The 53,744-nt window shown below is 48.3% G+C and carries 45 protein-coding genes and 5 tRNA genes; 27 read left to right on the top strand and 23 right to left on the bottom strand.

Features of this window, described 5'->3' with window-relative positions; translation table 11 throughout:
• On the bottom strand, nt 1–205 hold a 205-nt coding region (locus E5331_RS20805), incomplete at its 3' end, for a hypothetical protein (RefSeq protein ID WP_275441273.1).
• Between the two features lie 270 nt (nt 206–475).
• Between E5331_RS20805 and rplM the strand changes: the two genes are divergently transcribed.
• The 4 genes from rplM to tsf all read left to right on the top strand — a co-directional run bounded on the left by rplM (nt 476) and on the right by tsf (nt 3,349).
• A complete protein-coding gene (rplM, locus tag E5331_RS16830) occupies nt 476–955 on the top strand; it encodes a 50S ribosomal protein L13 (RefSeq protein ID WP_123484003.1) in 480 nt (159 codons plus the stop codon).
• A 9-nt stretch (nt 956–964) separates the two neighbouring features.
• Nucleotides 965–1,351, top strand: coding sequence for a 30S ribosomal protein S9 (rpsI, locus tag E5331_RS16825; RefSeq protein WP_123484004.1), 387 nt, complete (start codon nt 965–967; stop codon nt 1,349–1,351).
• A 161-nt stretch (nt 1,352–1,512) separates the two neighbouring features.
• Nucleotides 1,513–2,337 (top strand): 30S ribosomal protein S2, encoded by an 825-nt coding sequence (gene rpsB, locus E5331_RS16820; RefSeq protein ID WP_123484005.1) that lies wholly within the window; start codon nt 1,513–1,515, stop codon nt 2,335–2,337.
• 19 nt (nt 2,338–2,356) lie between these two features.
• Complete coding sequence (tsf, locus tag E5331_RS16815; RefSeq protein ID WP_123484006.1) at nt 2,357–3,349, top strand: translation elongation factor Ts; 993 nt, start codon at nt 2,357–2,359, stop codon at nt 3,347–3,349.
• A 149-nt stretch (nt 3,350–3,498) separates the two neighbouring features.
• Here tsf and E5331_RS16810 read toward each other — a convergent pair whose 3' ends face one another.
• The 15 genes from E5331_RS16810 to E5331_RS16740 form a co-directional block, all read right to left on the bottom strand.
• Nucleotides 3,499–4,926, bottom strand: coding sequence for a CCA tRNA nucleotidyltransferase (locus E5331_RS16810; protein WP_123484007.1), 1,428 nt, complete (start codon nt 4,924–4,926; stop codon nt 3,499–3,501).
• 118 nt (nt 4,927–5,044) lie between these two features.
• Nucleotides 5,045–6,226 carry a M24 family metallopeptidase gene (locus E5331_RS16805; RefSeq protein ID WP_123484008.1) on the bottom strand — a complete coding sequence of 394 codons (1,182 nt, stop codon included), beginning with the start codon at nt 6,224–6,226 and terminating at the stop codon, nt 5,045–5,047.
• Nucleotides 6,223–6,795 carry a gliding motility lipoprotein GldH family protein gene (locus E5331_RS16800; protein WP_123484009.1) on the bottom strand — a complete coding sequence of 191 codons (573 nt, stop codon included), beginning with the start codon at nt 6,793–6,795 and terminating at the stop codon, nt 6,223–6,225. Before E5331_RS16800 ends, E5331_RS16805 begins: the two co-directional genes overlap by 4 nt.
• Nucleotides 6,796–6,819: 24 nt before the next feature.
• Nucleotides 6,820–8,085 carry a PSP1 domain-containing protein gene (locus E5331_RS16795; protein WP_123484010.1) on the bottom strand — a complete coding sequence of 422 codons (1,266 nt, stop codon included), beginning with the start codon at nt 8,083–8,085 and terminating at the stop codon, nt 6,820–6,822.
• Between the two features lie 15 nt (nt 8,086–8,100).
• Nucleotides 8,101–9,642, bottom strand: a complete 1,542-nt coding sequence (gene rny / locus E5331_RS16790; protein WP_123484011.1) for a ribonuclease Y — start codon at nt 9,640–9,642, stop codon at nt 8,101–8,103.
• A 158-nt stretch (nt 9,643–9,800) separates the two neighbouring features.
• Nucleotides 9,801–10,106 (bottom strand): cell division protein ZapA, encoded by a 306-nt coding sequence (locus E5331_RS16785; RefSeq protein WP_168355280.1) that lies wholly within the window; start codon nt 10,104–10,106, stop codon nt 9,801–9,803.
• A 2-nt stretch (nt 10,107–10,108) separates the two neighbouring features.
• Nucleotides 10,109–10,405 carry a hypothetical protein gene (locus E5331_RS16780; protein WP_123484013.1) on the bottom strand — a complete coding sequence of 99 codons (297 nt, stop codon included), beginning with the start codon at nt 10,403–10,405 and terminating at the stop codon, nt 10,109–10,111.
• A 189-nt stretch (nt 10,406–10,594) separates the two neighbouring features.
• A complete protein-coding gene (locus E5331_RS16775) occupies nt 10,595–13,435 on the bottom strand; it encodes a putative LPS assembly protein LptD (RefSeq protein ID WP_123484014.1) in 2,841 nt (946 codons plus the stop codon).
• A 176-nt stretch (nt 13,436–13,611) separates the two neighbouring features.
• Nucleotides 13,612–14,148 carry an HD domain-containing protein gene (locus tag E5331_RS16770; protein ID WP_123484015.1) on the bottom strand — a complete coding sequence of 179 codons (537 nt, stop codon included), beginning with the start codon at nt 14,146–14,148 and terminating at the stop codon, nt 13,612–13,614.
• A 7-nt stretch (nt 14,149–14,155) separates the two neighbouring features.
• Nucleotides 14,156–15,181 carry a branched-chain amino acid aminotransferase gene (locus E5331_RS16765; protein ID WP_123484016.1) on the bottom strand — a complete coding sequence of 342 codons (1,026 nt, stop codon included), beginning with the start codon at nt 15,179–15,181 and terminating at the stop codon, nt 14,156–14,158.
• Nucleotides 15,182–15,221: 40 nt separating this feature from the next.
• Nucleotides 15,222–15,554: a T9SS type A sorting domain-containing protein gene (locus E5331_RS16760; protein ID WP_123484017.1), complete on the bottom strand. Its 333-nt coding sequence runs from the start codon at nt 15,552–15,554 to the stop codon at nt 15,222–15,224.
• A gap of 151 nt (nt 15,555–15,705) precedes the next feature.
• On the bottom strand, nt 15,706–17,493 hold the full coding sequence (gene rpsA / locus E5331_RS16755) for a 30S ribosomal protein S1 (protein WP_123484018.1): 1,788 nt from the start codon (nt 17,491–17,493) through the stop codon (nt 15,706–15,708).
• Between the two features lie 236 nt (nt 17,494–17,729).
• Entirely contained in the window at nt 17,730–19,442 is a 1,713-nt protein-coding gene (locus tag E5331_RS16750) for a DUF4954 family protein (protein ID WP_168355279.1), read from the bottom strand.
• Nucleotides 19,414–20,646 (bottom strand): GTPase HflX, encoded by a 1,233-nt coding sequence (gene hflX / locus E5331_RS16745; protein ID WP_420813837.1) that lies wholly within the window; start codon nt 20,644–20,646, stop codon nt 19,414–19,416. Before hflX ends, E5331_RS16750 begins: the two co-directional genes overlap by 29 nt.
• A 248-nt stretch (nt 20,647–20,894) precedes the next feature.
• Entirely contained in the window at nt 20,895–21,500 is a 606-nt protein-coding gene (locus E5331_RS16740; protein WP_123484020.1) for an OmpH/Skp family outer membrane protein, read from the bottom strand.
• Nucleotides 21,501–22,007: 507 nt separating this feature from the next.
• Here E5331_RS16740 and E5331_RS16735 point away from each other — a divergent pair.
• The 19 genes from E5331_RS16735 to rpoC all read left to right on the top strand — a co-directional run bounded on the left by E5331_RS16735 (nt 22,008) and on the right by rpoC (nt 42,456).
• Nucleotides 22,008–23,465 carry an aminoacyl-histidine dipeptidase gene (locus E5331_RS16735; RefSeq protein ID WP_123484021.1) on the top strand — a complete coding sequence of 486 codons (1,458 nt, stop codon included), beginning with the start codon at nt 22,008–22,010 and terminating at the stop codon, nt 23,463–23,465.
• The gene (locus tag E5331_RS16730) at nt 23,462–24,247 is read left to right on the top strand and encodes an N-acetylmuramidase family protein (RefSeq protein WP_123484022.1); all 786 of its coding nucleotides are present in this window, start codon (nt 23,462–23,464) and stop codon (nt 24,245–24,247) included. Before E5331_RS16735 ends, E5331_RS16730 begins: the two co-directional genes overlap by 4 nt.
• A gap of 57 nt (nt 24,248–24,304) precedes the next feature.
• Entirely contained in the window at nt 24,305–25,756 is a 1,452-nt protein-coding gene (locus E5331_RS16725) for an aminoacyl-histidine dipeptidase (protein WP_123484023.1), read from the top strand.
• Nucleotides 25,757–25,942: 186 nt separating this feature from the next.
• Complete coding sequence (locus E5331_RS16720; RefSeq protein ID WP_123484024.1) at nt 25,943–26,593, top strand: NYN domain-containing protein; 651 nt, start codon at nt 25,943–25,945, stop codon at nt 26,591–26,593.
• Between the two features lie 765 nt (nt 26,594–27,358).
• Nucleotides 27,359–29,203, top strand: a complete 1,845-nt coding sequence (gene glmS, locus E5331_RS16715) for a glutamine--fructose-6-phosphate transaminase (isomerizing) (RefSeq protein ID WP_123484025.1) — start codon at nt 27,359–27,361, stop codon at nt 29,201–29,203.
• 265 nt (nt 29,204–29,468) lie between these two features.
• Nucleotides 29,469–29,542: transfer RNA gene (locus tag E5331_RS16710), tRNA-Thr, on the top strand.
• 11 nt (nt 29,543–29,553) lie between these two features.
• Nucleotides 29,554–29,636: transfer RNA gene (locus E5331_RS16705), tRNA-Tyr, on the top strand.
• A gap of 27 nt (nt 29,637–29,663) precedes the next feature.
• Nucleotides 29,664–29,739 (top strand) — tRNA-Gly (locus E5331_RS16700).
• Between the two features lie 5 nt (nt 29,740–29,744).
• A tRNA-Thr gene (locus tag E5331_RS16695) sits at nt 29,745–29,816 on the top strand.
• A 74-nt stretch (nt 29,817–29,890) separates the two neighbouring features.
• Nucleotides 29,891–31,078: an elongation factor Tu gene (gene tuf, locus E5331_RS16690; protein ID WP_123484026.1), complete on the top strand. Its 1,188-nt coding sequence runs from the start codon at nt 29,891–29,893 to the stop codon at nt 31,076–31,078.
• A 71-nt stretch (nt 31,079–31,149) separates the two neighbouring features.
• A tRNA-Trp gene (locus E5331_RS16685) sits at nt 31,150–31,225 on the top strand.
• Between the two features lie 12 nt (nt 31,226–31,237).
• Nucleotides 31,238–31,429: a preprotein translocase subunit SecE gene (gene secE / locus E5331_RS16680; protein WP_123484027.1), complete on the top strand. Its 192-nt coding sequence runs from the start codon at nt 31,238–31,240 to the stop codon at nt 31,427–31,429.
• 21 nt (nt 31,430–31,450) lie between these two features.
• Nucleotides 31,451–32,002, top strand: coding sequence for a transcription termination/antitermination protein NusG (gene nusG / locus E5331_RS16675; RefSeq protein ID WP_123484028.1), 552 nt, complete (start codon nt 31,451–31,453; stop codon nt 32,000–32,002).
• A 67-nt stretch (nt 32,003–32,069) separates the two neighbouring features.
• Complete coding sequence (gene rplK, locus E5331_RS16670) at nt 32,070–32,513, top strand: 50S ribosomal protein L11 (protein WP_123484029.1); 444 nt, start codon at nt 32,070–32,072, stop codon at nt 32,511–32,513.
• Nucleotides 32,514–32,525: 12 nt separating this feature from the next.
• Complete coding sequence (rplA, locus tag E5331_RS16665) at nt 32,526–33,221, top strand: 50S ribosomal protein L1 (protein WP_123484030.1); 696 nt, start codon at nt 32,526–32,528, stop codon at nt 33,219–33,221.
• A 17-nt stretch (nt 33,222–33,238) separates the two neighbouring features.
• A complete protein-coding gene (gene rplJ / locus E5331_RS16660) occupies nt 33,239–33,763 on the top strand; it encodes a 50S ribosomal protein L10 (RefSeq protein WP_123484031.1) in 525 nt (174 codons plus the stop codon).
• A gap of 32 nt (nt 33,764–33,795) precedes the next feature.
• Complete coding sequence (gene rplL, locus E5331_RS16655) at nt 33,796–34,170, top strand: 50S ribosomal protein L7/L12 (protein WP_123484032.1); 375 nt, start codon at nt 33,796–33,798, stop codon at nt 34,168–34,170.
• Nucleotides 34,171–34,353: 183 nt separating this feature from the next.
• A complete protein-coding gene (gene rpoB / locus E5331_RS16650; RefSeq protein WP_123484033.1) occupies nt 34,354–38,166 on the top strand; it encodes a DNA-directed RNA polymerase subunit beta in 3,813 nt (1,270 codons plus the stop codon).
• A gap of 30 nt (nt 38,167–38,196) precedes the next feature.
• A complete protein-coding gene (rpoC, locus tag E5331_RS16645; protein ID WP_123484034.1) occupies nt 38,197–42,456 on the top strand; it encodes a DNA-directed RNA polymerase subunit beta' in 4,260 nt (1,419 codons plus the stop codon).
• A gap of 176 nt (nt 42,457–42,632) precedes the next feature.
• On the opposite strand, the gene E5331_RS16640 is transcribed toward rpoC, so the two are convergent.
• On the bottom strand, nt 42,633–43,379 hold the full coding sequence (locus E5331_RS16640; protein WP_123484035.1) for an SIMPL domain-containing protein: 747 nt from the start codon (nt 43,377–43,379) through the stop codon (nt 42,633–42,635).
• 273 nt (nt 43,380–43,652) lie between these two features.
• Between E5331_RS16640 and pheS the strand changes: the two genes are divergently transcribed.
• The 3 genes from pheS to E5331_RS16625 are packed head-to-tail and all read left to right on the top strand — an operon-like array spanning nt 43,653 to nt 46,475.
• A complete protein-coding gene (gene pheS / locus E5331_RS16635; protein WP_123484036.1) occupies nt 43,653–44,678 on the top strand; it encodes a phenylalanine--tRNA ligase subunit alpha in 1,026 nt (341 codons plus the stop codon).
• 43 nt (nt 44,679–44,721) lie between these two features.
• Nucleotides 44,722–45,378: an endonuclease III gene (nth, locus tag E5331_RS16630; RefSeq protein ID WP_135985887.1), complete on the top strand. Its 657-nt coding sequence runs from the start codon at nt 44,722–44,724 to the stop codon at nt 45,376–45,378.
• 44 nt (nt 45,379–45,422) lie between these two features.
• Nucleotides 45,423–46,475, top strand: coding sequence for an ADP-ribosylglycohydrolase family protein (locus E5331_RS16625; RefSeq protein ID WP_135985879.1), 1,053 nt, complete (start codon nt 45,423–45,425; stop codon nt 46,473–46,475).
• A 17-nt stretch (nt 46,476–46,492) separates the two neighbouring features.
• Here E5331_RS16625 and E5331_RS16620 read toward each other — a convergent pair whose 3' ends face one another.
• The 5 genes from E5331_RS16620 to E5331_RS16600 all read right to left on the bottom strand — a co-directional run bounded on the left by E5331_RS16620 (nt 46,493) and on the right by E5331_RS16600 (nt 51,317).
• On the bottom strand, nt 46,493–48,187 hold the full coding sequence (locus E5331_RS16620) for an AMP-binding protein (RefSeq protein WP_123484039.1): 1,695 nt from the start codon (nt 48,185–48,187) through the stop codon (nt 46,493–46,495).
• 12 nt (nt 48,188–48,199) lie between these two features.
• Nucleotides 48,200–49,201: a TlpA disulfide reductase family protein gene (locus E5331_RS16615; RefSeq protein ID WP_135985881.1), complete on the bottom strand. Its 1,002-nt coding sequence runs from the start codon at nt 49,199–49,201 to the stop codon at nt 48,200–48,202.
• 209 nt (nt 49,202–49,410) lie between these two features.
• Nucleotides 49,411–49,896 (bottom strand): DUF4252 domain-containing protein, encoded by a 486-nt coding sequence (locus E5331_RS16610; protein WP_123484041.1) that lies wholly within the window; start codon nt 49,894–49,896, stop codon nt 49,411–49,413.
• Nucleotides 49,897–49,914: 18 nt separating this feature from the next.
• Nucleotides 49,915–50,793, bottom strand: coding sequence for a hypothetical protein (locus tag E5331_RS16605; protein ID WP_135985883.1), 879 nt, complete (start codon nt 50,791–50,793; stop codon nt 49,915–49,917).
• Nucleotides 50,794–50,819: 26 nt separating this feature from the next.
• Nucleotides 50,820–51,317: an RNA polymerase sigma factor gene (locus E5331_RS16600; RefSeq protein ID WP_123484043.1), complete on the bottom strand. Its 498-nt coding sequence runs from the start codon at nt 51,315–51,317 to the stop codon at nt 50,820–50,822.
• Nucleotides 51,318–51,529: 212 nt separating this feature from the next.
• On the opposite strand from E5331_RS16600, the gene E5331_RS16595 reads away from it, so the two are divergent.
• A complete protein-coding gene (locus E5331_RS16595) occupies nt 51,530–52,057 on the top strand; it encodes a GNAT family N-acetyltransferase (RefSeq protein ID WP_135985885.1) in 528 nt (175 codons plus the stop codon).
• A gap of 214 nt (nt 52,058–52,271) precedes the next feature.
• Here the strand turns inward: E5331_RS16595 and E5331_RS16590 are convergent, their stop codons facing one another.
• Entirely contained in the window at nt 52,272–53,096 is an 825-nt protein-coding gene (locus E5331_RS16590) for a hypothetical protein (protein WP_123484045.1), read from the bottom strand.
• Between the last annotated feature and the right edge of the window lie 648 nt (nt 53,097–53,744).

Here is a 53,744-nt window from a genome sequence, read left to right as displayed (position 1 = left end):
GAGCGGGAGAGTAGGTAATCGCCGCCTTATGGAAGCCGACTGAGCGATCAGCCGGCTTCCTTTTTTTGTTGTGGTTGTCGTTGTTATCCCCGGAGGGGATAGCAACTTCTTGGACTTCTTGGACGGCTGGGACTTCTTGGACTTCTTTGTCAATACTGTCATTATTGTCATTACTGACAGATTGACAATAATGACAAATTGACATTACTGACAATAATGATGATTTGACGAATTGTCAGATTGTCATTAATGGAAAAATGATGAAAATGAAAAAATTTTTTTAATTCATTTTGTGGGTTGCTCTTTTTTTTGTAATTTTGCAAGCCGATTATATCCAAATTGTTTGCCGCCTGCCTTGCGATGTGAGATTTTAGGCCTTTCAAGCATCGTCTGTTTCGTTAGGCGGATTTTATATGGCAGCCGTAATTGTCGGACTTCCAAAACATTTATAATCTTATAATAAACTCGATCCAAAGTGGATACATTAAGTTACAAGACCCAATCAGCTACTCCTGCAACAATCAACAAGCAGTGGGTGGTGATTGACGCAACAGACCAGGTACTTGGTCGTCTCTGCTCTAAAGTGGCAAAAATTCTTCGTGGCAAGAACAAACCTGGCTACACTCCTTATCTTGATTGTGGTGACAATGTGATCATCATCAATGCAGAGAAGGTGATCATGAACGGTGATAAGATGACAAAACGTGAGTATCTCCGCTATACCGGCTATCCCGGTGGTCAGCGCACGTTCACTCCGAGCGATCTTATGGCTAAGTCTTTCAAGAAGACAGTTAAGGCAGGTCGTCATCCTTTGTTCATAAAAGTTGTAAAGGGTATGCTCCCCAAGGGTCCTCTTGGTGCAGCTCTTCTCAATAATCTTTATGTCTACAATGGTGCAGAGCACGGACATGAGGCAAACAATCCTACAGTAATAGATATCAACAAAGTGAAATAATAGAAGCAGATGGAAAAAATTAATGCAATTGGCCGTCGTAAAGCAGCCGTAGCGAGAGTTTATCTCACAGAGGGCAACGGTAACATCGTTATCGACAAGCGTCCCCTTGACGTTTATTTCCCCTCTTCTATTCTTCAGTATGTTGTAAAGCAGCCTCTCACTAAACTTGACGTGGCAGAGAAGTATGACATCGTTGCTCATGTAGACGGTGGCGGCTATACCGGTCAGGCAGAGGCCCTTCGCCTTGCTATTGCACGCGCACTTGTAAAGATTAATCCTGAGGATAAATCTGCTCTCCGTGCAGAAGGCTTCATGACTCGCGACGCTCGTTCTGTTGAACGTAAGAAACCCGGTCAGCCCAAAGCCCGCAAACGTTTCCAGTTCTCAAAACGTTAATGTTTTTCGCGGACTTTTCAAAAATATCAGTTTAGTATCTAAATCAGCCGGATGAGCCGACCTTGTCGGTTCCTACCGACTGATTGGATTTCTAAAGAAATTTAAAAAGAATGTAAACACCCGGTCAGGGTTTCCTTGACCAAAAAACAGAAAACACAAAAATGGCAACACCCACTTTTGAACAACTCCTTGAGGCTGGCTGCCACTTCGGCCACCTCAAACGTAAATGGAATCCTGCAATGGCTCCTTATATCTTCATGGAGCGCAATGGTATCCATATCATCGACCTTTATAAGACAGCTGCTAAAATCGACGAGGCTGCCGCTGCTCTCAAGCAGATCGCAAAGAGCGGCAGAAAGGTGCTTTTCGTAGCTACCAAGAAGCAGGCTAAAGAGGCTATCGCTAATAAGGCTGCTTCTGTAGGCATGCCTTACGTGATCGAGCGTTGGCCCGGCGGTATGCTCACCAACTTCCCCACCATCAGAAAGGCTGTGAAGAAGATGACCACCATCGACAAGATGGCTAAGGACGGCACTTTCGACAACCTGTCAAAGCGCGAGAAACTTCAGATCACTCGCCAGCGTGCTAAACTTGAGAAAAACCTCGGTTCTATCGCTGACCTTTCTCGTCTTCCGAGCGCATTGTTCGTAGTTGACGTTATGAAAGAGCACATCGCAGTGGCTGAGGCTAACCGTCTTGGTATACCTGTATTCGGCGTGGTCGATACTAATTCAAATCCTGAAAATGTAGACTATATCATCCCGGCAAATGACGACGCTTCTAAGAGCATCGAGATTATCCTCGACGCTGTATGCGGAGCTATGGCTGAGGGTCTTGAGGAGCGCAAGGTTGAAAAACTCGACACTCCGGAAGACAAAGAGGATGGTGATGCTCCTGCAAAGCGTCGTCGCGTGCGTCGCAATGAGGGCGCAGCAAAGGAGACTGCTGAGGCTGCTCCCGCTGCAGAGGCTGAGTCTGCTGAATAATTTTTAAAGAAGAATAACAATGGCTGTATCTATTGAAGATATCAAGAAACTGCGCCACATGACCGGCGCAGGTATGATGGACTGCAAGAATGCACTTGCCGAGACTGGCGGTGACATTGAGGCTGCCATCGAAATCATCCGTAAGAAGGGTCAGGCTGTAGCTGCAAAACGTGAGGACCGTGAGGCTGCCGAGGGTTGCGTGCTCAGTGCCACTAAACCCGGTTTCGCTGCTATCGTGGCTCTGAAGTGTGAGACTGACTTCGTTGCTAAGAACGAGTCTTTCCGCAATCTTACAAAGGCTATCCTTGATGCTGCTGTAGCTGCCGGTGCTAAAAGTCTTGACGAGGTGAAGGCTCTCGATCTCAACGGTCGTACTGTTGAGGAGAACATCACTGACGAGATCGGTAAGACCGGTGAGAAGATGGAACTCGGTGCTTACGAGTATGTAGAGGCTCCCACTGTAGCTGCTTACGACCACCTTGGCAACAAGCTTGCCACTATCGTCGGTCTTAGCGTTGAGGGTATCGATCCCGCTATCGGCAAGGAGATCTCCATGCAGGTTGCCGCTATGAATCCTGTTGCTGTGGATCGCACTTGCGTTCCTCAGAACGTAATCGACGGCGAGCTTAAAGTAGCTATCGAGAAGACTAAAGAGGAGCAGGTGAAGAAGGCTGTTGAGGCTGCTATCCGCAAAGCCGGCTACAACCCCAACCACTTCGATAGCGAGGCTCACATCGAGTCTAACCTTGCTAAGGGTTGGTTCACTCAGGAGGATGCAGACAAAGTGCGTCAGATCATGAAGGAGACTGCAGAGGCTAAGGCTGCTAATCTCCCCGAGCAGATGATCCAGAACATCGCAAACGGTCGTCTCAACAAGTTCTTCAAAGAGAACTGTCTGATGGAACAGGAATACCACCGCGATGCCAAGATGACTGTAGCACAGTATCTCGACAGCGAGGTTAAGGGTCTTGTAGTTGTTGACTTCAAGCGCGTAAATCTTAATCAGGATTAATCCTATCTCCTAAATAAAGATGAAGGAAAAGCCGTAGAAATGATTTCTACGGCTTTTTATTGTTTTTGTCAGATTGTCAAATTGTCATTATTGTCATTAATGACAATAATGACAGAAATGACAATAATGATAATGGCGGGAATTATTGCCTATTTATGATTTATCAGATATTCCCATGCTGCGTCATGATCGTAGGGGATCTCTCCCTCTATTATCGCTTCCTTCACTATGTCTTTAAGGCGTGCTATTTCCGGACCCGGTGCTACACCGAGACGTTCCATTATCTCATTGCCGTCAACAGGATTTTTCCAGTTTCGCAGTTCATCCGCATCATGCACGTATTGCATACGTTCGCGGAGTTTCTTGAATCCTTCAAGCTGGCGTCTCACCTTATCTGGCTGCTTCGACGTGATGTCGCTCTCGGCAAGGATCATGAGATCTTCCACATCGTTGCCTGCATCGGTGATCATGCGTCTCACTGCGGAGTCGGTGACGCCTTGATCCCCTACGGACTGCGGACGCATGTGAAGACCAACCAATTTTGCAACGTATTTCATCTTCTCGTTGAGAGGGAGTTTCATTGTGCGGAATATGCGCGGAATCATCTTCTCACCGATGAAATTATGATTATGGAATGTCCACCCGAGTTTGGGGTCATAGCGTTTCGTGGTGGGTTTGGCAATGTCATGAAGGAGTGCCGCCCAGCGTAGCCATTCGTTATCTGATCTTGATGCAACGTTGTCAACCACCTGTATGGTATGATAGAAATTATCCTTATGTCCTTTCCCCTCTTTCATCTCCACCCCTTTCAGCGGAATCAGGGAGGGGAAGACGTAGGGGAGAAGTCCAGCCATATCAAGGAGTCGCCAACCTACGGATGGTTTCGGTGCCCTCATTATCTTTGAGAGCTCATCGTTTATGCGTTCGCGGGTGATTATCTCCATCCTTTGCGCATTTCGTTTTATGGCGGAAAATGTGTCGTTGTCAATACGGAATGCAGAGTATGATGGATTCTCAGAATCGTCCGACTTCTTATAGAGTTGAGTGGCGAATCTTATTGCACGCAGCATACGCAAGGGGTCGTCGGAGAAAGTGATGTCGGGATCGAGCGGAGTCTTGATTACTCCGGAATGGAGGTCGATGAGTCCGTTGAAAGGGTCGATAAGCTCACCAAACGATTTCTCATTAAGAGATATCGCCATAGCGTTTATGGTGAAGTCGCGGCGTCGCATATCATCTTCAAGAGTGCCATCTTCCACGATGGGATTTCTTGAATCGCGGTTGTAGGATTCTTTTCTTGCACCGACAAACTCAAGCTCGAGATCACGAAATTTCACCTGCGCAGTCCCGTAGTTTGGAAATACCGACAGATGAGCTTTCGGACCGAGATGGTGAGCCACCGCCTCAGCCAGTTCTATTCCGGACCCGACAGTGACGAAATCAAGATCTTTCGACGGACGCTGCAGGAAAATGTCTCTGACGAAACCGCCCACAGCATATACATCTTTCCCAAGAGAATCAGAAATCTCGCCGATAGTCTTGAATATAGGATTCTTTAGATCTTCTGTAAGATTCATCAAAATAGTTTTAGAAAAGTGGTCAACAGGCTATAGATATTAAGTCAGCCATGTTGGCACCATTATTTGGATTGCGGCATAAAAGCCGTACAATAGTTATAGACTTTTGTTATCCACATCAAAGACTCTGTATCTCCTCAGGGAAGGGGGTGATACATTCAAGTCCGGTGGGAGTGACGATATAAGTATTCTCGATACCTACCGCACCTACATGCGGGATGACAAATTTAGGCTCGAGAGCGATTGTCATGTTTTCCTCAAAAACGTCGCGGCTGCGTGACGTCACCACGGGGAGCTCGTTGAGTTGGATCCCGACTCCATGACCGATGAAGGGAGCCTGTTGGGCGTGTCCCATGAAATATTCCGACAATCCCTCATTGCGAGCAATCTCTATCGCCTTGTCGTAAAGAGTGGCCACCCGGCATCCCGGCACAGCCATTTTCTCACATTCGCGCAGAATATTACGTGAGCATTCGTGTGCCTTTTCAGCGAGTGCGGGTATTTCTCCGATTTTCCATACGCGGGTCATATCGGTCTGGTATCCGTTGAATGCACCGCATACGTCGATCATCACGGTCTCTCCGGGATGCATGATCGCTCCATTGGCACCTACAGGAAGCGACGGATCGACACCGGCACCACCCATAGTGAAGTCATACGGACTCGGTGCATCGGCATTATCTCCGGCAATTACCGAACCCATGTTTATTTCCATTTGGCTTCCGGAAGTGCGTATGTAGCCGAGACACCCCTCAAGGCGGAGCAGACGCTCGATCTCAATCTGAAACTCTACGTCGGTCATATCCTCGCGATAGCATTTGGAGAAGCGTCGATAGGCAGACGCCTGTCGCAAACCATCGTACCTCATGCAGTCAAGTTCCCATTGGGTCTTCACCATCCTTACCTTGCGGAGAAGGTGGGAGCAATTTTCTGCCGTAGCCTCCGGGAAGGCTGCCTGAAGACGCGTGATTTCTGAATAATAGAGGTCGTCGAATTCCAGCCCTAATCTCTTTGGGAGGGGCATCCCTTTCTCCTTAAGTATAGAGGGTATGAGTTCCGGCTTACGCAGGATAATGGTGTCGTCTGAGGTATCCACGGAGAGTGGGCGCACCACGAAATACAATGCCGGATGCTCCGGAGTGATATACACGTAGCCTCTGAAAAGGCGTCCTGACGTATAGAATATGTTGGAATTGGATGCCAACAGAATTGCATCCAACCCTTCAGATTTTATTTTAAGCCTGATTGTATCAATGCGTTTTTGAATGTCGGCTGATATATCTTCGCGTATTAATTTCATAAATCAAGAATATTTTTAAGTGTTTTGTAGGCTCCGGATCTCGACATCACTATCCCTATGGCGTGGATACCTTCCGTCTCTTCCTGCGGTATGTTTGAGCCAACCGATATGGAATATCCTTCAGGAATCTTTATTGACCGATGAAGAGTGTCGGTGGTCTCATAGATGGAATATATGCCATTGCCGATAGGTCTGTCCTCCTTATCAAACAGGGGAATAGTCAATTTGGTTGAATCCGGACATTCCATGCCGAAACTGATCTCTTCCAGGTTGAACGTTATTTCGCGTGGCTTTGCCGATGCGGAGTATCTGACTACGATCATGACGTCGTAAGGGATTGAGTCGACGTTGCAGGAATCAGTGGGCACAGGACTAAACTCATATTCCCATCCGGACGGAATACCGGATTCAGGAATATCCACAAACGATGAAAACTCCACGCCGGAGTTTTCCAGACAAGATGACATTATCCCTGCAAATCCTGTGGCGAATAAAAAGAGTGACCATCTTGCCGATGACTTTGCATTCATCGGCAAGATGGACCGTAGATGAGATACGTAGTGATTCATATCGAGGATATATTGAGAAGAATTTTATCCCTCCTGCTGACGTGGCTTGGGCTTTGGTTTCTTTTTGGGTTTCGGTCTATTATCCTGCGGTGCTCTTGCTGCAGCCGGACGGTCGTCAGGTCGGGAGTCATCGCGTGGTTTTTCCAGAGCCGGTTTCTCCTTGCGTTGCTCTTCCGGGGATTTGTTCTTCTTCTTTTTCTTCTTCTTGTTTTTATCAAATCGGGTGAGGCTGTCCTGCCCGATTATGTCGCCATATTCCTTTTTGGAGGTTTCGTCAGAGTTGGGATCAAGCGAGTCAACACGTATGCCTTGCTTGTTGAGGGCAATTATCTCAAAAGCGCGAGATGCTGAGATTGTCACGAGATTCGCCGGTATGTTGCGGTCGGTGGAATACGTGATCTTATGTGCCAGTATATCGGGCTTGAAATAATAGAAGGTGTTATCTTTCGTCTCAAGAGTCACGTCTTTCGGTGGCAACTTCTTCTGCGCCTCTGCGTAAGAGTCGGTCTCGAAGTTGAGACAGCATTTCAGCTTGGCACATTGTCCGGCGAGTTTCTGAGGATTCATCGAGAGATCCTGAAGTCGTGCCGCTCCTGTTCCTACAGAAACGAACTTACCCATCCACGACGAGCAGCATAGCGGGCGTCCGCATGGACCGATGCCACCGATTCTTCCGGCTTCCTGTCGGGCTCCTATCTGTTTCATCTCGATTCTCACCTTGAAGGTGTCGGCGAGGATACGGATCAGCTTCCTGAAATCCACGCGTTCGTCTGCGATGTAATAGAAAATAGCCTTTCCGCCGTCGCCTTGGTATTCCACATCTCCGATTTTCATAGCCAGTCCCAACTCTTCAGCTATGGATCTCGCCTTTATCATCGTGGAATGTTCGCGTGCGCGAGCCTCCTCAAATTTCTCTATATCCGACGGGCGTGCTATACGGAACACTTTCTTCAGTTCAGCCGTAGGCTTCACCCCGTTTTTCTTCATCTGTAGCGCAACGAGCGGACCAATCATGGTGACTCTTCCGATATCATGTCCCGGAGACGCCTCGACTGCCACAATATCGCCTATTTTGAGAGGGAATGCCGAGGGGTTGGAGTAGAAGCCGATGCGCGTGTTCTTGAACATTACTTCCACTATGCCCTTAGGATCCACGCCAGGGATATCGGCGAGCCAGTCTGTTGCGAGAAGTTTGCCGCGCTGTTCCCTTCTGGGGCAACCTGTGCAGGAACTTCTCTTCTGGCAACTGCCGCATCCACTGTTAAACACATTCTGTACTTTCTCTTCCATAAAAAGCAGACTATGTTATTTCGCGAACGCCACGGCGCGGGTCTCACGGATGACAGTGATTTTCACTTGTCCCGGATATGTCATCTCGTCCTGTATCTTGCGGGCGATTTCATTCGATAGCTTGTCGGTCTCCTCATCTGTGATCTTGTCTGCACCGACAATCACGCGCAATTCCCTACCTGCCTGTATAGCGTAGGTCTTGAGCACGCCAGGATAAGAGAGGGCGAGCTGCTCAAGGTCGTTAAGACGCTTTATGTATGCCTCTACTATTTCACGACGGGCTCCGGGGCGGGCTCCGGATATTGCGTCACACACCTGCACGATGGGGGCGAGAAGCGAAGTCTGTTCCACTTCGTCATGGTGTGCACCGATGGCGTTGCATATCTCCGGTTTCTCTTTGAATTTCTCAGCCAGCTTCATGCCGAGAAGAGCGTGCGGGAGTTCCGGCTCATCATCGGGCACCTTGCCTATATCGTGAAGGAGTCCGGCACGGCGTGCCTTTTTCGGATTCAATCCGAGTTCGGATGCCATTACTGCACACAGGTTGGCAGTCTCACGCGAGTGCTGCAGAAGATTCTGACCGTAGGATGAGCGATATTTCATCTTGCCTACCATTCGGATGAGTTCGGGGTGCAGTCCGTGTATTCCGAGGTCGATTGCCGTGCGTTTGCCGGTCTCGATGATCTCTTCCTCCACCTGCTTGCGCACCTTTGCCACCACCTCCTCAATACGGGCGGGGTGTATTCTTCCGTCAACCACGAGCTGATGCAGTGCAAGTCGGGCGATCTCCCTTCTTACGGGGTCAAAACCGGAGAGGACGATAGCCTCGGGTGTGTCGTCTACGATTATCTCGATGCCTGTGGCAGCCTCAAGAGCACGTATATTGCGCCCCTCGCGTCCGATGATGCGTCCTTTTATCTCATCGTTGTCGATATGGAATACAGTGACGGAGTTTTCCACTGCCGTCTCCGTTGCCACACGCTGAATCGATTGGATGACGATTTTCTTAGCCTCTCTTGATGCCGTGAGTTTAGCATCGTCCATGATGTCGTTGATATAGCTTGCGGCAGCTGATTTTGCCTCATCCTTGAGAGACTCCACGAGTTTCTCCTTAGCCTCCTCCACAGACAGACCGGAGATTCTTTCAAGCTCCTCCTGAGCCTCGCGGCATAGCTGCTCGGCTTTCTGGCTACGTTGCTCCAATGCCTGCTCGCGTGCGTCGAGTGTTGCCTTCACGGAATCGAGTTCCCTCTTTCTGCGAGCTATCTCTCCCTGTTGCTGGTTGAGCTGCTGCTCACGCTGGCGAGCTCTTGATTCAGAAGCCTGGGCTTTCTGAATTTTCTGGGTGGCTGTACGGTCGGCTTCAGAGAGAATTTTCATCTCCTCCTCCTTAGCCTGAAGGATTTTCTTCTCCTTGATTACGTCTGCCTCGCGTTTCGCATCCTCAAGGATGATGTTGGCAGCTGATTTGGCGTTCTGTTTCGATATGAAGTAAGCCACGACATATCCTGCTAATGCAGCCAGTATGCCGCCTATGATCCATATTGCTGTGTTCATTGCTGTTTAAATATAAATAGGGTATTAAAAGATTATCGGCTATTGTGACATTGACATGCAGAATGCGGTGCCTTCCGTCATGGGAGTGCACAGTCGAGGCAACATAAGGGATGCCATTTTGGAAAATGAACGAATGAAAACGTGGAATAGAGAATGCTTTATATCCCGGAGGAATAGTCAAGAGCCAAAAGGTCGGAAAGCCTGTGGTTGCATGTCTGGGCAATATCGGCTGCATCGGCATGCATTATCAGCAGTTTCCTATAGAAATAAGCGAACTGGTATGCCACCATAGCCATAACCTCCTTGTCGGAACGGGAGGGCCATTTTCTCCGCCATTCATCGAATAGCTGGGTCGCTGCCTTCTCCGCATCACGGACAATATCCTGGCTGTTGAAAGCGACGGTGAGCCTTATATGCTCTCCGCCTATATTGATTGTCATTTTTACGTTGTCAGAGTCGTTCATCGTCATTCCTCCTTTAGCATGGAGATGCATTTATCGACGGTGCGTATTAATCGGGCAATTCGACGGCGTGTGCTTATCAGAGAATCGGGTGAATCTGCAAGTCGGTGAGACATTGTAAGAAATGTGGCGTCGGTCTGCGATTTATGAAGCCGTGCGCGTGTCTCTTCCAATTCCTGCCGCAGGTTGTCGTTCTCTTCTTCAAGCTTGGCTATCTTGTCTTGAAGTTTTTGATGAACAGCCGTGATCTCAATGATTTTATCATCAAGCTCACGGAGGATCGTGATAAGAGGTTGCGCCATCTCTGCCTAATTTTTTACAAAAGTAATAAATGTGTGCGAATTTTCCAAATATGATGGAATCTTAATCTCAAACTTGGTCTCAAATTCTCTTCAGCCATCATTGTCTTATCCCGACAGACTGTCGATACTGCCTGAAAAAATCGTGGGTATGACAGAGGTGTGAGACCGACATGAAGTGACTGCGGCGTATCAGTACCATTGTATGCCGTTGGTGCTTGACGACCGCTTGTCGTATTTGAGATCCTTAAGCAATGACGACTTCACTGAGATGTGGAAGTTGTATGATTTGTATGGTCCGAACGGCACGAAGGATGCCGACATCGTGAAGCAGTGAAGGTCGCGCGATATGGAACAGTTCATGTAGGCTATCTTTTTCAGGTCGAAGTTGTAGGAAGCCGAGAATGAGAAGTTCCAGTTAGGGGTAGGGCGTATGTTGCCGGAGAAGGAGAGGTTTTGGGTCCATTTCCCTTTATAGTCGAGTTTGTTGTAGTCAAACGCGCCGTAGCCGTAGTTGACGGAATAGTTGAACGTGAGACTCCACGGGCATTCCCATTTCGTATAGCCGTCGGCATCGGCAGTGGCTGCCTGCTGCTTGGCATCGCGGCGTCGTCGGTCTCTCGGGTCGTCGCCCAAGTTGTCAATAGCATCGTTCCCGTCTGTGCCGTCAAATGGTGTGTCGCCGTCCTGCTCCCCGTTGTTATTATTGTTATTGTCGCCGTTATCCTTATCCTTCTTTTTCTTGAAGGTCTGGTTGTTGAAGGTGTAGGAGAAGGATGTGCCTGTGGAGGCGAGTTTCACCCATCCTTTGCCGGCCTTCCAGCGTGGCACGTTCACCCTCACCGGCGTGCCGGAGGAGGAGAGTTGGTAGGTGTAGGGATCCCAAGTGGCGGAGAGGTTGAGGTTGAAGTTCTTCACCAGGCGCAGGAGGATAGAGGTGTTGACATTACTCCAGTTCATCGAGTCGGCTGCAAAGTTATAGCTCTGGCTGATTGTGAAGTTCTCTATGAGCGACACTTTCTTCATTCCGGTGGAATCCTTGTCGCTCTTCACTTTCATCTCGAGGTTGTTGGCGAGACTCAGCGACACAACTCCTGATTTACCCTGAGAGGGTGCACCGAACACACCATGAGAGAAATAGTTGTATTTCTTATGCTGTGGTCTTCCTTGACTGTCTACATAGTCGTATGCCCCCCATACTCCCCACATGGGATCGGAGAAGTCGGGTGCACCGTAAATAGAGACTGTCGGCGTTATGACGTGGCGTATCATCTGCACCTTGTCGCCGAGGAACTTCATCGGTTTCCAGAATCCGTATATCTTTGTGTCGAAGGATAGCGATGCGTTAAAGTCGAAGAGATTGTAGAATCCGTAGGTAGTGTCGGCAATCTCTCTTGATGCCTGTGTGTCCCACTGACGACGTATCTTGGATGTGTACATACGGTCGTTCATGGCGATTGAGGGGGATATGTTGATATATTTAAAGATGGAGAAGGTGGCGGAGATTGGCAGATAATGTTTCATGCCGTTTCTCCAGTCCTTTATAAGGCTTTTCTTGAAAAAGACGTCTTGCTGCGCAGTCAGGGAGTTTTGGAACTGACCGGAATAAGAGAGACGTATTTTCTCATACCAGCGTTCGCCACCTACCGACTTCTTCCTTTTGAAGGGAGCTACCTGAGATAGCGTCACGTTGAGGTTCGGGAATGACACGGCAAGCGTGGAGTCCTGTGTACGTTGGGAGATGTTGGCGGTAGTCGACAGACTCCATTTCGTGCCGGGGAACCGGTAGGTCATGTTGACGGTCGAAGATTTTGTATTCTCTGTAAAAGAGGAGTTGTAGTAGGAGTTGAGGTCATTGCGTGAGTAGCCGGATGTCGCGAAGTTGACCGAGGCGGAGAAATTCATGTTGGGATTAGCCTTGGTGTCTTGCGAATGGCTCCACACTACCTGGAAATTGGTCTGTTTTGAGTAGTCGGGACTCCCTTTGTCGCCATATATTGTAGTGAGGTAAGAGAAATCGAAATTACCTCTGAACCGATAGCGTTTCGTGTAGGAGGTATGTCCGGACACTCCCCAAGAGCCCTTTGTGTAGATCTCTCCCCGGAGGGCAAGGTCAACGTAATCGGATATGGCGAAATAATATCCGCCGTCGCGCAGATAGAATCCGCGGTTGTAGTCCTCGCCGAAAGTCGGGAATATTATGCCGCTGGAATAGTCTTTTGTGAAGGGGAAGTAGCCGAATGGGAGAGCAATTGGGAGAGGTACGTCGGAGAGCACCATGTAGACCGGACCGGTCACGATGTTCTTGTTTGGGATCATCTTCCCCCTTGTGACGTTGAAATAGAAGTGGGGATGATCATGGTCGTCGCAGGTGGTGTATTTTCCATCTTTGATGAAGAAAGAGCCGTCTTCCATTTTCTTGGATGCTCCGCCGGTGAGGTATCCTTCCCCTTGTTCGGAGATTACGTCGGTGATGAATCCTCGTTCTGTCTTGAAGTTGTAGGTCATCTCCTTTGACTCGTATTGGTCTTTCCCGTCCTGGAATATCGGCGAACCGGCAAGATTACCGGTTGAGTCAACAACTCCGGTGGCATATACGGTGGATTTATCAAGCTCCATACGTATCTCCTGAGAGTTTAGCTTGAACTGACCGTATTCCACGTTGCCGTCGCCATAAAGATAAGCATTATTCTGCCCGATCATCACGAGAGAATCCTTCGCATCGAATGTCACGGAGTATTCCAGATCAGCCTTTTCTCGGTTTATTCTCGAGAGGGAGGTGCGTGATGTGTCGTTGGGAAGAGCGTTGGCACGACGGGCGCGGTAGCTTGAGTCGTTGTGTGCGGCGGAGTCATTGTATGCGGTTGAATCGTTTGATACGGTGTCAACAGGCACGAAAAGATTTGCCGACCCAATTAAGTCGGCGTCAGACAGCTTTTTCTCCGCCTTTTTCTGGGGCGGAGTCGAAGATTGCTGCGCTATTGCGAACCCTATACAGGTTAAAGCTATGATATATAAATAGATACGTCTCAATGAAGAGAAGGTGTTATCGTTGCGGCTACAAAGTTAGCAATAAAATACAAAATATATATTTAAAAATGCTAAAAAGGGGGATAGCCAAATGTAAAAAGTGACTTTATCCGGAGATATTTGATCCGGATATGGTGGCGAGGGGGAGGTGATGGTCGGGGGGATAGGGAAGCGAGTTGTCATCCGAATAATTCATGAAGCTGCATGAATCGGGCGAGAGAGTCCTCTCCATGTGCACTCATCTGGGATATGATTTTGTCGAGCGTCTTCTCCTCTGTAAGGTCGCCTGACTTTGAGAAGAATTTGTCGGCATAGCAAATGAGCTTCTCTTCGGTGGTTATGGGTAGCATTTCGCGATGAGGTAGCGGAAGCCCCTGACGTATTATATCCTCTACTGTCAGCCCTGAACCGGTGTGGCGTTCGCATACGAGAGCATGGCGGTGGAGTCCGAGATTATCAAGCATCTCACGTCCGGCTACGCCATGGCATATATATGGCAACTCCCCGAGGCAATGGATGGATGGGGCGTTGCAGCGCACCACTCCTATGTCGTGGAGCATGGCCGCCTCTCTTACGAATGTGCGGTCAACGTCAATGCCTCTTTTGTCGGCACATAAAAGTGCTTTCCTCGCCACGCACTCCGAATGGAGAATCACAGTGGCGAGGAGAGCTTTATTATTGTTATAGAAAAGAGAGAATATTTTTTCTATATCCATATCGGAATCATTCGATCACTTCACACCATCCGTGGGTATCGGGTTCCTCTCCATATTGGATGGCACGAATCTTATTATATAGGGCAGTTGTCACGGGTCCGGCTTCTCCTGTGGCGGAAATAATGTATTTATCGCCGGTGTCGAGGTCGTCTATTTCAGAGACGGGTGAGCATACGGCAGCTGTGCCGCAGGCGGCAATCTCCTCAAATGAAGCGAGTTCCTCAAGAGGCACGTGGCGTTCCTCTACTGTCATTCCCATATCTTTGGCAAGCTGACGCAGACTCTTATTGGTGATTGACGGGAGTATTGACTCGCTTGCGGGAGTGACATAGCTGTTGCCCTTTATACCGAAGAAGTTGGCAGCACCACATTCGTCGATATATTTCTTCTCCTTTGGGTCGAGATATAGCATTACGGAATATCCGAGTTCGTGCGCCTTTTCGCCTGCCACGAGCGAAGCACCATAGTTGCCACCTGCCTTTATCGAACCGGTGCCTTTTGGAGCCACGCGGTCATATTCCCTGCTGATGCATACTTTCGTGGGTTTGAATCCCTCCTTGAAGTATGGACCTACTGGAGTGACGAGCATTATTACGAGGTATTCGCTTGCGGGGCTTACTCCGACGCGGGGAGAGATTCCTATCTCAAGCGGGCGTATGTAGAGCGATGCTCCTGTGCCGTAGGGGGGTATGAAACGTTCGTTGAGTTTCACCACTTTCCTTACCATCTCGCAGAAAATCTCCTCGGGCATAGGTTGCATCTTGAGTCCTTCCGCCGAGCGGATGAATCGACGGGCGTTCTCTTCCATTCTGAACACGCGCACTTTCCCATCCTTGCCTCTGAAGGCTTTTAGCCCTTCGAATGCCTCTTGTCCGTAGTGGAGGCATGATGCGGCTATGTGTAGGGGGATGTATTCGGAATCGGATACTTCTATCTCGCCCCATTTGCCGTCTTTATAGGTGCATCTCACGTTGAAATCTGTTTTCAGGTAGCTGAACGATAAGTTGCTCCAATCGATTTCCGGCTGTTTCATAATTATATAAATTAAAATGTAAGAAAATAAAAAGCGATAATCAAATAGCGACCTTACACGTCAGTGTGCCCGCCTTCACTATATACACACCGTGAGAATCAAGCGAAAGTCGGGATGTGCCGGGCTGTAGGGTCGCGTCGGATACGAGGCGTCCGAGAATCGAGAATATTTTAATTCTGACTTGCTGGGATGTTGACACTACGATGAGCAGGGGGGCGGTACGTATCTCAATCTCCGGCTCTTTCACCACCATCCGTGTATCCTGCACGTCAGATTTCACAGACTCCCATCCGCTTTCCGGTACGCCCGTGGTGGAAGCGGAGCTGAGCAAGGCTATAAGCGATAATGCAGATGTCAGGAGAATGTGTTTCATCGTTCGGACATTTTGGCTCTCCGGAATTTTGTGGAGTATGCCTGTTTGGAACGTAAAATTACAAAAAAAAATGGGAAACGAAAAGTTTCCCATTTTTTTTATGATATTTTGCCGTTATATGACGGATAATGATGCATTCTGCGAGGCAATATTATTTGCGCTCCTCTTTCTGCATCTGCTCTTTGAGAGCCTGGAGAGCACCGAGGTCGCCGAGAGTTGTCTTCTCTATAGCGGGAGCCACTGTAGCTTCCTCCTCACGACGGGGCTTCTTAGCTGCGGGACGCTGCTGGCGAGTCTCTGCCTTGTTGGCGTCTTCAGCTATGCGGCTGTGTGAAAGGATGATGCGTTTGCTGTCTTTGTTGAACTCGATCACCTTGAAGTTGAGCTTCTCGTCAAGTTTAGCCTGAGAGCCGTCTTCTTTCACGAGGTGCTTGGGAGTAGCGAAGCCTTCAACGCCATATTCAAGAGCGATGACTGCGCCTTTGTCCATCACTTCAGTGATCACGCCCTCATGAATAGAGCCGACAGTGAAGATTGTCTCAAATACGTCCCAGGGATTCTCCTCGAGCTGCTTGTGGCCGAGAGACAGACGACGGTTGTCCTTATCGATCTCAAGAACCTGAACCTCGATCTCATTGCCCACCTGAGTGAACTCAGAAGGATGTTTGATTTTCTTAGTCCAAGAGAGGTCGGAGATGTGGATGAGTCCGTCAACGCCCTCTTCGATCTCAACGAATACGCCGAAGTTGGTGAAGTTGCGTACTTTTGCAGTGTGGCGAGAACCGATTGCATATTTCTCCTCGATGTTCTCCCAAGGATCTTTCTTGAGCTGCTTGATGCCGAGGCTCATCTTGCGGTCGTCGCGGTCGAGAGTCAATACGACAGCCTCAACTTCGTCGCCTACTTTCAGGAAGTCCTGTGCGCTGCGGAGGTGCTGGCTCCAAGACATCTCTGACACGTGGATAAGACCCTCAACGCCGGGCTGTACCTCAACGAATGCACCGTAGTCAGCCATAACGACTACACGGCCCTTGATGTGGTCGCCCACTTTGACAGTCTGGTCAAGAGCATCCCAGGGATGGGGAAGAAGCTGCTTAACACCAAGAGCGATGCGTTTCTTCTCATTGTCGAAGTCGAGGATAACGACTTTGATATCCTGGTCGAGCTCAACAACTTCGCGGGGATCAGATACACGGCCCCAAGAGAGGTCGGTGATGTGTACGAGACCGTCAACACCGCCGAGGTCAACGAATACGCCGTAAGGAGTGATGTTCTTGACCTTGCCTTCAAGCACCTGGCCTTTTTCAAGCTTGGAGATGATTTCGCGTTTCTGAGCCTCGAGTTCAGCTTCGATGAGAGCCTTGTGAGACACAACGACGTTCTTATATTCCTGGTTGATTTTGACAACCTTGAATTCCATAGTCTTGTCGACGAACACATCGTAGTCGCGGATAGGACGAACGTCGATCTGAGAGCCGGGGAGGAATGCCTCGATGCCGAACACGTCGACGATCATGCCGCCTTTGGTGCGTGATTTAACGTAGCCTTTGATGATCTCGTCGTTTTCGAGAGCCTGGTTGACGCGATCCCAGCTGCGGGTCTGGCATGCTTTCTTGTGGGAAAGACGGAGCTGGCCGTTCTTGTCTTCAAGAGTCTCGATGAATACCTCCACTTCGTCGCCTACCTTAAGGTCGGGATTGTAGCGGAATTCTGAAACGGGGATGATGGCGTCTGATTTCATGCCGATGTCGACACGAACCTCACGTTTGGAAATGGATTTAACCACGCCGGTCACCACTTCATTGTCTTTAGCTGTCTTAAGAGATTCGTCGTAGGTGTTTACAAGCTCCTCGCGGCTCTTCGAACCAGCTGTCTCGCCGTTTTCATAGGCTGCCCAATCGAAGTCTTCAATCGGGCTTTGAACTTTAGTTTCAGTCATTAAAAGTTAATAAATTGGGTTGTTAATTCTCTACCTTGCCGCTACTGCGGGCGTGCAAGCGGTGCAAAGGTAGGTATTTTTTTGATAATGTGCAAATAAAAAGGAGTTTGCAGCGCAAAAAATGTGTGCAGACTCCTTTTTTTATGTGTCGAGGTGTATGTTTCCCCGTTTTTTTATGAAATCCACCGGATTCTGACCGTATGTAGCCGATATCCGGCAGGCTTTGTGTGCGGTTGTCAGAGATCCAGCATTTTTGTCTCGCGTGAGAGATTGTCGAGATATTCCTGGCGGTCGTCGATGACCATCTCGTCAAATTGCTGTGCACCCATCGTGATGAAATCGCTGCGTCGTCGCCATTCGGCACCGAAACGCCGGGCTATCCATTTCCGCTCCAATTCGGCATAATTCGCGAAGGCGTCGTCGAATATCTTCTCCACTTCATCGAGCGAGGTTGCCTCAAGTGCCTTGTCGAGATACGGACGAGGCATGATCTGTCCGCCCACATCGAGCCAATCCTCGGCTTCTTCACCATCGGAATCCGGGAATACGGAGTCGGGTAGTGTCTTCGAGAGATATTTATATATGGCGGCAGTGTAGAGGGTCTTGGCACGCTCAAGGGCGGCACGCGTGAATTTCATGCCCTTATGGCGGATGTAGAGATCGTCGTCTGCCGGACGCGACAGCAGCGTGGTGATGGTGTCGATTGCCTTAAGCATGCTGTCGACCGTAAACGGATTGAGCACGTCAAACGTGATACGGTCATACATCGGCATACGGTGCTTCAGTCTGCGGTCGCGTGTGGGCCATTTCTGTTCGTCGCGGAGAAGTCCGCAAGAACGGAGCATCGCGCCGGGCACAACAACCGTCGCACCGCGTTCGTCGCCAAAGAGATATGAGAATGGGAAATCGGATGAATCGGGATGAGTCTTATGTGCTCCCATTATCATAGAGAAGGCTCCAATCTTTGCCCCAAACATGATGTAGGCGCCTGAAGCAGTCTTGACGCCTCTTTCCAATACGCCCCAATGCACCGGACCGAGTTTATACATGTGGTTGCTCTGATTGGTTGACGAGCCGGCATTCATGAATGCTGTCTGACATCCTATCATGAGGGTGCCCTTGTGCATGCTTACACTGTATGGACCGGCAAGAAGAGCACATGCCTCGCCATTTTCAAACGAGCAGTTGGTGAAGAAAAGTGAGTCGTGGGCGGAGAAACCCTTCTCAACGTGAGCGCCTTGTCCGATATAGCAGTTGCGGAGAATGGCACCGCAGTCAGCCATGCCATCTTCTATTATGAAATTCTCGGCATCCACGCCATATCCGACGTAGGCGAGAGGGCGACCCGACAGGACATTGTTGATTATCGCGCCGTTCACCAATGAGCGCGCACCTTCCACCTTTACTCCTGCCCCGACGCTTACGTTGACGAGGCGTCCGCAGTCACGTACCACTGCATTCTCTCCAATCTCAGTCCTTACAGACCTGGTGTCGAGGAAATCATGCAGGGTGGGGTGGATGTTGTTTTCAAACCATTTGGGAATACGTGCCATAAGGGTGGCTGCCTGTGATGAAAGTCCGGGGTATATCACCACAGGACGCGAGCCCGTCTCATCGAGGGCACATACGGCGGTGCCCACACCGCAGGCGGCTTCCTTGTCGAATTCGATTAGGTATACGTTGTCGATGACAGCGTTTGCCCCGACATGGCAGTTGGATATTCGCCCGGATATGTTTTGCAGTGTTGCTCCCTCTCCGACGCTTACGTCCGGACCGAAATGCACGTTGCGGATTTTGGAAAGGTCGGCATTCTTGGCGAATGTCACGCTCTCCCAGGCATCGGCACGGCATCCCTGGCGTTCCAGCCGGATGATCTCATCCTTGTCAAGACGTCTCATATTGAGGTCGCTATTGGTCGGGCTATTCTTCTCCGTCATAATCTTCGTCATATTTTTGGAAGAGGAAATCATTGTAGGGGAAACGCTCGGTGTGTATCTCCTTGGCTTTCTGGTAGAGCAGATTCTTCAGAGCATCGATGTTGGTGCGTTCCTTCGCAGAGATGAATACGCAATTGTTTGCCATACGCGCCATCCACGTGTTGCGGAAATCCTCGAGTGAGATATTCTCGCGTGTGGATGGTGTGAGATCGTCAGGATCTTTCGGGGTGTAGGTGAAGGCATCAATCTTATTGAATACCATTATCACGGGTTTGGTCTCCGCGCCGCATACTTCCTGCAAAGTCTTGCTGACCACTTCGATCTGCTCCTCGAATGCCGGATGGGATATGTCGACCACGTGCACAAGGATATCTGCCTCCCTCACTTCATCGAGTGTAGACTTGAATGAGTCAACAAGATGCGTCGGCAATTTGCGGATGAATCCTACGGTATCGGAGAGTAGGAAGGGGAGGTTGTCGATTATCACTTTCCTGACTGTGGTGTCAAGGGTGGCAAACAGCTTGTTCTCGGCAAAGACCTCACTCTTGCTGAGAAGGTTCATCAGTGTGGATTTCCCCACGTTGGTGTAGCCGACGAGTGCGATACGGGTAAGTTTTCCACGGTTCTTGCGCTGTATGCTTTTCTGCCTGTCGATATGTTGCAGCTCATTCTTGAGCCGGGAAATCTTGTCGAGGATTATGCGTCGGTCGGTCTCGATCTGCGTCTCACCGGGACCTCTCATTCCGATACCGCCACGCTGGCGTTCAAGGTGGGTCCACATCCTGGTGAGTCGGGGAAGCAGATATTGATATTGAGCCAGCTCCACCTGTGTGCGTGCTGTGGCAGTCTGTGCACGTTTTGCGAAAATGTCGAGAATAAGACTCGTTCGGTCGAGAATCTTAACTTTTAGCTCGCGTTCGATGTTTGCAACCTGTTTTGGCGACAGGTCATCGTCAAATATGACGAGTCCGATATCGTTGTCCTCGATATATAGCCTTATCTCTTCAAGTTTACCTTTGCCCACGTATGTGCGCGGATTCGGATAGTCAAGTTTCTGGGTGAATCTCTTTTCCGGAATCGCGCCTGCGGTGCGGGCAAGAAAATCCAGCTCGTCGAGATATTCTGTCACTTTCGCTTCGTTCTGCTTCAGAGTGACGAGCCCGACGAGTACGGTACGTTCGTTAGCTTCTTTATTTATTATATTGTCTTCAATCATGGGAGATAATTAAAAATTCGTTGTAATCAGGTGGCAAAGATAATCAGAACTTCGTCAATCTACAAACGAAGTAACAATTTAGCACATTATAGAGTTGCGGTAATCTCTAAAAAACTCAGATTTCATCTCATGAAAAGTACGGACGCTGTGGCGGTTTAGCTGAGGCTCTATTCCATAAAAAAGCCGGATCGGTTAGATCCGGCTCCTTTCTCCATTTGAAGTTGAGTCAACTCCGCATAATGGAAAATTTATTTCTTCACTTTATTATAGCGGGCGTTAAGACCTTCCACCACCTCATCGGTGATGTCGAGAGCCGGATTAATATAAAGCGTGGCATTCTTGAAGAGAATTGCGTCATAGCCTTTCTTCTTGTTGTATTCCTGGATGAAGGCCTGGATGGAGTCGTTGACAGTCTTCTGGGCATTCATTGCGGCATTCTCGAAGTTTCTCTGTAGTGTGGCTACAGATTTCTGGGCAGTAGACTGCATGTTGTTGATCTTAGCCTCGTCAGCCTTGTAAGATTCCTCAGAGAGATACCCGTTGTTTTGCATCTTTTTCTGCATGGATGTGGCAAACGACTGGATTGAGTTTTCATGTCGCTTCACTTCGCTTTCCATATTGGTCTGCATCCTAAGCATCTCTTCATTATAATCCTTTGCAAGATTATATTTGCTGAGAACAGAGTCGATGTCGACGTAGCGATAGTTCGGAAGTTCTGTGCCTGATTTTGATGTCGGGGCAGCTGTGGTAGCTGCCGGAGTGTCTTTCTTACTGTCGGAGCCGCAGGATGTTGCGCCTAAGCCGAATAAGAGGGCACATGAAAGAGCCGATGCTGTGAAAAGAAGTTTCTTCATTATATATGTAAAATGTTATTGTTGTTCATGTTGTCGTGCCTTTGTGGACGCTGTTGTCTTGCGGACAGGCGTGGCGTGATGGCTGCATGCATGTCCGGTCAGAAACTTGTGGCTGTGGGAGAATATCACCCTTACAGAGAGCAAAAATAACGCAATTCCACAAAAGAAAAGCACCAGTAACGTTAATTTCACTTTTTTAAAGTAGTTTTAACAAATTTTTTCGCTATCTGCTGATGGCAGACAGACTGAGCGCAAAATTACGAAAAAAAATCAATATCATGAAAAAATAAGAGTGCTTTATATATCATTTGATTTCCTTTACATTCGTTTGCGTTGTATGTGAAGATGTAACGCCTCTTGGTGACGCGTTTTTTTATAAAAAAAGTTATGGTTCTTTGTAAGCCGGATTTTTTTATGTACTTTTGGGAAATTAATGAGAAATTAATGAAGTGTTGACCGCTTCAATAATAAGGATAGATTAAATCAACCATAAAAAACAGAACTGATATGGAAGTAAGAGATCTGAAGCCCGCCCTGATATGGCAGTGCTTTGATGAAATCACCAAAGTGCCCCGTCCCTCTTGTCATGAGGAGCAGATAAGAGAGTATCTGCTTGAGTTTGCAAGAAGACATGGCATAGAGTCGAAAACGGATGCTGTAGGCAACGTGGTGCTGAAGAAGAAGGCGACTGCTGGCCATGAGAATGCTCCGGTGGTGGTGCTTCAGTCCCACATGGATATGGTGGCAGAGAAGAATGGCGACGTGGAGCATGATTTCCTCAAGGATCCGATCCACACTTATGTGGATGGAGAATGGGTGAAGGCGAAGGGCACGACGCTTGGTGCTGACAACGGTATAGGAATGGCTGCCGCATTGGCTGTAATGGCAGACAACTCCCTTGAGCATGGCCCGGTAGAGGCTCTTTTCACAGTTAATGAGGAGATAGGCCTTGAGGGTGCGCAGAATCTCGGCGAAGGTATGATTGAGGGTAAGATACTCGTGAATCTCGACTCTGAGGATGACGGCGAAATCTTTGTGGGGTGTGCCGGAGGTATCGACACTACGGCGGTGTTTACGTATAACCGCAGTTTCGCTCCGGAGAATTTCTCATATTTTAAGGTTAAGGTGAATGGACTGCTCGGCGGACACAGCGGCGGCGACATTCATCTCGGGCGTGCAAATGCCAATAAGCTCGTGGCGCGTTTCATCTGGAACTGCTCACAGAAATGGGATATCGAGGTGTCGTCGATCAGCGGCGGCAATCTCCGCAACGCGATACCGCGTGAGGCTGAGGCAGTCTTCGGAATATGCAGCGACCACAGCGAGGACGTGAAGAAATATATGGATGCGTATGCTGAAGCTATCCGCAATGAATATAAAGGAGTGGAGCCATCAATGAATCTTTGCATAGAGCCGGTTGAACGTCCGGAATATTGCATCGATTCGAATACGTCGCTTGCTTTGGTGAAAGCATTGTATTCAGCTCCTCACGGAGTGTATTCCATGAGCCGCGACCTGGAAAATCTCGTGGAGACTTCCACTAATCTTGCCGCAGTCAAGATGGAGGGCGACAATAAGATTAAGATCACCACTTCGCAGCGTTCTTCTGTGGAGTCACGCAAAAATGATATGGCGGGTCAGGTGGAGGCACATTTCCAGCTTGCCGGTGCAGAGGTGACTCATTCCGACGGCTATCCGGGATGGGCTCCTGACATGAACTCTCCGATAATGCATATATCCGCAGAGGCATACGAGGAGCTGTTTGGACAGAAACCTGCGATAAAGGCAATACATGCCGGACTTGAATGTGGCCTTTTCCTGTCGAAGAATCCTGATCTCGACATGGTGAGCATAGGCCCCACTATGACAGGAGTGCATTCTCCCGACGAGAAATTGCTTATCCCTACCGTTGAGAAATTCTGGAAGCATCTGGTGCTGATGCTGGAAAAGGTGGCTCGGTCATGAGTCGTACCCTGATTGCAAATATTCTTACAGTGGCAATGGCTCTCCTATGCGGGGAGTCCGTTGCCACTGTCCCGCAGAATAAGGATACTGATGTGGCCAGGGAGATCACTGTGCTTGACCAGGTGATCTCTTCAAGGAAGACATTGTCGTTTGATTCGATATTCTCATCCATCGCCTCAGTTCCACCTGAGGATGTGGAATCGCGCTACAGCAGCCTGACGGAAGAGGACTTCGCTTATGTGGCTGACAAACTTGATGTAGAGGTGGCTGCAATAAAGGCAGTCGTGTTGATTGAGGCAGGGACGCAGATGAAGGGATTCTGGTCGCCGGGTGTGCCCGTGGCTAATTTCGACCGAAAGATGTATGCCCGTTTCAGAAAGAAAGGGGGAGAGAAAAGGAAGCTTAAGGATGGTGTCGTACCGGAAGGTCTGTCGGGATATGCACTCAGGGAATGGACGCAGTTGGTGAATGCACGCAAGACTGACGCCGATGCAGCCGACAAAGGCACTTTCTGGGGCATGTTTCAGATTGGTGGCTTCAACTATGGCAAATGTGGCTGTAGGTCGGTAGAGGAGTTTGTGGAGAGAATGTCGTATTCAGAACTGGAGCAGCTTGAGCTTTTCGCGGTGTTCATCACCAACAGCGGCATGCTTGATGATCTCCGCAATAAGAATTGGGCGGCTTTCTCAAGGAAATATAATGGTCCGAGTTATCGCAGAAGAGGCTATCATACGAAGATGGCTGCTGCCTACAAGAAGTATAAATCGGATAAAGATAAATGATTAATTGTAAATTTTAATAATTGGAAGTCTTAATGGCTTCAAGACCTTTCTAATAATATGAAAATAACAGATCTGGAACCGAAACTCGTGTGGCAATGTTTCGATGAGATAACCCGTGTGCCACGTCCTACTCATCATCTCGACAAAATGAAGGAATTCCTTGTTGATTGGGCTGACAGGCATAATATCGCCGTGAAAGTCGACGCGGTTGGCAACGTGATGATGAGCAAACCGGCAACTCCGGGTCATGAGAATGCCCCGACAGTGATTTTGCAGGGTCATCAGGATATGGTGGCTGAGAAAAGGGGCGACAAGGTGCATGATTTCCTCACGGATCCCATCACTACTATTGTTGACGGCGACTGGGTAAAGGCGGATGGCACAACGCTTGGAGCTGACAACGGTCTCGGATGTGCTTCCGCCATGGCGGTGCTGCTGGATGATTCGCTCGTACACGGACCGATAGAGTGTCTTTACACTGTGGATGAGGAGCAGGGTCTGATTGGTGCCAACGGCTTGCAGCCGGGATTTGTGACCGGAAGTATACTGCTGAATCTTGATTCGGAAGAGCATGGCTCTCTCGTGGTGGGATGCGCCGGCGGCAAAGTGACCACATGTCGGAAGCCGCTTTGTGTAAAGGATGCGCCTGCCGGCAGGGTATATTATAAGGTGCATCTCAACCACATGAAGGGTGGACATTCCGGTATGGAGATAAATCTCGGACGCGGCAATGCCAATCAGCAGCTTTGCCGTTTCCTTTGGGAGATGTGGCGCAAATATGACCTCCGGCTCGCGGCTATCGACGGAGGTGGACTTGCGAATGCCATTCCACGAGAGGCTTGGGCTGTGGTGGGTATTGAGCCTGACCGCAGTGCAGAGTTTGAGAAGGATGTGGAGATATTCTCCGATATGATTCATGCGGAGTTCCGTCTTGCAGAAGGCGATGATTTCACTTTTGGTGCCGCCGTCGTGGCTGCTCCTGCGGAGGTGATTGATCCGGAGGATGCCCTCCGTCTCGTGTCGGCTGTATTCTCCTGTCCGAATGGCGTGCAGGGTATGTCGAATGCTGTGGAAGGTCTTGTGGAGACATCATGCAATCTTGCGTCGATAAAGATAAAGGATGGCGAGATAGTAGTCACGGTGCATCAGCGTTCCTCAGTGGATTCCCGCCGCGATGAGATAGCCGACAGGGTGCGTTCGCTCTTTGAGATGATAGGGTATGAGGTGGCTTTTGATGATGCCTACGTCGGTTGGGCTCCCAATCTTGATTCCCGCGTGCTTTCAGTGGCGGAGGAGAGTTTCCAATCCCTCTTCGGTCGCAAGCCGAAAGTGGAGGCTCTTCATGCCGGGCTTGAATGTGGTCTTTTCCTCGAGAAGATGCCTGGACTTGACATGATCTCTTTCGGTCCTACTTTGAAAGATATACATTCCCCCGGCGAGAAGGCGAATATCCCGTCGGTTCAGGAGTTCTGGAAATTCCTTTGCGATATATTGCGTAGGCTTGCCTGATAACGTAAGTAGGGTGTAGCTTCACATAAAACGCGGTGTGACCGATGTCATGCCGCGTTTCTTTATCCATTTTTTTTGAACAAATAGGGGAGAGGGTAAGTTATATAAGTGCCGCCACAGGGTCTGCCGGCTACCATTGAGGTTGTCTGAACTTCATTAAATAATAATCATGTAAAAAGATAAAATATGTTGGGATATCTGTCGATAGGAGTTTTTATAGATGGCGGTTATTACGCCAAGATTAACCGTGCGTTGAAAGCAGAGGAGAGTTCTATAATAAGGGTGAGGTCGTTGTTCGACTTTATATGCACACGCCTTGCTTACGAGGAGGGTGTAGATCCTGCCAACTGCCAGATTACGGAGGCTCACTATTTCAGGGGACGCTTCCGGGTGAAAGAGGCGTATGACAAGCATCTCCTTTATAATGAAAGGAAATTTGAGGATACGCTCATAGAGAACGACGTGATATTCCACTATAAGCATCTGCGGGAGATGGAGAAGGATGGTGTGGTGCAAGTGGTGGAGAAGGGCATTGACGTATGGTTTGCTCTTGAGGCTTATGAGCTGGCAACGTTCCGGAAGTTTGATTATGTGGTGCTCATCACCGGAGATGCCGATCATGAGATGCTCGTCAGGAAACTGAAGGCCCTTAAGATAAAGACTGTATTGCTCACGTGGAATCTCGCTCACGTGGAAGCTACGTCGCCGCTGTTGCGAGAGGAGGCTGGGCATCATTGGGAACTTTCGCAGATCGTGAATGATAATGCAGCCTTGAAGAAATCACTTCTGTATAAGCTGCGCGACTCGGCATTGAATCCGCTCGGTGATGAATTTTGATATTTTTTTGCATGGTGACGATATGTTTGACAACATAAAATCATGCCGATGGTGTGATGCGTAGATTTCTTTTGTTGATTATAATGGATGATATTGTGGCAAATTGATGAGCATTTTATAATGATTATTGTTATTCTGCCGCGAGAGGAGTTTGAGTGAAGAGGCATCGCGGAAAACGGGATTTTGAGAAACGGGATTTTAATATTAATTTTGTGTAGGTTGAACATCAGAAAGAGACAACCTGCACAATTTGACATTTTGAGACCGTTCCGAGAAAAGTCGTGGCAAAAGCGGTGCCTGTAGCCTTACAGGATAATTGCGAAAGCCTCTAATCTTAAATATAGAATACCATAGGAAACTTATATTAGTGTTCGAAAAGAAAATATTAAACCTAAATCTGATCTTTGATAAAACTCATTCAAATAGTTGAAGTGATTGAAGCCTTAAATCTAACCAGGACAAACATAGGAAAGTCGCAGCCGCTTGTCACGACTGCCGGAACGGGGGAATCTTAATTCCCATCACGGACTCAAGTCTGTTCCCATATCAAATATAAAAACATTAAATATAATAAAACATACGGCATTTCGTTTGGAAATTAGAGTAAGTGCCGTTCTGCTGCATCATGTCTTATTGGTCATGCTCAAATACTTCTGCGTGGCGTATACAGGGACGGTGATGACTGGCCTGCCTTATGATTCAAACGATAAAACATGATCTCGGTGGCGAAATACGATTTGCTGCCGGAATAACAACAATATATTTATGTGTGGAATAGTAGGATATATAGGAGATGGTAACGTCTACGACGTGTTGATAAAAGGCTTGCACCGTCTCGAATATCGCGGATATGACAGCGCCGGTATAGCGTTGGTCAATCCATCCGGCTCGCTCAACGTCTACAAGGCTATGGGCAAGGTGAGCAATCTCGAAAATTACTGTAAGGATAAGAACCTGGAGGCGAAGGCGGGTATCGCCCATACAAGATGGGCAACCCACGGCGAACCCAGCGACTGCAACGCGCATCCCCATTATAGCGAGGATGGCAATCTCGCCCTCGTGCATAACGGCACGATAGAGAATTATAAACTGCTTAAGGATGCGCTGACTCAGCACGGATGTAAATTCCATTCGGAGACTGATACGGAGGTGCTCGTGCAGCTGATAGAATATATAAAGATCAAGAATAATTGTAGTCTTCTTGATGCAGTGAGGGAGGCGTTGAAGCAGGTGGTTGGCGCTTATGCTATAGCTGTGGTAGAGAAGGATCATCCCAACCGTATAATCGCCGCTCGCAAGAGTTCTCCGCTGGTGATCGGAATAGGGGAGGATGAGATGTTCCTGGCTTCGGATGCCACCCCGTTTGTGGAGTACACTAAGGAGTGTGTCTACCTGAAGGATGAGGAAGTGGCGATAATAGAGCGCGGCGAACCTCTTAAACTTGTGACTCTTGAGAATAAGGAGGCGAAAATCGACGTCACTACGCTTGAACTCAGCATCTCCCAGCTTGAAAAGGGCGGATATCCTCACTTTATGCTGAAGGAGATATTCGAGCAGCCCTCGACTCTGAAGGATTGCATACGAGGAAGAGTAGCGGAGAAGGGACGGCGTATAATCATATCCGGAGTGATGGATAATGCCGAGAAGTTTCTTAATGCGAAGAGGGTGGTGATTGTGGCGTGCGGCACTTCATGGCATGCCGGACTGCTCGGGAAGTATCTGATTCAGGATATGTGTCGTATCCCGGTAGAGGTGGAATATGCCAGTGAGTTCCGATATTCCAACCCGGTGCTTGATGAGCGCGACATCGTGATTGCCATCTCGCAGAGTGGCGAGACTGCCGACACCCTGGCGGCAATAAATATAGCCAAGAGCATGGGTGCGTTTGTGTATGGCATAAGCAACGTGGTCGGCAGCTCTATACCAAGGGAGACCGACAGCGGTACGTATATCCACGTTGGTCCGGAGATCGGTGTGGCTTCCACAAAGGCGTTCACGGGGCAGGTGATGGTGCTCACTCTCCTTGCAGCCGCTATCGCACAGCTCAAAGGCACCAAGTCGCCGGAGGAGATCGAGGAGATAGGGAAGACTGTCAATAAGATCCCGTCGTATGTGGAGAAGGTGCTTAAGCTTAACGACAAGATAGAACGTCTCTCCTTAATATATACATACGCCCGCAACTTCCTCTATCTCGGACGAGGATACAGCTATCCTGTGGCTCTCGAAGGCGCGCTTAAGCTGAAGGAGATCTCCTACATCCACGCTGAAGGCTATCCTGCAGCGGAGATGAAGCATGGTCCCATCGCGCTTATTGATGCTGAGATGCCGAGCGTCATAATAGCTCCGAATGACCACCTGTATGAGAAGATTGTCAACAACGTGCAGCAGGTGAAGGCACGTGGCGGATCGATTATCGCGATTGTGACGGAGGGCGACACGGTGATACGCAACATAGCGGATCACGTGCTTGAGGTGCCGGAGGTGCCGGAATGTCTCAGCCCGATCATAACGAGCATACCCCTTCAGCTGCTCAGCTATTATATAGCCATCAACAAGGGTAAGGACGTCGATATGCCCCGAAATCTTGCTAAATCCGTGACAGTGGAATGACACTAAGTAACGTCCGGGTTGTGAAAATGTAGTTTTTTAGGGGTCGGGCGTATCTGAAAGATGAAAAATTCGAGAGAAATACAAGAAAAAATATTTCTCTCGAATTTCTTTGATAGATAATGCGTTGTGGACTAAAAATGCTTCTTATCGGCAATCTCTTTGAAATTTTGTTGAAAAAAAGTTGCGAAAAAATTTGGAGTGTCAGAAAAAAGCAGTAACTTTGCACTCGGATTTCGGAATGACACACAAACGAAATCTGAAATAAGCCTCTTTAGCTCAGTTGGCCAGAGCACGTGATTTGTAATCTCGGGGTCGTTGGTTCGAATCCGACAAGAGGCTCAAAAGAATAAGGGCGAATACCAGAGTGGTCAAATGGGGCAGACTGTAAATCTGCTGGCTTATGCCTTCGGTGGTTCGAATCCATCTTCGCCCACGCCAAATGGAGTTTCCAGAGGGAAATGCGGAAGTAGCTCAGTTGGTAGAGCATTAGCCTTCCAAGCTAAGGGTCGCGAGTTCGAACCTCGTCTTCCGCTCCAAACTTGCCCATGTAGCTCAGGGGTAGAGCACTTCCTTGGTAAGGAAGAGGTCGCGGGTTCAAATCCCGCCATTGGCTCTGAATCTCTCCGAATAATTTAATACCTCTCCTTGCAAAAGGGAATAAATCAACAATAAATACTAGCAAAACTTATGGCTAAAGAAAAATTTGAAAGATCTAAACCGCATGTAAACATCGGTACTATTGGTCACGTTGACCATGGTAAGACTACGCTTACTGCAGCCATCACAACTGTGCTTGGTAAAAGAGGTCTTTCTGAGCTCCGTTCATTCGATTCTATCGACAATGCTCCTGAGGAGAAAGAGCGTGGTATTACTATTAATACTTCTCACGTAGAGTATCAGACTGAAAAACGTCACTATGCTCACGTTGACTGCCCGGGACACGCCGACTACGTTAAGAACATGGTTACCGGTGCTGCTCAGATGGACGGTGCTATTATCGTAGTAGCCGCAACTGATGGTCCGATGCCTCAGACTCGTGAGCACATCCTTCTCGCTCGTCAGGTGAACGTACCGCGTCTTGTTGTCTTCATGAACAAATGTGACATGGTTGACGACGAAGAGATGCTCGAGCTCGTTGAGATGGATATGCGCGACCTTCTTTCTCAGTATGACTATGATGGAGATGAGACTCCTATCATCCGTGGTTCTGCTCTCGGTGCTCTCAATGGTGAGCCTCAGTGGGAGGAGAAAGTGATGGAACTCATGGATGCAGTTGACAACTGGATTCCGCTTCCTCCGCGTGATATCGATAAACCTTTCCTTATGCCTGTTGAGGATGTGTTCTCAATCACTGGTCGTGGTACTGTTGCTACTGGTCGTATCGAGGCAGGTCTTGTTAAGGTAGGTGATGAGGTTCAGATTCTTGGTCTTGGCGCTGATAAGAAATCAGTTGTTACAGGCGTTGAGATGTTCCGTAAGATTCTTGACCAGGGTGAGGCTGGCGACAATGTAGGTCTGCTTCTCCGTGGTATCGACAAAGACGAGATCAAGCGTGGTATGGTAATCTGCCACCCGGGACAGGTTAAACCTCACGATCACTTCAAGGCTCAGGTTTATATCTTGAAGAAAGAGGAAGGTGGTCGTCACACTCCGTTCCACAACAAATATCGTCCTCAGTTCTACATCCGTACACTTGACGTGACAGGTGAGATTACTCTTCCTGAAGGTGTAGAGATGGTAATGCCTGGCGATAACGTTGAGATTGAGGTTAAGCTCATCACTCCGGTAGCTTGCGATCAGGGTCTTCGTTTCGCAATTCGCGAAGGTGGCCGTACAGTAGGTTCAGGTCAGATCACTCAGGTAATCGATGACTAATCAAGAGATCCGTAAGGCTTGATTGGACAAAAAACAATAATGGGGTCTTCTGAAATGAAGACCCCCTATCTACGGGAATAGCTCAGTCGGTAGAGCACTGGTCTCCAAAACCAGGTGTCGGGAGTTCGAGCCTCTCTTCCCGTGCCAATCAGATGTAATATGAAATTAATGAACGACATAAAGGAATCTTATGACGAACTTGTCTATAAGGTTTCTTGGCCAACTCAGAAACAGCTTATCAATAGCTCAGTGCTGGTGTTGATAGCTTCCATCATCATCGCTGTGTTTATTTGGGTTGTTGATAAGATTTTTAATCTTCTGATGGAACTAATATACAGCATCAGTTTTTAAACTTTAAAATGTAGTAGCTCAATGGCTGAAAATAAAAAAGAATGGTACGTACTGCGTGCCATTTCAGGTAAGGAAGCAAAGGTCAAGGAGGTTCTGGATGCAGCAATCAAGAACACGTCGCTTGGCGAGTATGTTTCGCAGGTATTGATTCCTACAGAGAAAGTTTACACCACGCGCAATGGCAAGAAAGTGCTCAAGGAGCGTAATCTTTATTCCGGCTATGTCTTTGTAGAGGCAAATCTGACGGGAGAAGTAATTTACGAACTAAGAAACACGACTAATGTCATTGATTTTTTGCGTGGGCGCAGCAAGAGCAGCCAGCCGGAACCTTTGCGTGAAAGCGAGGTTATGCGAATGTTGGGCGCGGCTGATGACTTGCGTTCTCCCCAGGAAGACAATTCGCAGGAATATATAGTAGGAGAGTCAGTGAAAGTTAATTTCGGACCTTTCTCCGGATTCTGTGGAGTCATCCGTGAGGTGAATGCCGACAAGAAGAAGATCAAGGTGGAAGTCAAGATATTTGGGCGTCCCACCGACCTCGAGTTGGAAAATTCGCAGGTAGAGCGAGTCTGAGTGAAATGATGTTACGCATTTCAGCGATGGCGGCTCACTTGCACAAACTAATAAAATAATAATAACAATGGCTAAAGAAATTGCTGGACAGATCAAATTGCAGATAAAGGGTGGTGCGGCGAATCCGTCGCCTCCAGTAGGACCCGCATTGGGTTCGAAGGGCATCAATATCATGGAATTTTGCAAGCAATTCAACGCCCGTACCCAAGATAAGGCAGGAAAGGTATTACCGGTTGTAATCACTTATTACACTGATAAGTCTTTCGACTTTATCGTGAAGACACCGCCGGTAGCGGTTCAGCTCAAGGAGATTGCAAAGCTCAAGAGCGGTTCTGCACAGCCTAACCGTAAGAAGGTAGCGGAGATTTCATGGGATCAGGTGAAGACTATTGCAGAAGACAAGATGCCTGATTTGAACTGTTTTACTTTAGACTCGGCAATGCGCATGGTTGCCGGCACAGCGAGAAGCATGGGTATCACCGTTAAAGGGGCGTTCCCCGAAAACATTTAAAAATCTTCAAAAATGGGAAAACTGACAAAAAATCAAAAGTTGGCTTTGTCGAAGATTGAACCCGGGAAAGCTTATACTCTCGCCGAAGCTGCTGAGAAGGTCAAGGAAGTGACTTTCACTAAATTTGACGCTTCATTCGACATTGACGTGCGTCTTGGTGTTGACCCCCGTAAGGCTGACCAGATGGTGCGTGGCGTGGTTTCACTGCCCCACGGTACAGGTAAGCAGGTTCGCGTGCTCGTGCTCTGCACGGCTGATGCTGAGGCTGCTGCCAAAGAGGCTGGCGCCGACTATGTTGGTCTTGACGAATATCTCGCAAAAATCAAAGGTGGTTGGACAGATGTTGATGTCATCATCACTCAGCCGTCTGTAATGGGCAAGCTCGGTCCCTTGGGCCGTATCCTCGGTCCCCGCGGACTTATGCCTAACCCCAAGAGCGGTACAGTGACTATGGATGTCGCTAAGGCTGTGCGTGAGGTTAAGCAGGGTAAGATCGACTTCAAGGTTGACAAGACCGGTATCGTTCACGCTTCTATCGGTAAGGTAAGCTTTACTGCAGATCAGATGCGCGACAATGCTAAGGAGTTTATCAATACACTCGTGAAATTGAAACCTGCCACCGCAAAGGGCACATATATCAAGAGTATTTATCTTTCGAGCACAATGAGTCCCGGCGTAAAAGTGGAACCCAAGTCTGTGGTTGAATAAGCTAAAAAGAAGACGAAATGAAAAAGGAAGATAAATCACTCATCATTGAAAAGATTGGTAACGTACTTGGTGAATACTCGTGCGTATACCTGACGCAGACTTCAGGTCTGAATGCCGAGAGGACAAGCGCTCTTCGTCGTGCATGTTTCAAGGACGATATCAAGATGCTTTGCGTTAAGAACACTCTTCTTAAGAAAGCATTCGAAGCCAGCGAGACAGACTATAGCGGACTTTACGATCTTCTTCACGGAGAGACAACCCTTCTTCTCAGCAACACAGGCAATGCGCCTGCCAAGCTGATCAAGAAATTCCGTCAGAAGAACGACACTCTTCCTATGCTGAAGGGTGCATTCGTAGAGGAATCTGTATATGTTGGTGAGGCACAGTTAGACACCCTCAGCAATATCAAGAGCAAGAACGAGCTTATCGCCGACGTTGTCGCTCTTCTCCAGAGCCCTGCCAAGAACGTTATCAGCGCACTTCAGAGCGGCGCCAACAAGCTTCATGGCATATTGGAGACCTTGTCTAACAAAGAAAACTAATTTTGTAAAAAATAATAAAAAGAAATACTACAATGGCAGATTTGAAAGCATTTGCAGAACAATTGGTTAATCTTTCCGTAAAGGAAGTAAACGAACTTGCTCAGATCCTCAAAGAGGAATATGGCATCGAACCCGCCGCAGCAGCTGTGGCAGTAGCTGCTGGTCCTGCAGCAGCAGCTCCCGCTGAGGAGGAGAAGACTAACTTCGACGTTATCTTGAAGGCAGCTGGCGCAAGCAAGCTCGCTGTTGTGAAGCTCGTGAAAGAGCTCACTGGTCTTGGTCTGAAAGAGGCTAAGGCTCTCGTTGACGGCGCTCCCGGTGTCGTTAAGGAAGGTCTTCCCAAAGCTGAGGCTGAGGGTCTGAAGAAGCAGCTTGAAGAGGCTGGTGCTGAAGTTGAGCTCAAATAAGTAAATCTTTATCCTAAAAATAGGTTAAGAACGCGCGAGAAGTGGCGTTCTTAACCTTTTTTTGGCATATTTGATACTCATTTGCACTTATTGGTGAAGTATTTGCTCATCAACGGGTTGCAGATGTGGATATGCCTATTCACTTCTCACAAGGAGTAAATTTTACAGAAAACAACAACCCCAATGTCAGTAAATTTAACCGAAAAACCGCGCGTAAACTTCGCATCGATAAAGAATCCGCTACCGTTTCCTGACTTTCTTGAGGTTCAGCTGAAGTCGTTCAAGGATTTCTTGCAGCTCGACGTCCCGCCTGAAGATAGAAAGAACCAGGGTCTTTACAAGGTGTTTGCGGAGAATTTTCCAATTGCTGATACTCGCAACAATTTCGTATTGGAGTTTCTCGATTATTACATCGATCCTCCCAGATACACGATCGACGAGTGTCTTGAAAGAGGCCTTACTTACAGCGTGCCTCTAAAAGCCAAGTTGAAGCTTTATTGCACGGATCCAGACCATGAGGACTTCGACACCACGATTCAGGACGTGTATCTCGGCACAATCCCTTATATGACCGAGCAGGGCACGTTTGTGATAAATGGTGCGGAGCGCGTTGTCGTATCCCAGCTTCACCGTTCGCCCGGTGTCTTTTTCGGACAGAGCACCCATGCTAACGGTACAAAACTTTATTCGGCGCGTATTATCCCGTTCCGGGGCAGCTGGATTGAGTTTGCTACTGACATAAATAATGTGATGTATGCCTATATCGACCGAAAGAAGAAATTGCCCGTGACAACGCTGTTGCGTGCAATCGGTCTTGAGAGCGATAAGGACATTATCCAGATTTTTGACCTTGCTGAGGAAATTAAAGTCACCAAGCAGAATCTGAAAGAGGCGGTCGGACGTAAACTTGCCGGACGTATCGTAAAGAGCTGGCTTGAGGACTATTGTGACAGCGCCACCGGTGAGGTGGTGTCGATTGAACGTAATGACGTTGTAGTGGACCGTGGCACTGAATTGTCTGACGACAATATCGATGCTATTATTGAAAGCGGGGCGAAGACTATTCTGCTCGAAAAGGAGAATGTCAGCGCAATTGACTACAGCATCATATTCAATACGCTACAGAAAGATACTTCTAACTCTGAAAAAGAGGCAATTCAATATATCTACAGGCAGTTGCGCAACGCCGAACCACCGGACGACGCTTCTGCACGTGAGGTGATACAGAATCTTTTCTTCTCGGAGAAGAGATATGACCTCGGGGAAGTCGGTCGATTCAGAATCAACAAGAAGCTTGGTCTTGACACGCCCGACAACGTGAAGGTGCTCACACGTGAGGATATCATCGCGATCATCAAATATCTTATCGAGCTTATCAACTCAAAGAGCGATGTAGATGATATCGACCACTTGAGCAACCGTCGTGTGCGTACTGTAGGCGAGCAACTCTACAACCAGTTCGGTGTGGGTCTTGCCCGTATGTCTCGCACAATACGTGAGCGCATGAACGTGCGTGACAATGAGGTCTTCAAGCCGATTGACCTTATCAATGCGAAGACCATATCTTCGGTCATCAACACGTTCTTCGGAACAAACGCATTGTCGCAGTTCATGGACCAGACCAACCCGTTGGCAGAAATCACCCACAAACGCCGTATGTCGGCTCTCGGTCCCGGCGGTCTGTCGCGTGAGCGTGCCGGTTTCGAGGTGCGTGACGTGCACTACACCCACTACGGTCGTCTCTGTCCTATCGAGACGCCTGAGGGTCCTAATATCGGTCTGATCTCTTCTCTTTGCGTATACGCTAAGATCAACAATCTTGGCTTTATCGAGACTCCCTACCGTGTGGTGGAGAATGGTAAGGTCAATATCAATAATGATGAGGTGGTCTATATGACGGCTGAAATCGAGGAGGGTAAGATGATTGCTCAGGGCAACGCTCCCCTTAACGATGACGGCACATTCATCAATAATCGCGTGAAGGCTCGTCTCGAGGCTGACTTCCCGATTGTTACGCCTGAAGAGGTGAATCTTATGGATGTGGCTCCTATTCAGATCGCTTCAATTGCGGCTTCTCTTATCCCGTTCCTTGAGCATGATGATGCTAACCGTGCGTTGATGGGTTCTAACATGATGCGCCAGGCTGTGCCTTTGTTGCGTAGCGAGGCTCCTATCGTTGGCACCGGTATCGAGGGACAGCTCATCCGCGACTCCCGCACTCAGATTATGGCGGAGGGTGCCGGCGTAATTGAATTCGTAGATGCCACTGTCATCAGAATCAAGTATGACCGCACCGAGGATGAGGATTACGTGGAATTTGAGCCGGCTACAAAGGAATATAAGATTCCTAAGTTCCGCCGTACCAACCAGGGCACCACGATCGACCTCCGTCCTATCTGCGAGGTGGGTCAGCGTGTGGAGCGCGGCGATATCCTGACAGAGGGTTATTCCACAGAGAAGGGTGAGCTTGCCTTGGGTAGAAACCTGAAGGTGGCGTTCATGCCTTGGAAGGGTTATAACTATGAGGATGCTATCGTGCTCAACGAGCGCATGGTGCGTGAGGATATCCTTACTTCCGTGCATGTCGACGAGTATTCCCTTGAAGTCAGGGAGACCAAGCGCGGTATGGAGGAACTCACGAGCGATATTCCTAACGTGAGCGAGGATGCCACTAAGGATCTTGATGAGCGTGGCATTATCCGCGTCGGTGCCCATGTGGTGCCCGGCGATATCATGATCGGTAAGATCACGCCTAAAGGTGAGAGTGATCCCACTCCGGAAGAGAAACTTCTCCGTGCTATCTTCGGTGACAAGGCAGGCGACGTGAAGGATGCCTCTCTAAAGGCTTCCCCCTCTCTTAAGGGCGTCGTGATCGGCACGAACCTGTTCTCCCGCACGCTTAAGAGCAAGAACAAGAAGAGTGCCAACGCTCAGCTTCCCAAACTTGACGAGGAGTATGAGGAGAAGCAGGCAGAACTTAAGGAGATTCTTGTAGGCAAGCTTCAGAATCTTCTCAAGGGTAAGGTGTCAGCAGGCGTGAAGGATTTTATCGGAGTTGACATAATCCCTACAGGAGCACGTTTCTCTGATCAGACTTTCGGCAATATCGACTATGAGACTGTCAACCTTGGCAAGTGGACTGATGATGATCGCATCAATAATATGGTGATGAAGCTTATCACTAATTATTTGCGTAAGTCGAAGGAGATTGACAGCGAATTGCGTAGAAAGAAATTTGATATTACCATCGGTGATGAGCTTCCTTCGGGAATCATGCAGATGGCAAAGGTATATATTGCCAAGAAACGTAAGATCGGTGTGGGCGACAAGATGGCAGGCCGTCATGGCAACAAGGGTATCGTTTCGCGCGTGGTGCGTCAGGAGGATATGCCGTTCCTTGAGGACGGAACTCCCGTCGATATCTGTCTGAACCCGCTGGGTGTGCCTTCGCGTATGAACCTCGGTCAGATTTTCGAGACTGTTCTCGGATGGGCAGGACGTGAGCTCGGTGAGAAATTCGCCACCCCGATTTTTGACGGTGCGAGTCTTGACGACCTGAACGAATGGACTGACAAGGCCGGCATACCACGCTATGGCAAGACCTATCTTTACGATGGAGGCACCGGCGACCGTTTCGACCAGCCGGCTACCGTAGGCGTAATTTATATGCTTAAGCTCGGACACATGGTTGAGGATAAGATGCACGCCCGTTCTATCGGTCCGTACTCTCTGATCACTCAGCAGCCACTCGGTGGTAAGGCTCAGTTTGGTGGCCAGCGTTTTGGTGAGATGGAGGTGTGGGCGCTCGAGGCATTCGGCGCGGCTCATATCCTTCAGGAGATTCTCACTATCAAGAGTGACGACGTGACCGGACGTAGCAAGGCATACGAGGCTATTGTCAAGGGCGACCCGATGCCTAACCCCGGCATACCTGAATCTCTCAACGTGCTTCTCCATGAGTTGCGCGGTCTGGGATTGAGCATCACCCTGGAATAATTCAGAAATCAAGAAGGAGACAAACACAATATGGCTTTAAGAAAAGACAACAAGATAAAGAGCAACTTCACCAAGATTACTATTGGTCTCGCATCTCCGGAGGAGATCAAGGCCAAGAGTAGCGGTGAGGTGCTGAAGCCTGAGACAATCAACTACCGCACATACAAGCCGGAACGCGACGGACTTTTCTGCGAGAAGATTTTCGGTCCGGTGAAAGACTATGAGTGCCATTGCGGTAAATATAAGAGAATCCGCTATAAAGGCATTGTCTGCAACCATTGCGGTGTGGAGGTGACGGAGAAGAAAGTGCGTCGTGAGAGAATGGGACACATCGAACTGGTGGTGCCCGTGGCTCACATCTGGTACTTCCGTTCGCTCCCCAACAAGATTGGTTATCTGCTCGGTCTGCCCTCAAAGAAACTCGATGCCGTGATATATTATGAGCGGTATGTGGTCCTCAATCCCGGTCCTTCAGGCAGGGAGAAACTTGACCTTCTCACTGAAGAAGAGTATCTCGAGATTGAGGAGAATCTTCCTGAGGAGAACAGACTTCTCCCTGACGATGACCCCAACAAGTTTGTGGCAAAGATGGGAGCGGAGGCTGTATATGATCTTCTGAAGGATATCGATCTCGTGCGTCTGGCTGCCGAATTGCGCCATAAGGCAAACATCGACGGCTCGCAGCAGAGAAAGACAGAGGCCCTGAAGCGTCTGCAGGTGGTCAATTCATTCCTCGCTTCTGCCGACAGGAATAAGCCGGAATGGATGGTGCTCAAGGCAGTCCCCGTGATTCCGCCGGAGCTTCGTCCTCTCGTGCCGCTTGATGGCGGACGTTTCGCCACTTCCGACTTGAACGACCTTTACCGTCGTGTGATAATCCGCAACAACCGTCTGAAACGTCTTATCGAGATTCAGGCGCCTGAAGTGATTCTCCGTAATGAGAAGCGTCTGCTTCAGGAGGCTGTCGACTCGTTGCTCGACAACAGCCGTAAGGCATCTGCCGTGAAGAGCGATGTCAACCGTCCGTTGAAATCTCTTTCCGACAGCCTTAAAGGTAAGCAGGGTCGTTTCCGTCAGAACCTTCTCGGTAAGCGTGTCGACTACTCCGCTCGTTCGGTTATCGTCGTAGGTCCGGAGCTGAAGATGCATGAATGTGGTATCCCGAAACTCATGGCTGCCGAACTTTACAAGCCGTTCATCATCCGTAAGCTGATTGAACGCGGCATCGTGAAGACGGTGAAGAGCGCGAAGAAAATCGTAGACAGGAAGGAGCCTGTGGTATGGGATATCCTTGAGCATGTGATGAAGGGTCATCCCGTGTTGCTCAACCGTGCCCCGACTCTGCACCGTCTCGGTATCCAGGCTTTCCAGCCCAAGATGATCGAGGGTAAGGCTATCCAGCTGCACCCGTTGGCTTGTACGGCATTCAATGCCGACTTCGACGGCGACCAGATGGCTGTGCATCTCCCTCTCGGTAATGAGGCTATTCTTGAGGCACAGATGCTCATGCTCGGTGCCCACAACATACTTAACCCCGCCAACGGCGCGCCTATCACCGTGCCGTCGCAGGATATGGTTCTCGGTCTGTACTACATCACTAAACTCCGTAAGGGTGACAAGGGTGAAGGCACCAAGTTCTATGGTCCTGAGGAGGCTGAGATTGCATACAACGAAGGTAAGGTCACTCTTCATGCCCCCGTCACTGTCCTTGTTGATGATGTGGATGAGGAGGGTAATCCGGTGAAAGTGATGAAGGAGAACACCTCTGTAGGTCGTGTGCTCTTCAATCAGTTTGTGCCTAAGGAGATTGGCTACGTAAATGAGATTATCTCAAAGAAATCACTCCGCACGATCATCAGTAAGGTGATCAAGACTTGTGGTGTGACACGTTCCGCCCAGTTCCTTGATGATATCAAGAACCTTGGTTACAAGATGGCATTCCGTGGTGGTCTGTCGTTCAACCTTGGCGACGTTATTATCCCGAAGGAGAAGGAGGAATATGTGGCTGAGGGTTATGCTCAGGTTGAAGAGGTGCTCAATAACTATGCAATGGGTCTTATCGGTGATAACGACCGATATAACCAGGTCATCGATATCTGGACACACGTCAACGCCAAGCTTGCAAACACTCTGATGAAGCAGATGGAGGAAGACCAGCAGGGCTTCAACTCTGTCTACATGATGCTTGACTCCGGTGCCCGTGGTTCTAAGGACCAGATCCGTCAGCTTTCCGGTATGCGTGGTCTTATGGCTAAGCCGCAGAAAGCCGGTGCCGAGGGTGGTCAGATCATCGAGAACCCGATTCTTGCTAACTTCAAGGAGGGTCTGTCAGTGCTTGAGTACTTTATCTCTACCCACGGTGCACGTAAGGGTCTTGCGGATACTGCGTTGAAAACGGCGGATGCCGGTTATCTGACTCGTCGTCTTGTCGATGTCGCTCATGATGTGATCATCAATGAGGAGGACTGCGGCACTCTGCGTGGTCTTGAATGTCGTGAGATAAAGAACAACGAGGAGGTTGTGGCTTCTCTCAGCGAGAGAATCCTCGGTCGTGTGTCGGTGCATGACATTATCGACCCATATACCAATGAGGTCATCGTGGCTGCCGGTGAGGAAATCAACGACATTGCCGCTGACCGCATAGAGAAATCTCCGATTGAATCTGTTGAGATACGTTCGGTGCTCACTTGCGAGTCGAAGAAGGGTGTTTGTGCCAAGTGCTACGGTCGTAACCTCTCTACCCACCGTATGGTGCAGAAGGGTGAGGCTGTCGGCGTCATCGCTGCTCAGTCTATCGGCGAGCCGGGTACGCAGCTTACACTCCGTACATTCCACGTCGGTGGTGTGGCGAGCAACGTTGCGGCTATCAAGGACGTCACTTCAAAATATGAGGGTAAACTTGAGATCGATGAGCTACGTACTGTCAAGAATAAGGATGGTGTAGATGTAGTCGTAGGTCGTATGGCTGAGATGAGAATCGTTGAGCCGAAATCGGGCATCGTACTCACTACTGCAAATATACCTTACGGTTCGAAACTCTATTTCAAGGATGGCGATACTGTCAACGTCGGCGATATGATCTGCGAATGGGACCCCTTCAATGCTGTGATCGTAGCGGAAGAGGGTGGTCAGGTAAGATTTGAGAACATGGATGAAGGCGTCACGTTCCGCACCGAAAGCGATGAGGGCACCAACCTCAGTGAGAAGATCATCATCGAGTCAAAAGACAGAACGAAAGTGCCTGCCGCTGAGTTCTATGACAATGGCGGTAATCTCGTGCGCACATATTCGCTCCCTGTGGGTGCTCACTTGCTCATCAACGAAGGTGAGGTGCTCACTCCGGGTGAGGTGTTCGTTAAGATTCCTCGTTCAGCAGGTAATGCCGGTGACATCACCGGTGGTCTGCCGCGTGTGACCGAGCTCTTTGAGGCCCGTAATCCGAGCAACCCTGCAGTGGTGAGTGAAATCGATGGTGAGGTGAAATTCGGAAAGATCAAACGTGGTAACCGTGAGATCTCCGTCACTTCCAAACTCGGTGAGGAGAAGAAATATCTCGTGCCGCTGTCTAAGCAGATTCTTGTGCAGGAGAACGACTTCGTGCGTGCCGGAACTCCGCTTTCCGACGGTCATATCACTCCTGCCGACATCCTCAATATCAAGGGTCCGACAGCCGTTCAGGATTATATCGTGAATGAGGTTCAGGACGTCTACCGTATGCAGGGTGTGAAGATCAACGACAAGCACTTCGAGGTGATTGTGCGCCAGATGATGCGTAAGGTGAATATCCTTGATCCGGGCGATACGAAATTCCTTGAGCAGCAGGTTGTGGATAAGCTTGAGTTCATGGAGGAGAACGACAATATCTGGGGTAAGAAGGTGATTACCGATGCCGGTGATTCCACTACGTATCTTGCCGGTCAGATTATCACTGTCCGTAAGCTCCGTGATGAGAACTCAGCTCTTAAGCGTAAGGACTTGCGTGTGATGCAGGTGCGCGACGCAGTTCCGGCTACATCAGAGCAGATTCTTCAGGGTATCACCCGTGCAGCACTTCAGACATCGAGCTTCATGTCGGCAGCTTCATTCCAGGAGACCACCAAGGTGCTCAACGAGGCTGCAATCAACGGTAAGACCGATAATCTTGAGGGTATGAAGGAGAACGTCATCTGCGGTCACCTGATTCCTGCCGGTACCGGTCTGAGAGAATACAACCGACTGGTGGTGGCAAACAAAGATGAATATGCCGCACTCCAGCTCACTGACAATCCGGAAGAGCTGGTAGTAGGATAAAATAGCGACAAGCGATAAAAATGAGGACCGACGGAATTTCCGCCGGTCCTTGTTTTTTAGGGGAGAAGAGAAAGAATTATCATGATATAACATGATTCAACATGTTACAACATGATAAATCATGATTCACCATGATAAAACATGATCCATCATGATTTATCAGTCAAAACTCAGAATCAATCCTTAAGATAATACACAATCGTCGAGACTACGCGCACTCTTTTGATGTAGGGTGTGTATTGGTCGCGGTCCTCAATCGAGAACTGTCCCTGTGATGCCGTCTTGATTTTGCCGAGCTTGCTTTCTGAATCATCAGCAAATTTGTTGGCTGCCTCACGGGCATTTTTCGTGGCATCAGCTATCATTGTCGGCTTGATGCTGTTGAGATCGGTATATTCGTATGTAGTCTGATACTGATAGTCGCCTGCAACGATTGCGATACCCTGTTTCAGAAGCTCCGTCTGGCGTTCGATAAGTTTACGCACCTGTTCCACCTGAGAGGAGGTGACGACCACTACGTTAGTGACGTTATAACGGAAAGGTATGCTTTGCGAATTATAACGGTCAGCCTGCAGGTCGATTACCTGGGGCGCGTTTATGGAGATTTCGGAATCCTTGATGCCGTTGGTCTTCAGAAACGACAGGATGGCAGTGTTGGTACGCTCGATGTTGGCATAGATGGATGGCAGGTCGTTGCCCACCTCTTTACTTACGATAGGCCAAGTCACTTTGTTGGCATTTACCTCTCGTTCGGAAAGACCTCTGACAGTGACCACGCGCTGGTTGTCGGAGATGCTGGAAAGTCCTTTGCGTACTTGGACGCCCAGAAGCAGCAGACCGATACAGATCAGAAGTCCGCACGTGGAGGTGGAAAAGTTGAACACGCTCTTGCCTGATGATTTGCAATTGTCTTGATTGTCCATTTTGATAAGTGGTTTAAGATTTTTATTAAAAAATTTTTATTAATGATGATTATAAATGAAGTCTGCATAAGGGGTATGGTGGAATCTTTTAGGCTGTCCGTGGAACAAGATTGAACCGATTCTATACGACTTCTATTATATTTAACATTGAAAGTGGTTTCTTTGATACAATAAATTCAATATTTTTTTGTAATTTCGCGAAATAAAGAGAATTTGCCCTCTTTGAGAGCCTGCTATGCCTGGCGATGGGGCGACTTGACAATTAGAACAGCAATGATAGATAAGATAAATCGGATAAAAGAAGAGGCGGCTGCTGCTACGGCTGCTACAGCGCAGGAGGTGGAGGATCTCCGTATAAAGTTTTTGAGCAAGAAAGGGGTGGTATCCTCTCTTATGGCTGATTTCCGAAATGTGCCGGCAGAAAGCAAGCGCGAGCTCGGACAGAAACTTAACGAATTGAAGACGTTTGTGACTGAAAAGATAAACAGTCTGAAAGAGGGTCTTTCCGCTAATGCCGACGAAGAGGCGGCAGCCGTTGACTTGACAAGAACCGAGACGTTGTTGCCGGTAGGCTCACGCCATCCGCTTTCAATCGTGAAGAACGATATTATCCGCATTTTCGCGGGAATGGGTTTCACGATTGCAGAAGGTCCGGAGATTGAGGATGATTGGCACGTGTTCTCTTCCTTGAATTTCCCCGCCGATCATCCTGCCCGCGACATGCAGGACACTTTCTTCATCTCACGTAATCCGGTCGACGTGCTTCTCCGCACGCACACTTCCTCCGTTCAGACGCGGGTGATGGAGAAGACCCAGCCCCCAATCAGAATCGTCTGCCCCGGTAGAGTCTACCGTAACGAGGCTATTTCCGCACGTGCCCACTGCTTCTTCCATCAGGTGGAGGGTCTGTATATCGATAAGAACGTATCGTTTGCAGATCTGAAGCAAGTGCTCCTTAATTTTGCCAAGGAGATGTTTGGTCCCGAGACAAAGATACGTCTCCGTCCCTCATATTTCCCGTTTACAGAGCCATCTGCGGAAATGGATATAAGCTGCGATCTTTGTGGTGGCAAGGGTTGCGCGTTCTGCAAAGGCACCGGTTGGGTGGAGATTCTCGGATGCGGCATGGTCGATCCCAACGTGCTTAAGGCCTGTGGCATCGATCCCGAAGTGTATTCCGGATATGCATTCGGAATGGGCATCGAGCGCATCACCAATCTGAAATATAGGGTCAAGGACTTGCGAATGTTCAGCGAGAACGACGTACGTTTCCTCGCCGAATTTGAGTCTGCACGCTGATAGATATGTATGCTCCGGTAAATCCGGAAATCTGATGCGAAAAATGACATTAAAAGAGAGATATGACGGAGTGATTGCTTGGTTTTCGGAGAATATGCCTTCTCCGGAAACCGAGTTGCATTACGACACTCCATTTCATCTGCTTCTCGCAGTTATACTCTCCGCCCAATGCACCGACAAGAGGGTCAATATCGTGACGCCTCCGCTCTTTGAAGCATATTCGGATGCGGCGGCTTTGGCGGCGGCTTCTGAAGAAGACGTTTTCAATTTTATAAAAAGCGTCACATTCCCCAATAATAAGACTCGTCATCTCATCAGGGCGGCGAAAGTGCTGATGGAGGAGTTCGGAGGAGAGATGCCTTCCGACATAGAGGGTCTTATGAAATTGCCCGGGGTGGGACGTAAGACTGCCAATGTGATGCTTTCCGTAGTATGGGACAAGGCAGCGATGGCGGTGGATACTCATGTGTTCAGGGTAAGCAACAGAATCGGTCTTACCAATAATTCCAAGACTCCGCTTGCTACAGAGAAAACTCTGATGAGGCATATACCCGGCGATGTGGTGCCGAAAGCTCATCATTGGCTGATACTGCACGGACGATACGTATGCAAGGCGCGTAAGCCGGAGTGCGGAAACTGTGGAATCAAGGGATGGTGTCGCTCGTATGCTAATGAAATGAAGAAGAATTCCGGTAAGTGAATGCCGGAGGAAACAAGGGTCGTAGATCCGACCGACAAGTGGAAATGGAATATTCAAGATTACAAGATAAGTGCCGGGGGGCTTTGGTAGGTGGTGCCGTCGGCGATGCACTCGGCTATGCAGTCGAGTTTGATTCGTTGGAGGAAATTATCGAAAGGTTTGGAGAAAAAGGTATTACCCGTTACGTGACTGACGCTTGTGGTATGGCGCGTTTTTCCGACGACACACAGATGTCGCTCTTCACGCAAGAGGGTCTTTGCAATGGAATAATAGCCACGGAATTCGGGATGATCGAGGAGTTGATGCCGTATATTGAGAAATCTTATCTGGATTGGCTGACCACTCAAAGAGGGACACAGGAGGATCTGCCCGACAGCCGTCTTTCTCATGTGGATGAGCTTTGGGTGGCGCGTGCTCCGGGCATCACTTGCCTGAACGCTCTTGAGAATATACGGGCAGGCATAAATCATCGCAATGACTCTAAAGGTTGCGGAGGAGTGATGAGAGTAGCACCTGTCGGCATTTTTTGTGCTGCCCATTCCGATCTGTATGACTATGAGGATACGGCGCGTCTTGCCGGCATGGCAGCCGAGATAACACATCATCATCGGATGAGCACCTACGCGTCGGCATTGCTTGCCACCACGGTCAGAGACTGTATCGGAAAGTCAAATATCCGCCGTCTTGAATTTGAATGGATAGTGGAGGGCGGACTGATAATGCTGAAAAAATATTATGACGACGAATCAAAGATAATGGCTGAATTTTCTGCTATTATCCATCGTGCCATGTCGCTCGCAAAATCAGATATACCCGAGAGGGATGCCATTCGTAAGTTGGGACAAGGCTGGATAGCGGAAGAGGCACTTGCCATAGCCATCTTCTCAGTGATGCGACACGTGGGCGACTTTGAGAAATGCGTGGTGTGCGCAGTCAATCATGACGGCGACAGCGATTCCACAGGAGCAATTGCCGGGAATATCATTGGAGCGATACTCGGATATTCCGCCATACCATCATATTTCCTTGATAACCTTGAGATTCTCCATGTGCTGGAATCGGTGGCAGATGAACTCTGCGACGCCGATCCCATATAATGCGTTCGTAGCAAGTATTATACTTGGTATAGGAAGCGTTTTATGCTTCTCTTGGGAGTCTTCTCAAATTCCTTATCCATCAGGCGGTGGGCACTGAGCTTGCTATATGATTCAAGCTGCTTGTTGACCTCGCGGATATTATCCTCCATCACCTTATCGATATCTGCTTTCGTCAATTTCTTTGCCTCGGCAGCATCCATGTCGGGCACAATTAGAGCCACAAGCTTACCATGATCATCAATGACGAGGGATTCTGCCACCAATGGCATATTGTTGAGCTTCTGCTCGATCTCCTCCGGATATATGTTCTGTCCCGACGGACCGAGAATCATCGTCTTACTGCGTCCGCTGATTGAGATAAGACCGTCGGGGGCGATTGTGCCCATGTCTCCGGTGTTCATCCAGCCGTCGCCATTAGGAAACACCTCCTTTGTGGCATCCTCATTCTTATAATATCCTTTCATAACGTTGTCGCCCTTGACAAGGATATTCCCCGGGATATTTGCAGGATCAGGCGAGTCAATCTTTATCTGCATCCTGTCGACTATCCTGCCTACGGTGTGTGGGCGCGTCTCCGTCGGCGGGGCATACGTCAGTAGCGGACCACATTCAGTCATGCCGTAACCGACTGTGACAGGGAATTTGATTTTATTGAGAAATTTCTCCACGTCGGGATTAAGCGGTGCGCCACCGATTATGATCTCAATCACCTGCCCGCCAAACACGTTGATAAGCGTAGCCCTTATCTTGGAATATATCCTCGTGTTGATGATCGGAAGTTTCAGAAGAAACTTCATGGTGGGGGTCTGTATCTTTGGGAATACTTTTGTCTTTATGATCTTTTCAAGCACAAGCGGCACCGTGATTATAAGCTTCGGACGCACCTGTGAGAATGCCGAGAGAAGCACTTTGGGTGAGGGCACTTTGGTGAGGAAATTGCAATGGCATCCTTTCACGAATGGATGCAGCATCTCGATAACCATGCCATACAGGTGTCCGAGCGGAAGCATGTTGACCATACCGTCTCCCGGCTTAAGGAAGTTAAGGTCATCGATGGAATATCGTATGTTGCTCCAGATGCTGAGGAAGGGGAGCATCACCCCTTTGGGGGTGCCGGTTGAGCCTGATGTATAGTTGATGACGGCGAGATCTTCCGGACTGTCGCGGTAATAATTGACGTCGGCAGGGGAGAAGTCTTCCGGATATTCCTCTCCGAAAAGGGCGTTGATCTCCTTGCGTGTCTCCTCAATTTTCTTACTGTTGGAGAAGGCGAGACCCTCCTCCGAGATATAGAATGCCGCAGAAATACCTTTAAGCACATTGAAATCAAGTCTGTCGGCAATCTGCTTGTCAGTGAAGAGCAGGCGAGCCTCGCTATGATTGACGAGACTTTGTATATTTTCCGGCTTAAACTCATGGAGAATAGGCACTGCCACCGCCCCATACGTCAGGCAGCTGATGAATATCACTGCCCATGATGCGGAATTCTTGCCGCAGATAGCTATCTTGTCGCCGGGTTTGATGCCGGCAGCCCGATAGATTATGTGCAGCTTGCCTATCTGTTCTGCCACTTCAGAAAACTTGAAGCTCACGCCTCCGAGATCGGAGAATGCCATGAGTTGCCAATTGTTTCTTATTGATTTTTCAATAAGACTGTTTAGCGATCTTTCGCCGTAGGGTGTCGGTGTGTTTTTTTTCTTAGATAAAAACATAGTTTGTCTTGTTTACTTTGCACCGTTATCCAAGACTGTTTTAAGACGGGCATCTATCTGTTGTAGCGATTCATCGCGCGATATAATCTTCCCGTCGGGACCTATCAGCATGTGGTGAGGTATGCCGGAGAATCCATATATGTCGTATGGTCGTCGTTGCGTGTTCAGGATTACGGGCCAGGTGATATTATGTTTGTTGACTGCTGCCTTCGAATCGTCAGGAGTGTCTCTTACCGCCACCCCCACTATCTCGAGCCCTTTATCTTTCCATCTCTCATAGAGAGCCGACATTTCCGGAAGCTCCTTTATGCAATAGGGGCACCAGCTTGCCCAGAAATCTACGAGAGTGAATACACCCGGTTTAACAAATGAAGAGAATTTTGTGTTCACGCCATCGATGGTTTCTCCTTCAAAATCCACGAATGGTTGACCAGGAGCCGTTGCCGCCCGCAGTTTGGCGAAGTTCTGATAATATTTCGCCTTTGACGATTCTTTTAGATTCACAGGTGCTTCCGCAAGCAGACTGTCCACCTTATTATAGTCTGCATACTTCAGCCATTCGATGCCGAAATACGAACCGATGGGATTTTTCTTATTATCATTATAGCTTTTCTCTACAAACTCTACATACGCATCAGCATCGTCGAGATTTTCCAACGAGTCAAGGCTACTGAGCATCTTGGCAAAGCTGTCGTTGAGCGGAGTGCCGGATGCTGTCGAGGTGCTGTCGTTGAGAGTGGCGAGTCCCGGCTCCGTGATATAGAATGCACGCGTGCGTCCGTCAATGAGGACGGAGGCAAATACCGGCTCTGACGGGAGTTCGCTGAGTCGTACCTTCCCATTCTCTACAGTAGCTGTGGCTATCGATGTTGAGTCAAGGAAATTGATGAGTTCTACAGTCTGCCCTTCGAATTTGTCGGAAAGGGAGATCTCAAGCTCCGTTTCCTTTTGCGAACATGAGGCGGAGATTAGGGCGGCACCTGCCAATATGAAATTAATGATATGTCTTTTCATTAGGTTGCGGGTCTTAATCGGTTATGAAAATATAACAGGCATCGGTGGGAGGCCGACGCCTGCATTATGACTCTATGATGATAATTTAGACAAATTTTTTGAGGAGAGGTTTAATTGGTAGGATTTAATTTCGACAATAAAATTGTCGAAAAACTTTGAAATTATCGAAACTTCAAGATTGTTGAAACTTTGAAATTTAGAGACTTCAATCAGCCGTTAAGGGAATAATTGATTGATCCAAGTGGAATCTTCCCTTCCATATACACTACGCTGACGTTTTCCCCTCCGTTCTGAGTGATGACAAGGAGATGGGTCACGTATTTCTTATCCCCGGAAAGACGTGCGAAAACGTCATAACGGTAGTAATCCTTCTTCTTGGTGGTCAGTGTCTCAAGTTTGTTGTCGTTCTTGATTCTCTTTATGATTTTCCAGAGAGATTCATTGGTGCCCCCGGTGTATGTGGAGATTGTCTCGATACACTTCAGATTCTGGCTTGACACAGGAAGACCGCCATAGTTTTCATGGGAAAGAGGGGTGTCGCCCATGGCTTGCAGCATGAGGGGAGAGATGTAGGTATAGTCGAATTCCGGGTCTGATGCAAGGCTCTCGAAATATTTCTGCGGGCTGCCGGCAAAAGCCGAAATTGAAAAGCAACTCATGGCTATGAGTATAAAAATCTTGAGTAGGTTCTTCATATCGTAATATTTTTAATCTTAATTCGCTTGTTGAGGGATAGAGGCATGCTCCTCCGGAGAGAGAAGGGCAAGAGAGGAATTAACCATCTCAAAGGCATCGGCTATCCCGGCAAAGGCAGAAGACACGATGTCGACAGATTCATAGACATTGCTCACCGTCTGGCTGAGGGTGGTCAGCGGTTGCATGACTATCTCCGAAGGGTCTATGATTGCGGCTGCCAGCATGGGACGTATCTCAGCTACAGGCTCTGTAAAATCCGGAATCTTCATGTTGGGTGGGAGAGAGAGGGGTTCCGGAAGTGGGGTCTTTGTCTCTGCCTTAAGGTTTTCAGTCGTTACGTTCGTCGTCTTTTTCTTATCCTTGCGTATGGATTTATATTGTATTCTCACAGACGCATTGCCCGGAGCAGCAACGGTGATAGTTGTCGGATCAATTGCGTGTGATTCTTCGGCAGTAGGCGTAGAGGCTACAGCCGCAAGCTGACCTGAAGCCGGCAGTGGATTAGTGTCAGGAAATGAGGGTTGCCGGGATGGAAGACCGATTGTGAGAATTATCCCCGCTATTGCAGCTGCCGCGCCCGAATATGTGGCGGCGAGTCGCCATCTCCGTTTCCGGCTTGAGGCAGAGAGTCGGGAAATATGTTTCTCGAGTCTTGCTTCAAGTCCGGGCGGCGTCTGGGCTGAGAGATTGTCAAGAGTGCGGAGGTTAAGCTGATGGAGTGCTGCGACTACGCTAAGGTCGTTGAGTAGCATCCTGTCAGGCATAACACCGTTCTCCTTGCCAGACAATATGCTCTCGGCATATTTGTCAAGCAGACTCATCTCAGCTTCTGAGATAGTGGCGTTGAAAAATTTTTCAGTCAGATGTCTGACGGTATTAAGATCATGTTCTGTCATATTCCTATATGTTGAGGTAAGAGAGTTTATATTTTAGAGAAGAGTTCGCGAAGTTTCTTTCGTCCGCGCGAGAGCAGCACCCGGATATTATCTTCAGATAGCCCGGTGGCGTGATGTATCTCGGAAGAAGAGAGACCGCCTACGCCGTTGAGTGTCAGCACCCGTCGTTGGTTGGCAGGGAGAGACTGCAACATATTGCGCAATTTCTCCAGATCGTCTTTCGCCTCTGTCAATGACGATGGGGTCGGAGCGCTGTCCGCTATGTCGGGTATTGACCCGTCGATGGCATCAAAGGCAGGGCGTGAACGGCTCACCATTGATAGCGCAATATTCTTGACTGTCACGGTGGCATAGCCCGCCACATTTTCTATTTCAGAAAGGCGTCCCCGATTTTCCCACAGACGGGTGAAAGCCTCCTGGATGCAATCCTCCGCATCGCTCTCATTCCGCAGGATGGTGAGGGCGTAGGCATATAGAGTCTTATGGAGCGGCATCACGCAATTTTTGAACCGGCTTTCGTTCATCTGTCAGTGTTATTCCTGTTATGTCCGGTTGTGTCAGATTTAACCTGCACATACTGAACTATCATAGGGGGATGTATTGAAGTTTAGACAACTTCATTTCCCTTTCTGATATAACGACTCGCAAATGAGAAAAATGTTACACCGACATTGATATTTTTTTTCTAATTTTTTTGAAATGGAGTATATTTGCAAAATAAAAAATATTGGAAAATATGGAGAATTTGACAGGATTAGGCAGACATTATCTTTTTCGTCCTGCCGGACTAAGGGATGTGGCTGTAGCCACACGCATTTTGCGAGATGCGGCGCAGAAGATGATGGCAGAGGGTAAATGTCAGTGGACAGAGACGTATCCATCGGAATCCAACGTATTGTCGGATATAAAGGCAGGGAATGCGTATGTGATTGAGACGGATGGCATAGTGGAGGCATACGGGGCTATGGTGTTTACAGGAGAGAGTGCCTACGATGATATTGATGGGGAATGGCTCTCTGATTCTCCCTACGTTGTGGTTCATCGTCTTGCCGTGGCACAATCCGCGCAGGGTAGAGGTGTGGCAAGCCGATTCATGAAGATGGTGGAGGTGCAGGCTGCAGAGCGGGGCATCAGTAGTTTTCGTGTAGACACAAATTTTGACAATAGGGCGATGCTGACACTGTTGGAGAAAAGAGGCTTCTGCTATTGTGGAGACGTCCGCTATCCGCAAGGTGGACGTATGGCTTTTGAGAAATTGATCTGACAGGAAATGAAAAATCTGATCAGATGAGAAACGAGAAATTAATCTTGTGGGAAATTTTTTTCAAAAAAATGACAACCTCAATGAACCATCCATGCTGCCGGGTGTTATAATTACAGAAAATCGTTTCATGATGTTAGGTTAGTTAGAAAGTTAAGAAGGCTGTCGATGTGAATCGGCAGCCTTTTCTGCGTTTATGGATTCGTGTTGCTATAATTTACAAATCCCTTTTACTATATGAGATGTAATCCAACTTATTGAGTAAATCCGAAGCAAGGATGCTTGAATCAGCATCCGCGTTTTGTGCAAATTCCTTCAATATCTCAAAGGTTAGCTGAGGATTGACCGGATATAGATAGTCGGCAACCCAATTACAAATCTCCGGGGAATAAAATTCATCCGAATATGATACCAATTCTTTGATTAATCCATGATCAGAGAGATAATTGATTGTCGTCATTATATCTTTGCTTAGGGCATGGTGGTCTCCTGGCGAGGGATATTCCACATAATTCTCGAATAGTTCAAATAAATATTCGAAAGCAGTGGAGTCATCCTTTATCTGAAGAGGTGGCATCACTTTTTCAAACTCCTCTTCTGTAATCATAGATGATCCCTTGTCGTTGAATACATCTATTCCCTCATCTATCTTTTTGTTAAATTCTTTTGACAAATTATCTGGATCAAAGATACTGTTTAAGATTTCAGTCGTTTGTGGAGTCATATATATGGCTCGCACGGGGCTGCCTTTGTAAATTTCAGCGAGGTAAGAGGTGTCGTTATTCTTATTCCGGAAATAATAGCATTTTTGGTAGTTCTTATTCTCCTCGTCAGAAAGAATTTTCTTCAAAATATCTATCGTATTTCTGTCGGCATCACGTTTATTCATCTCGATCACAAGATTGATCTGTATCCCCACATTCTCTTTCATGAAATGGCAGGTGGCCTTTATTCCTGAATTTTTAAGGACGTTTTTGAGGTGCTCCACACGTCTCTGTCCCTCATTCTCCGCATCTGTAGGGGAAAGCCAGAGAGTTTTCATTACAATAAATTGTTTCTCCTGCCTTTGTAATACAAAAATGGAATCAGTGCTTTCATCATGGTAAGAATACTTCTTTGCTTTTTGGCGAAAACTGCTTACATGAGTCTCCACACTTGGATCAATCATCCTTATCCTGCGGCAAAACCAATATTGATCAAGATTCCCAAGTTTTGTTATCAACATAAGTATAATAATGGTTATTACAGGAGTCAGGAAAGTACTGTAATCTATTTCTACCCCCAAATAATCACTTAGCCATACGATAAGGAATATCACCAAAGCGACTCCCAATATACCGGCTATACAATAAAGGACATTACGATATTTTCTGAAAAATCCTTGTAACGGTTTTGATTCATTATTATGAGACATACTCTGCATGGTGCTTAGGTTTATAAGATTGGCAATTAAGTTTAGAAAATAACAATCATAAAAATGGTTGAATGAAGTTTAGATAACTTCGTTTGCAAAGTTAACTAAAAATAAATTAAACAGATAGAAAAAGTGATGGAAAAATATCAAAAAAAATCACCACTTAATGAACCGAATGGCAACAGTCGATGTTATAATTACAGAAAATCGTTTCATGATGTTAGGTTAGTTAGAAAGTTAAGAAGGCTGTCGATGTGAATCGGCAGCCTTTTCTGC

It is taken from the genome of Lepagella muris, from assembly GCF_004793975.1.
Classification (GTDB): domain Bacteria; phylum Bacteroidota; class Bacteroidia; order Bacteroidales; family Muribaculaceae; genus Lepagella; species Lepagella muris.
The sequence above is the reverse complement of the archived record's forward strand: the minus strand, read 5'-3'. Positions and strand labels throughout refer to the sequence as shown.

Excerpts from the sequence above, each read along its gene's own strand:
- rpsI (WP_123484004.1), top strand. The coding sequence starts at position 965 with ATGGAAAAAATTAATGCAATTGGCCGTCGTAAAGCAGCCGTAGCGAGA.
- rpsB (WP_123484005.1), top strand. The coding sequence starts at position 1,513 with ATGGCAACACCCACTTTTGAACAACTCCTTGAGGCTGGCTGCCACTTC.
- tsf (WP_123484006.1), top strand. The coding sequence starts at position 2,357 with ATGGCTGTATCTATTGAAGATATCAAGAAACTGCGCCACATGACCGGC.
- E5331_RS16810 (WP_123484007.1), bottom strand. The coding sequence starts at position 4,926 with ATGAATCTTACAGAAGATCTAAAGAATCCTATATTCAAGACTATCGGC.
- E5331_RS16805 (WP_123484008.1), bottom strand. The coding sequence starts at position 6,226 with ATGAAATTAATACGCGAAGATATATCAGCCGACATTCAAAAACGCATT.
- E5331_RS16800 (WP_123484009.1), bottom strand. The coding sequence starts at position 6,795 with ATGAATCACTACGTATCTCATCTACGGTCCATCTTGCCGATGAATGCA.
- E5331_RS16795 (WP_123484010.1), bottom strand. The coding sequence starts at position 8,085 with ATGGAAGAGAAAGTACAGAATGTGTTTAACAGTGGATGCGGCAGTTGC.
- rny (WP_123484011.1), bottom strand. The coding sequence starts at position 9,642 with ATGAACACAGCAATATGGATCATAGGCGGCATACTGGCTGCATTAGCA.
- E5331_RS16785 (WP_168355280.1), bottom strand. The coding sequence starts at position 10,106 with ATGAACGACTCTGACAACGTAAAAATGACAATCAATATAGGCGGAGAG.
- E5331_RS16780 (WP_123484013.1), bottom strand. The coding sequence starts at position 10,405 with ATGGCGCAACCTCTTATCACGATCCTCCGTGAGCTTGATGATAAAATC.
- E5331_RS16770 (WP_123484015.1), bottom strand. The coding sequence starts at position 14,148 with ATGGATATAGAAAAAATATTCTCTCTTTTCTATAACAATAATAAAGCT.
- E5331_RS16765 (WP_123484016.1), bottom strand. The coding sequence starts at position 15,181 with ATGAAACAGCCGGAAATCGATTGGAGCAACTTATCGTTCAGCTACCTG.
- E5331_RS16760 (WP_123484017.1), bottom strand. The coding sequence starts at position 15,554 with ATGAAACACATTCTCCTGACATCTGCATTATCGCTTATAGCCTTGCTC.
- rpsA (WP_123484018.1), bottom strand. The coding sequence starts at position 17,493 with ATGACTGAAACTAAAGTTCAAAGCCCGATTGAAGACTTCGATTGGGCA.
- E5331_RS16750 (WP_168355279.1), bottom strand. The coding sequence starts at position 19,442 with ATGACGAAGATTATGACGGAGAAGAATAGCCCGACCAATAGCGACCTC.
- hflX (WP_420813837.1), bottom strand. The coding sequence starts at position 20,646 with ATGATTGAAGACAATATAATAAATAAAGAAGCTAACGAACGTACCGTA.
- E5331_RS16740 (WP_123484020.1), bottom strand. The coding sequence starts at position 21,500 with ATGAAGAAACTTCTTTTCACAGCATCGGCTCTTTCATGTGCCCTCTTA.
- E5331_RS16735 (WP_123484021.1), top strand. The coding sequence starts at position 22,008 with ATGGAAGTAAGAGATCTGAAGCCCGCCCTGATATGGCAGTGCTTTGAT.
- E5331_RS16730 (WP_123484022.1), top strand. The coding sequence starts at position 23,462 with ATGAGTCGTACCCTGATTGCAAATATTCTTACAGTGGCAATGGCTCTC.
- E5331_RS16725 (WP_123484023.1), top strand. The coding sequence starts at position 24,305 with ATGAAAATAACAGATCTGGAACCGAAACTCGTGTGGCAATGTTTCGAT.
- E5331_RS16720 (WP_123484024.1), top strand. The coding sequence starts at position 25,943 with ATGTTGGGATATCTGTCGATAGGAGTTTTTATAGATGGCGGTTATTAC.
- glmS (WP_123484025.1), top strand. The coding sequence starts at position 27,359 with ATGTGTGGAATAGTAGGATATATAGGAGATGGTAACGTCTACGACGTG.
- tuf (WP_123484026.1), top strand. The coding sequence starts at position 29,891 with ATGGCTAAAGAAAAATTTGAAAGATCTAAACCGCATGTAAACATCGGT.
- secE (WP_123484027.1), top strand. The coding sequence starts at position 31,238 with ATGAAATTAATGAACGACATAAAGGAATCTTATGACGAACTTGTCTAT.
- nusG (WP_123484028.1), top strand. The coding sequence starts at position 31,451 with ATGGCTGAAAATAAAAAAGAATGGTACGTACTGCGTGCCATTTCAGGT.
- rplK (WP_123484029.1), top strand. The coding sequence starts at position 32,070 with ATGGCTAAAGAAATTGCTGGACAGATCAAATTGCAGATAAAGGGTGGT.
- rplA (WP_123484030.1), top strand. The coding sequence starts at position 32,526 with ATGGGAAAACTGACAAAAAATCAAAAGTTGGCTTTGTCGAAGATTGAA.
- rplJ (WP_123484031.1), top strand. The coding sequence starts at position 33,239 with ATGAAAAAGGAAGATAAATCACTCATCATTGAAAAGATTGGTAACGTA.
- rplL (WP_123484032.1), top strand. The coding sequence starts at position 33,796 with ATGGCAGATTTGAAAGCATTTGCAGAACAATTGGTTAATCTTTCCGTA.
- rpoB (WP_123484033.1), top strand. The coding sequence starts at position 34,354 with ATGTCAGTAAATTTAACCGAAAAACCGCGCGTAAACTTCGCATCGATA.
- rpoC (WP_123484034.1), top strand. The coding sequence starts at position 38,197 with ATGGCTTTAAGAAAAGACAACAAGATAAAGAGCAACTTCACCAAGATT.
- E5331_RS16640 (WP_123484035.1), bottom strand. The coding sequence starts at position 43,379 with ATGGACAATCAAGACAATTGCAAATCATCAGGCAAGAGCGTGTTCAAC.
- pheS (WP_123484036.1), top strand. The coding sequence starts at position 43,653 with ATGATAGATAAGATAAATCGGATAAAAGAAGAGGCGGCTGCTGCTACG.
- nth (WP_135985887.1), top strand. The coding sequence starts at position 44,722 with ATGACATTAAAAGAGAGATATGACGGAGTGATTGCTTGGTTTTCGGAG.
- E5331_RS16625 (WP_135985879.1), top strand. The coding sequence starts at position 45,423 with ATGGAATATTCAAGATTACAAGATAAGTGCCGGGGGGCTTTGGTAGGT.
- E5331_RS16620 (WP_123484039.1), bottom strand. The coding sequence starts at position 48,187 with ATGTTTTTATCTAAGAAAAAAAACACACCGACACCCTACGGCGAAAGA.
- E5331_RS16615 (WP_135985881.1), bottom strand. The coding sequence starts at position 49,201 with ATGAAAAGACATATCATTAATTTCATATTGGCAGGTGCCGCCCTAATC.
- E5331_RS16610 (WP_123484041.1), bottom strand. The coding sequence starts at position 49,896 with ATGAAGAACCTACTCAAGATTTTTATACTCATAGCCATGAGTTGCTTT.
- E5331_RS16605 (WP_135985883.1), bottom strand. The coding sequence starts at position 50,793 with ATGACAGAACATGATCTTAATACCGTCAGACATCTGACTGAAAAATTT.
- E5331_RS16600 (WP_123484043.1), bottom strand. The coding sequence starts at position 51,317 with ATGAACGAAAGCCGGTTCAAAAATTGCGTGATGCCGCTCCATAAGACT.
- E5331_RS16595 (WP_135985885.1), top strand. The coding sequence starts at position 51,530 with ATGGAGAATTTGACAGGATTAGGCAGACATTATCTTTTTCGTCCTGCC.
- E5331_RS16590 (WP_123484045.1), bottom strand. The coding sequence starts at position 53,096 with ATGAAAACTCTCTGGCTTTCCCCTACAGATGCGGAGAATGAGGGACAG.